Source organism: Saccharothrix sp. HUAS TT1, from assembly GCF_040744945.1.
Classification (GTDB): Bacteria; Actinomycetota; Actinomycetes; order Mycobacteriales; family Pseudonocardiaceae; genus Actinosynnema.
This window is the reverse complement of the sequence record NZ_CP160453.1, coordinates 4599060-4656730: the sequence shown is the minus strand read 5'-3', so window position 1 is coordinate 4656730 and position 57671 is coordinate 4599060. Positions and strand designations below refer to the sequence as shown.

At 72.1% G+C, this 57671-nt stretch carries 45 protein-coding genes and 6 pseudogenes (2 of these 51 cut by a window edge); 24 read left to right on the top strand and 27 right to left on the bottom strand.

The window, feature by feature from the left end; translation table 11 throughout:
• Window positions 1-459, top strand: partial view of a hypothetical protein gene (locus AB0F89_RS22205; RefSeq protein WP_367127461.1) — the 3' portion only. 141 nt of this gene lie to the left of the window's left edge; the window shows 459 of its 600 coding nt (coding positions 142-600); its start codon lies off the left edge, out of view; its stop codon occupies window positions 457-459.
• Between the two features lie 13 nt (window positions 460-472).
• Here AB0F89_RS22205 and AB0F89_RS22200 read toward each other — a convergent pair whose 3' ends face one another.
• Together AB0F89_RS22200 and AB0F89_RS22195 are read right to left on the bottom strand one after the other, a co-directional pair.
• On the bottom strand, window positions 473-2746 hold the full coding sequence (locus AB0F89_RS22200; protein ID WP_367127460.1) for an ImmA/IrrE family metallo-endopeptidase: 2274 nt from the start codon (window positions 2744-2746) through the stop codon (window positions 473-475).
• Complete coding sequence (locus tag AB0F89_RS22195) at window positions 2743-3507, bottom strand: hypothetical protein (protein ID WP_367127459.1); 765 nt, start codon at window positions 3505-3507, stop codon at window positions 2743-2745. Before AB0F89_RS22195 ends, AB0F89_RS22200 begins: the two co-directional genes overlap by 4 nt.
• Before the next feature lie 168 nt (window positions 3508-3675).
• Here AB0F89_RS22195 and AB0F89_RS22190 point away from each other — a divergent pair, with 168 nt between their 5' ends.
• Window positions 3676-4425, top strand: a complete 750-nt coding sequence (locus AB0F89_RS22190; protein ID WP_367127458.1) for an AAA family ATPase — start codon at window positions 3676-3678, stop codon at window positions 4423-4425.
• Window positions 4426-4492: 67 nt separating this feature from the next.
• Window positions 4493-5533, top strand: coding sequence for a methyltransferase (locus AB0F89_RS22185; protein WP_367127457.1), 1041 nt, complete (start codon window positions 4493-4495; stop codon window positions 5531-5533).
• 359 nt (window positions 5534-5892) lie between these two features.
• Here the strand turns inward: AB0F89_RS22185 and AB0F89_RS22180 are convergent, their stop codons facing one another.
• From AB0F89_RS22180 to AB0F89_RS22160, 5 genes and pseudogenes are all read right to left on the bottom strand, one after another.
• Window positions 5893-6294 carry a methyltransferase gene (locus AB0F89_RS22180; RefSeq protein WP_367127456.1) on the bottom strand — a complete coding sequence of 134 codons (402 nt, stop codon included), beginning with the start codon at window positions 6292-6294 and terminating at the stop codon, window positions 5893-5895.
• A 324-nt stretch (window positions 6295-6618) separates the two neighbouring features.
• A pseudogene (locus AB0F89_RS22175) lies at window positions 6619-6897 on the bottom strand (transposase family protein); the annotation flags it as partial.
• 342 nt (window positions 6898-7239) lie between these two features.
• On the bottom strand, window positions 7240-7926 hold the full coding sequence (locus AB0F89_RS22170) for a hypothetical protein (RefSeq protein WP_367127455.1): 687 nt from the start codon (window positions 7924-7926) through the stop codon (window positions 7240-7242).
• Between the two features lie 50 nt (window positions 7927-7976).
• Complete coding sequence (locus tag AB0F89_RS22165) at window positions 7977-8153, bottom strand: hypothetical protein (protein WP_367127454.1); 177 nt, start codon at window positions 8151-8153, stop codon at window positions 7977-7979.
• Window positions 8154-8269: 116 nt separating this feature from the next.
• The gene (locus AB0F89_RS22160; RefSeq protein WP_367127453.1) at window positions 8270-9400 is read right to left on the bottom strand and encodes a SagB/ThcOx family dehydrogenase; all 1131 of its coding nucleotides are present in this window, start codon (window positions 9398-9400) and stop codon (window positions 8270-8272) included.
• 343 nt (window positions 9401-9743) lie between these two features.
• Between AB0F89_RS22160 and AB0F89_RS22155 the strand changes: the two genes are divergently transcribed.
• The gene (locus AB0F89_RS22155; protein WP_367138966.1) at window positions 9744-10664 is read left to right on the top strand and encodes a hypothetical protein; all 921 of its coding nucleotides are present in this window, start codon (window positions 9744-9746) and stop codon (window positions 10662-10664) included.
• Between the two features lie 66 nt (window positions 10665-10730).
• On the opposite strand, the pseudogene AB0F89_RS22150 reads toward AB0F89_RS22155, so the two are convergent.
• Window positions 10731-11042, bottom strand: a pseudogene (locus tag AB0F89_RS22150) (helix-turn-helix transcriptional regulator); the annotation flags it as partial.
• Between the two features lie 344 nt (window positions 11043-11386).
• Window positions 11387-12745, bottom strand: a complete 1359-nt coding sequence (locus AB0F89_RS22145; protein ID WP_367127452.1) for an alpha/beta hydrolase family protein — start codon at window positions 12743-12745, stop codon at window positions 11387-11389.
• A 218-nt stretch (window positions 12746-12963) separates the two neighbouring features.
• On the opposite strand from AB0F89_RS22145, the pseudogene AB0F89_RS22140 reads away from it, so the two are divergent.
• Window positions 12964-14204, top strand: a pseudogene (locus tag AB0F89_RS22140) (ISL3 family transposase); the annotation flags it as partial.
• 155 nt (window positions 14205-14359) lie between these two features.
• Here the strand turns inward: AB0F89_RS22140 and AB0F89_RS22135 are convergent.
• Entirely contained in the window at window positions 14360-14593 is a 234-nt protein-coding gene (locus tag AB0F89_RS22135) for a hypothetical protein (RefSeq protein WP_367127451.1), read from the bottom strand.
• A 222-nt stretch (window positions 14594-14815) separates the two neighbouring features.
• Between AB0F89_RS22135 and AB0F89_RS22130 the strand changes: the two genes are divergently transcribed.
• Entirely contained in the window at window positions 14816-16249 is a 1434-nt protein-coding gene (locus AB0F89_RS22130) for a PKD domain-containing protein (protein ID WP_367127450.1), read from the top strand.
• A gap of 741 nt (window positions 16250-16990) precedes the next feature.
• On the opposite strand, the gene AB0F89_RS22125 is transcribed toward AB0F89_RS22130, so the two are convergent.
• From AB0F89_RS22125 to AB0F89_RS22105, 5 genes are read right to left on the bottom strand one after another with little or no spacing between them, the layout of a single operon-like run.
• Entirely contained in the window at window positions 16991-18040 is a 1050-nt protein-coding gene (locus AB0F89_RS22125) for an ABC transporter permease (protein WP_367127449.1), read from the bottom strand.
• Entirely contained in the window at window positions 18033-19538 is a 1506-nt protein-coding gene (locus AB0F89_RS22120) for a sugar ABC transporter ATP-binding protein (protein WP_367127448.1), read from the bottom strand. Before AB0F89_RS22120 ends, AB0F89_RS22125 begins: the two co-directional genes overlap by 8 nt.
• A 19-nt stretch (window positions 19539-19557) precedes the next feature.
• Window positions 19558-20622, bottom strand: coding sequence for a sugar ABC transporter substrate-binding protein (locus AB0F89_RS22115; protein WP_367127447.1), 1065 nt, complete (start codon window positions 20620-20622; stop codon window positions 19558-19560).
• Between the two features lie 40 nt (window positions 20623-20662).
• Complete coding sequence (locus AB0F89_RS22110; RefSeq protein WP_367127446.1) at window positions 20663-21418, bottom strand: SDR family NAD(P)-dependent oxidoreductase; 756 nt, start codon at window positions 21416-21418, stop codon at window positions 20663-20665.
• Complete coding sequence (locus tag AB0F89_RS22105) at window positions 21415-22722, bottom strand: enolase C-terminal domain-like protein (protein WP_367138964.1); 1308 nt, start codon at window positions 22720-22722, stop codon at window positions 21415-21417. The genes AB0F89_RS22110 and AB0F89_RS22105 overlap by 4 nt, the downstream gene beginning before the upstream one ends.
• A 303-nt stretch (window positions 22723-23025) precedes the next feature.
• On the opposite strand from AB0F89_RS22105, the gene AB0F89_RS22100 reads away from it, so the two are divergent.
• The 8 genes from AB0F89_RS22100 to AB0F89_RS22065 are packed head-to-tail and all read left to right on the top strand — an operon-like array spanning window position 23026 to window position 31528.
• Window positions 23026-23730: a FadR/GntR family transcriptional regulator gene (locus AB0F89_RS22100; RefSeq protein WP_367127444.1), complete on the top strand. Its 705-nt coding sequence runs from the start codon at window positions 23026-23028 to the stop codon at window positions 23728-23730.
• A gap of 43 nt (window positions 23731-23773) precedes the next feature.
• Window positions 23774-24625: a fumarylacetoacetate hydrolase family protein gene (locus AB0F89_RS22095; RefSeq protein ID WP_367127443.1), complete on the top strand. Its 852-nt coding sequence runs from the start codon at window positions 23774-23776 to the stop codon at window positions 24623-24625.
• Window positions 24625-25611, top strand: a complete 987-nt coding sequence (locus tag AB0F89_RS22090; protein WP_367127442.1) for an aldo/keto reductase — start codon at window positions 24625-24627, stop codon at window positions 25609-25611. The genes AB0F89_RS22095 and AB0F89_RS22090 overlap by 1 nt, the downstream gene beginning before the upstream one ends.
• The gene (locus AB0F89_RS22085) at window positions 25608-26459 is read left to right on the top strand and encodes an amidohydrolase (protein WP_367127441.1); all 852 of its coding nucleotides are present in this window, start codon (window positions 25608-25610) and stop codon (window positions 26457-26459) included. Before AB0F89_RS22090 ends, AB0F89_RS22085 begins: the two co-directional genes overlap by 4 nt.
• A complete protein-coding gene (gene larA / locus AB0F89_RS22080) occupies window positions 26459-27742 on the top strand; it encodes a nickel-dependent lactate racemase (RefSeq protein WP_367127440.1) in 1284 nt (427 codons plus the stop codon). The genes AB0F89_RS22085 and larA overlap by 1 nt, the downstream gene beginning before the upstream one ends.
• Window positions 27739-29565: a nickel pincer cofactor biosynthesis protein LarB gene (larB, locus tag AB0F89_RS22075; RefSeq protein ID WP_367127438.1), complete on the top strand. Its 1827-nt coding sequence runs from the start codon at window positions 27739-27741 to the stop codon at window positions 29563-29565. The genes larA and larB overlap by 4 nt, the downstream gene beginning before the upstream one ends.
• Window positions 29562-30710, top strand: a complete 1149-nt coding sequence (larC, locus tag AB0F89_RS22070; RefSeq protein ID WP_367127436.1) for a nickel pincer cofactor biosynthesis protein LarC — start codon at window positions 29562-29564, stop codon at window positions 30708-30710. The genes larB and larC overlap by 4 nt, the downstream gene beginning before the upstream one ends.
• Window positions 30710-31528 (top strand): ExsB family transcriptional regulator, encoded by an 819-nt coding sequence (locus AB0F89_RS22065; RefSeq protein ID WP_367127434.1) that lies wholly within the window; start codon window positions 30710-30712, stop codon window positions 31526-31528. Before larC ends, AB0F89_RS22065 begins: the two co-directional genes overlap by 1 nt.
• 99 nt (window positions 31529-31627) lie before the next feature.
• Here the strand turns inward: AB0F89_RS22065 and AB0F89_RS22060 are convergent, their stop codons facing one another.
• Complete coding sequence (locus AB0F89_RS22060) at window positions 31628-31900, bottom strand: integrase core domain-containing protein (protein WP_367127432.1); 273 nt, start codon at window positions 31898-31900, stop codon at window positions 31628-31630.
• Between the two features lie 37 nt (window positions 31901-31937).
• Between AB0F89_RS22060 and AB0F89_RS22055 the strand changes: the two are divergent.
• A pseudogene (locus tag AB0F89_RS22055) lies at window positions 31938-32322 on the top strand (transposase); the annotation flags it as partial.
• Between the two features lie 57 nt (window positions 32323-32379).
• A pseudogene (locus AB0F89_RS22050) lies at window positions 32380-32685 on the top strand (integrase core domain-containing protein); the annotation flags it as partial.
• 235 nt (window positions 32686-32920) lie between these two features.
• On the opposite strand, the gene AB0F89_RS22045 reads toward AB0F89_RS22050, so the two are convergent.
• Together AB0F89_RS22045 and AB0F89_RS22040 are read right to left on the bottom strand one after the other, a co-directional pair.
• Entirely contained in the window at window positions 32921-35200 is a 2280-nt protein-coding gene (locus AB0F89_RS22045) for an AAA family ATPase (RefSeq protein ID WP_367127431.1), read from the bottom strand.
• A 29-nt stretch (window positions 35201-35229) separates the two neighbouring features.
• Window positions 35230-35607: a hypothetical protein gene (locus tag AB0F89_RS22040; RefSeq protein WP_367127429.1), complete on the bottom strand. Its 378-nt coding sequence runs from the start codon at window positions 35605-35607 to the stop codon at window positions 35230-35232.
• A 293-nt stretch (window positions 35608-35900) separates the two neighbouring features.
• Here AB0F89_RS22040 and AB0F89_RS22035 point away from each other — a divergent pair, with 293 nt between their 5' ends.
• From AB0F89_RS22035 to AB0F89_RS22020, 4 genes and pseudogenes are all read left to right on the top strand, one after another.
• Window positions 35901-36311, top strand: coding sequence for a hypothetical protein (locus AB0F89_RS22035; protein WP_367127427.1), 411 nt, complete (start codon window positions 35901-35903; stop codon window positions 36309-36311).
• 155 nt (window positions 36312-36466) lie between these two features.
• The gene (locus AB0F89_RS22030) at window positions 36467-36667 is read left to right on the top strand and encodes a transposase (protein ID WP_367127425.1); all 201 of its coding nucleotides are present in this window, start codon (window positions 36467-36469) and stop codon (window positions 36665-36667) included.
• A pseudogene (locus AB0F89_RS22025) lies at window positions 36664-37392 on the top strand (IS3 family transposase); the annotation flags it as partial. The gene AB0F89_RS22030 and the pseudogene AB0F89_RS22025, both read left to right, overlap by 4 nt.
• Window positions 37393-37421: 29 nt before the next feature.
• Window positions 37422-37553 carry an IS3 family transposase gene (locus AB0F89_RS22020; RefSeq protein WP_367127424.1) on the top strand — a complete coding sequence of 44 codons (132 nt, stop codon included), beginning with the start codon at window positions 37422-37424 and terminating at the stop codon, window positions 37551-37553.
• Between the two features lie 112 nt (window positions 37554-37665).
• Here AB0F89_RS22020 and AB0F89_RS22015 read toward each other — a convergent pair whose 3' ends face one another.
• Complete coding sequence (locus AB0F89_RS22015; RefSeq protein ID WP_367127422.1) at window positions 37666-37947, bottom strand: hypothetical protein; 282 nt, start codon at window positions 37945-37947, stop codon at window positions 37666-37668.
• A 467-nt stretch (window positions 37948-38414) separates the two neighbouring features.
• Between AB0F89_RS22015 and AB0F89_RS22010 the strand changes: the two genes are divergently transcribed.
• Window positions 38415-39026 (top strand): hypothetical protein, encoded by a 612-nt coding sequence (locus AB0F89_RS22010; RefSeq protein WP_367127421.1) that lies wholly within the window; start codon window positions 38415-38417, stop codon window positions 39024-39026.
• Here AB0F89_RS22010 and AB0F89_RS22005 read toward each other — a convergent pair.
• The 3 genes from AB0F89_RS22005 to AB0F89_RS21995 form a co-directional block, all read right to left on the bottom strand.
• Complete coding sequence (locus AB0F89_RS22005) at window positions 39023-40099, bottom strand: hypothetical protein (protein WP_367127420.1); 1077 nt, start codon at window positions 40097-40099, stop codon at window positions 39023-39025. The two genes, AB0F89_RS22010 and AB0F89_RS22005, sit on opposite strands and share 4 nt — an antisense overlap.
• A gap of 7 nt (window positions 40100-40106) precedes the next feature.
• Entirely contained in the window at window positions 40107-41174 is a 1068-nt protein-coding gene (locus AB0F89_RS22000; RefSeq protein ID WP_367127419.1) for a helix-turn-helix domain-containing protein, read from the bottom strand.
• Window positions 41175-41315: 141 nt separating this feature from the next.
• Window positions 41316-41948: a hypothetical protein gene (locus AB0F89_RS21995; protein ID WP_367127417.1), complete on the bottom strand. Its 633-nt coding sequence runs from the start codon at window positions 41946-41948 to the stop codon at window positions 41316-41318.
• 385 nt (window positions 41949-42333) lie between these two features.
• On the opposite strand from AB0F89_RS21995, the gene AB0F89_RS21990 reads away from it, so the two are divergent.
• Together AB0F89_RS21990 and AB0F89_RS21985 are read left to right on the top strand one after the other, a co-directional pair.
• Window positions 42334-47904, top strand: coding sequence for a type I polyketide synthase (locus AB0F89_RS21990; protein ID WP_367127415.1), 5571 nt, complete (start codon window positions 42334-42336; stop codon window positions 47902-47904).
• 11 nt (window positions 47905-47915) lie between these two features.
• The gene (locus AB0F89_RS21985) at window positions 47916-49409 is read left to right on the top strand and encodes an FAD-dependent monooxygenase (protein WP_367127413.1); all 1494 of its coding nucleotides are present in this window, start codon (window positions 47916-47918) and stop codon (window positions 49407-49409) included.
• Between the two features lie 63 nt (window positions 49410-49472).
• Here the strand turns inward: AB0F89_RS21985 and AB0F89_RS21980 are convergent, their stop codons facing one another.
• The 5 genes from AB0F89_RS21980 to AB0F89_RS21960 are packed head-to-tail and all read right to left on the bottom strand — an operon-like array spanning window position 49473 to window position 56293.
• A complete protein-coding gene (locus tag AB0F89_RS21980) occupies window positions 49473-51098 on the bottom strand; it encodes a (2,3-dihydroxybenzoyl)adenylate synthase (RefSeq protein ID WP_367127411.1) in 1626 nt (541 codons plus the stop codon).
• Window positions 51091-52638 (bottom strand): FAD-dependent monooxygenase, encoded by a 1548-nt coding sequence (locus AB0F89_RS21975; protein ID WP_367127409.1) that lies wholly within the window; start codon window positions 52636-52638, stop codon window positions 51091-51093. Before AB0F89_RS21975 ends, AB0F89_RS21980 begins: the two co-directional genes overlap by 8 nt.
• Window positions 52635-53864 (bottom strand): acyl-CoA dehydrogenase family protein, encoded by a 1230-nt coding sequence (locus AB0F89_RS21970; protein ID WP_367127407.1) that lies wholly within the window; start codon window positions 53862-53864, stop codon window positions 52635-52637. Before AB0F89_RS21970 ends, AB0F89_RS21975 begins: the two co-directional genes overlap by 4 nt.
• Window positions 53865-53901: 37 nt before the next feature.
• Entirely contained in the window at window positions 53902-54933 is a 1032-nt protein-coding gene (gene aroF / locus AB0F89_RS21965) for a 3-deoxy-7-phosphoheptulonate synthase (RefSeq protein ID WP_367127405.1), read from the bottom strand.
• A 37-nt stretch (window positions 54934-54970) separates the two neighbouring features.
• Window positions 54971-56293: a salicylate synthase gene (locus tag AB0F89_RS21960; protein ID WP_367127403.1), complete on the bottom strand. Its 1323-nt coding sequence runs from the start codon at window positions 56291-56293 to the stop codon at window positions 54971-54973.
• A gap of 189 nt (window positions 56294-56482) precedes the next feature.
• Between AB0F89_RS21960 and AB0F89_RS21955 the strand changes: the two genes are divergently transcribed.
• On the top strand, window positions 56483-57671 hold the start of the coding sequence (locus AB0F89_RS21955; RefSeq protein ID WP_367127401.1) for an SDR family NAD(P)-dependent oxidoreductase. 10127 nt of this gene lie beyond the right edge of the window; 1189 of the gene's 11316 nt are visible here — the first part of the coding sequence; the start codon lies at window positions 56483-56485; its stop codon lies off the right edge, out of view.

Genomic DNA, 57671 nt, shown 5'->3' with positions numbered 1-57671 from the left:
CTCCAGGTCGTCAACGGCTTCTACCGCGCCGCACGCGGCACGTTCGCCCGGTTCGACGTGCCCGTGCCGCGCCCGGAACGGGTGATCGACACCGTCCTGGAGCACGTCCGCGACGCCCGGTTCTTCGCCCCGGACCGGCAGAACGCCTGCAACGTCCTCGACGTCGCCCACCCGCTGCGGCTGACCCGCCACACCGGCCACCGCGCCGCCGAGGTGGACGCCGTCGCGCGCCGACTGCTCACCGACGCCCTGAACCACTGGACGGACGGCGCGGGCTTCGGCTTCCGCGCGCCGTACCCGACCACCGCCGGCCTGCCGGTCACCGCGCCGGGCTTGCGGGGCACGGAGATGTGGCCGGCGATCACCTGGCTGCCAGCCGACCTGCTCGGTCTGGCCGAAGCCCTGCCCTACCGCCCGCGCGGAGTCCACCGCCCTGAACCCGCCACCAGCCTCCCGTGACCCGCTCCCGGGTTCACGAGTCCGGGCCGTGCGAGGGGAATCCGCGAGACCGCGACAGGACGTCGAGCGCCGCATCGCACGCGTACACCACCTCCCCCGAACCGCGTCGACGCACGATGTCGTGCTGCACCAGGGCTCGCAGGACCTGAGCCGCGGTCCGACGGGCCAACCCGAACTTCTCGCCCAGGTCCCGAGCCGTGAAGACCGGCGAGGTCATCAGCGCGCCGATGACGCGACGCACGACCGGCGACGGCGACAGCCGCGCCTGGAAGTCGCGGCGCAGTCCCTCCAGGTCGTCGATCAACCCGATCTGCGCGAGCGCGAGGTCTCGGAGGTCGCGGACGTAGGACTCGACCCACTCGTGGACCGGTCCGCCGTCCACGAGCGCGCGGAGGCGCCGGTGGTGGACGTCGTGACGCCACTCGGACAGCGGCAGCACGTGGCCGCGCACCAGGCCGTTCCGGATCAGTTCCAGCACCGAGAACGCGCGGGCGACCTGGCCGTTGGCGGTGGGGAACGGTTGCAGCAGCTCCAGTTGGGCGTGCGCCAGCGCGACCTTGGCGAGGCGCGGCAGCCCCGGCGCCGCGCGCACCCAGGTCGCCCACTGCTCCAGTGCCGCGAGCAGCGGGGCGCCGGACGCGGTGAGGAGGTAGGCGTCCTGCTTCCCCCCGGCGCTGAGCCACCCGACGCCGGTCCGCACCCGGTCGTCCCCCGTGAAGGCCGCGCCGAGCCGGCGGAGCGAATCGACATCGGGCTCCTTGCCGCGCATCAACTCCTCCTCGGCGCTCCGGAATGCGTCCATCGTCGTGTTCAGGGACGAGCAGGAGCCGGAACGGCGCTCCACCAGCAGTTCGGCCAAGCCGACCGCGGGCCACTGCGCGCGCACGTCGCGGAGGCGCTGGAGCTCGTGGAACGCCGCCGGGTCCGGCAGGTGCCGAACCGCCTCGTCCAGCCTGCCGAGCGCGTGTTCCGCCAGCGCCAGGAGGCGGTGCGCGGAGGTGGGCAGGGCGAGGTCCGACGGCAGCGGCGCGGGCACGTGGGCGCCCTGCCGGCGCAGGTGGGCCGGCACACCGTCGTCGCCGACCGGCAGCCACCGGCCGGGCGCGAGCCGACCGGCGGCCGGTTCGACCGCCACCGCGGGTGCGACGGGCTCGGCCGGGACCACCAGGCGGAGCTGCGGGCGGTCGTCGGCGACCCCGAGCAGACCCCGCAGCCGGGACAGCGGCCAGACCAGCTCGCGGGCGAGGTCCCGCCGCGTCAGGCCGTGCTGCTCCGCCAGTTCGAACGCGCCGCGCAGCAACGTCGACCTCTCGCCCGGGTAGTGGTCGACCGACCGGGTCCGCCGCTGCCCGGTCGCCCCGACCTCCTGGAGGCGTTGCCGAGCCCGCCTGGCCGACACCTCCGAGATCACCCCGAGTTCCCTGGCCCGCTTGACCAGGGCCGCCGGCGGGACGCCCCAGAACTCGCCGAGGGCGTCCAGGACCACGACCCGCGGGCGGGTCGGCAGCTCGTCCGCCAGCTCGGCGGCGGGCATCAGCAGTTCGGCGGCGAACCGGTCCGCACCGCGTTCCTGCGCCGCGTCCCCCGGCGCCGCCTCGTGGTGCAGCACCAGGTGGCCGAGTTCGTGCGCGGCGGCGAAGCGGAGGTCGTGGACGTCGGCGGTCCGGTCGGCCGTGATGACGATGATCGGCCGGGGCAGCCGCGACGTGCCGAACGTGCCGACGCCCGCCGTCCCCTCCTCGCCCGCGCCGCACTGCGAGACGACTATCCCGTGCGCCTCCATGGTCCGCACCAGGTGCCGGACCGGCCCCGGCCCCAGCCCCCAGCGCCGCTTCAGCTCGCCGGCCGCGACCTCCGGCGCGGCGGCGGAGGTCGGCAGGTCGACCTTCGGCAGTTCCACCCGGATCTCCAGGGCGTGCGTCAACTCCCACAACTGCTCGACGTGCGCGACCGCTCGCGCGCGCTGCGACGCCCTGGTGGCGCGGAGGCTGCGGAAGTGCACCCCGGAGGCGTCCAGCCGGACGTGCGGGCGGCCGGTAGCGAAGAACGCGACCGGGTAGCCGAGGTGGTCGGCCAGCTTCTCCAGGTGGTCGGGCCGCGGGTGGGTGACCGCGCCCTCGTACTGCCCCACCGCCGCCGCCGAGACCCGCATGACGTCGGCGACCTCCTGCTTGGTGAGGCCGGCGAGCAGGCGGAGCTGGGTCAGCCGGGCGGGGTCGAAGGCGTCCGCCACGGCCCTGGCCGACAGGTCCTCCGCGGGGAACGGCTGCCCGGTGCGCCGGCTCATCGGTCTCGACGGGCGGTCGGCCGCGCGACCGGCGCGCTTTCCCGCCGCGTCCGGTGGCGCAGCGGGAGGTCTTCCGGTTCGCCGGTGTCGAACGCCATCCCGCGATCGCGTGCCGGGGCCGCGAGCCGGGCGTGGTCGAGCCGGGCGTGGTCGAGCCGGAACTCCTCCCGGAAGTGCCACCGCAGGAAGCCGTCCGGCTTCAGCTCCGCGTAACCGAGGTGGCAGCGCAGCAGCGCCTCCGGGATCGAGGCGTACGCCACCACCGCCGCGATGCCGCCGTCGGCGTTCGGGACCGTGATCGCCGCCTCGTGGGAGGCCAGTTCGCGCCGCGCGGCCGACGGCAACCTCCCGACCACCTCGTCGCCGAAGCCGCGCTCGCCGAAGTCCAGTTCCAGCGGCACGTCCACGTGCTCGAACAGCGCGCCGGCGTACCGCGAGCGGGGACGCCCGAAGCGCACCCAGTCGATCCTGGTCCGCGAGTTCCGCGCGTAGCGCCACGGGATCACCGGCACCCCTTCGACGACCGGCAGGTCGTACTGCCCGCCGACGATCCGGTGCGGCCGGACGCCCGCGACCCCGCTGAACCCGGCCACCAGCGCGTTCGGCACGCCGAGCCACATCGCGCCGTAGTGCACCGACTGGGTCAGGCCCGAGGAGAGCTGGGTCGCGGCGTGCTCGTCGTGCGCCTTGGCGAGCACCGCCGGGATCACCGACCTGAAGTAGGGACCTTCGACGCCCAGGACGGCACGCGCCCAAGCCATGCCAACCACTTCCGACACGCCACACCCTCCAGCAACTTCAGATCGACGCGGGGAAGTTATCAGCGCACTTCAGTTCTCGACACGAATCAGACACCTTCGGGTGAACTCCTCCCGGCCGAGTCACATGGGGGCGATTCCCGGACCGAGTGGCGCACTAGGGTGACGGCCGTGGGTCCCGGTGGGTTCGTCCAGCACGTGCGCCTGCACCCGCACGCCGGCACCGGCCGCTACCCCTACACCTTGCCGGTCGTGCGTGAGCTGGACCGGTCGGGTGGGGTGGACCTCGACCCCGCGGTGACGTTCCTGGTCGGTGACAACGGCAGCGGCAAGTCCACGGTGGTGGAGGCGATCGCGGTGGCGGTCGGGTTCAACGCAGAGGGCGGGTCGCAGTCGTTCCGGTTCGCCACCAGGGCGACCGAGTCCGGTCTCGGTGACGACCTGGTCCTGCGCTGGGGCCCGCGCAAGCCGCGGACCGGGTTCTTCCTGCGAGCCGAGTCGTACTACAACGTCGCCACCGAGATCGAGCGGCTGGACGCGGACGGCGCGCCGCTGCTGGCGTCCTACGGCGGCGTGTCGCCGCACGAGCGCTCGCACGGCGAGTCCTTCCTGGACCTGGTCACCCACCGGTTCGGGCCGAACGGGCTGTACCTGCTGGACGAGCCGGAGGCCGCGCTGTCGGTGCGCGGCTGCCTGGCGCTGGTCGCGCGGATCGCCGAGCTGACCCGGCAGAACTGCCAGTTCGTCATCGCGACGCACTCGCCGGTCCTGCTCGCCGTGCCCGGCGCGCTGATCCTGCAGATCGACGGCGACGGCCGGATCGAGCGGGTCGGCTACGACGAGGCCGACCCGGTCGCCCTGACCCGCGGCTTCCTCGCCGCGCCGGACCGGTTCCTGCGCCACCTGCTGGACGATGAGTGATCCAGGGGCGCACATCCCCGACAAGCGCGCATCGACATCACCTTGGGTAATCAATACAGTGCTCTAGGTGACTACCGCTGAGAACGGCCCGGAACCCGACCCGCGACCGGGCGAAGCGGATGCCCGCTTCGCGTTGATGGACCTGGCGATGAGCTACCTGTACCCGGCCGCCCTGCGCGCCGCGGCGGTGCTGCGGGTCGCCGACCACCTGGTCGACGGGCCGCGCCCGGTCGCCGAGCTGGCCGCGGCGGTCGGCGCCGACCCGCTGAACCTGCACCGGGTGCTGCGGCTGCTGGCCACCCGCGGCATCTTCGCCGAGGACGACGGCGGGCGGTTCGCGCTCACCCCCGCGGCGGAACTGCTGCGCACCGACGTGCCCGCGTCGTTCCAGCCGGCGGTCCTGATGCTCACCGACAAGACATTCTGGCGACCCGCCGGCGAGCTGGACGAGACCGCCCGCACCGGGACCTCGCAGTTCGAGCGGCTGTTCGGGATGCCGTTCTTCGACCACTTCGCGAGCGACCCCGACACCGCCGCGGTCTTCCACGTCGGCATGGCCTCGATGTCGGACCCGGAGAGCCCGCTCGTCGCGCGGGCCTACGACTTCCCGGACGGCGCCACGGTCGTGGACGTCGGCGGCGGTCACGGCGGCCTGCTGCTGGCCGTGCTGCGGGAGCACCCCGGGCTGCGCGGCGTGCTGTTCGACCAGCAGCACGTGCTGGACGGGCACCGGCTCGGCGAACTCGGCGCGGACGACCGCTGGGACCTCGTCGCGGGCGACTTCTTCACCGGGGCGCCGGCCGGCGACGTCTACCTGGTCAAGCGGATCCTGCACGACTGGGACGACGAGCACAGCCTGCGCATCCTGCGCCAGTGCCGACGAGCGGTGTCCGAGCGCGGTCGCGTCCTGGTCGTGGACGCGGTGATCCCGCCCGGCAACGACCCCGACCCGGGCAAGGTCATCGACCTGCTCATGATGAGCTCCTTCACCGGGCGGGAGCGCACCCGCGCCGACTTCGAGGCCCTGTTCGCCCGCGCCGGCCTGCGCCTGGGCCGGGTGCTGCCCACCGGCACCCGGCTGTCGATCGTCGAGGGCGTCCCCGCGTGACCGGACGTCGCGCCGTCGTCCGGTCACGCGGTCACGCGGTCAGGCGGGGGCGCCAGTGACGACGTCGCCCGCCCCGGTGATGCGGTAGGTCGATCCGCCACTGCCGGTGAGGGTGCAGTCACACCCGGGACGGCGGGGTCGTCATCGCAGTCCCGGTCTGCGGCATACGGACGCCCACCGGCGGCGGCGGATCGGCGCGAACGGCGGCGTGCGCGTCGATCAATCGGTGCTCGACGGCGAACCCCGTCCGCCGCTCGTCGAGCCCGCTGGCGAGGCCGACGGCCTGGTGCCCGGTCGTCGTCCCTGCCGGGTAGGAGCAGGTTCGCTTCCCGCCCCTGTTCACAGTGATTTCCGCGATGTCAGGAGACCGGCCCGACTTCCAGTACCGAAACCGGCATCGCGCGCACGGGGGTGATGGATTCCAGGCTCAGGTCCGCCTCCCGGAACAACCGGCGGAACTGCTCCTCCGTGCGCTCGTGGCCGGGCAGCACGGTCATCATCAGCAGGTCCAGCACCTTGGCCTGGTGCGGCACGTCGCCCGCCGGGAGGACCGCGTCGACCACCAGGATCCGGCCGCCCGGTCGCAGCGCGGCGCGGCAGTTCCGCAGGATTCGCAGGCAGGTGTCGTCGTCCCAGTCGTGCGTGACCCGTTTCAGCAGCAGGACGTCGCCCGCCGGGACCTCCTCCAGAAAGTCGCCCGCCACCGGCCGCCAGCGGTCCGCGAGGTCGGCCGCCGCGCTCAGGCGGTTGCCGCCCAGCACGTGGGCCCGGGTCGAAGAGGACGCCGCGCGCGGACGGGTCGCGCCGCAGCACCTCCAGCAGCAACCCGCCCTGGCCGCCGCCCACGTCGACCACGGTCGCGCCCGGCGGGATCGGGCACGCCGCCGCCACCGGCGGCGTCAACCGGAACCGGCCCGGCTCGACCTCGCTGAACACGCCCCTGGTCGCGAGCAGCCGCAGCACCCGGTGGATGGCGGACGCCGCGAACCCGGTCAGCTCGGCGAGCTCGGCCACCGCGCGCGGGCCGTCCCGCAGGTGGTCGGCGAGGTTCATCGCCGCCGCCCGCAACGCCGCCGAGTGCAGGTAGCCGACAGGTCGTGGGCCGAGCCGGGCAGTGCGGGCGAGGTCCACAGCAGTCGCCCCGCGGGGTCGACGAGGACTTGGACGTTCATGCCGTGGCGCTTGTGCTTTTCCGAGTGGTATGGCCGGTCGGCGGCGACGCGGTCGATGCGCAGCAGGGTGCCGTCGAGGATGACGTAGGCCTTGCGCGCAGCGACCTTCACCGCGTCGGCCAGGTCCGGTGCCAGTGCGGCCAGGAGTTGGACGGCTTCGTGGATGTAGCGGCAGACGGTGGCCAGGCCGACGCGGATGGGTGGACAAGCACACAAAGCTCCTGGCGATGGCCTTGCTCTTGGTCGAGAAGTCATCTACCAGGAGCTTCGCCATGTCTCCGGCCTGCCACCACCAGGTTGGAAAGGGCTGATGGATCAAAGGCTTTGGACGTGAGTGTTCAGTCTCCTGTCGAGGGTGCTTCGAGCGTGTCGTGCATGTTCGCCCCGATCCAGGAGAAGGCCAGGGTGTGCTGACAGCTGAAGGTGGCGAAGTGGCTACGCGCCGCCAGCTCATGACCGCGTTCACCTTCGTCTCATAGATCACGCTTGTCGTCACGCACAGCACCAAGCCGGCGCTCACGACCACTTCGTCCGTCATGCAGCGAACCGGCGTGCTCGGCCACCTCGGTGAAGCTGACCAGTGGTTTGGTTCCTTGCTGAACGGTCCGTTGGACCACACGCACGCAGGGACAGCGGGCAACCAGTCTTTGGCGACGTTCCGGATCGGTCAGCTCCAGGGCTGCCACACCGCACAAGTGGGCCGTCGTCCCCCGGTGGCCAGGAGCAGCGCGAAGGCGTCACGCACGACGTCCAGGGAACCTCGGAGTCCGCGGGCCAGGCGTGGCCGGTGCCGAAGTAGGCGAACTCGACGCCGTCAGGGTTCACCCGGTCGCCCTTGCTGAACCACTCGCCGTGGTCGGGATCGGTCTCGACGGCTCCCGCGTAGCGGACCGCGCCCAAGCCGATGGTCGAGTCGGCGCCGACCGACTGCCGGTCGTCCTGACCGCGCGGCCGATGAGAGTGCCGTTGGTCTGTTCCCTGGATCGCGTCGAGCACGGCCTGGGCGTGGTCAATGCCCTTGCTCAGCGCCGTCCACAACACCTTGACGCCGTTGACCACCTCCTCGAGATTGGCCAGAATTTCGTCCTTGTCGCCGGTCCGGTCACCCTCCAACGCTATAGCGAACAGCGTTTGGGAGCCCTCAATCAGGTCCTGTGCCGAGGCCGGGGAGTCCTTGCACTTCGATGCCTTGTCACAGGCCCCGGACACCGCCTGCGCCACGGGCAGGTCGGCTTCTCCCTGGTCGGAGAGCGCCGGCCACGGTGAGAGCTTCAGCGGGGCTGGTCGGCCCGCAGGTCCCGCACCCCGTCGGGCAGGGCCGGTTCGTCGTCGGTCAGGCGGTCGACGAGCCGCCGGAGCTGGTCCACGCGCCCTGACGGCGCGAAGTCCTCCACCAGGGCGAACAACAGCTCCTCGTGTGCCTGGACCGCCGGCACCCCGTCGACCACTCACACGCCGGCTCATCGGTAGGCCGGCTCGGAGCCGACCGCGTCCGAAGGCCGTACCGGTGCGGGCGGTCCCTGGACCGGTAGTCGGCCTGGTCTCGCCGTCGTCGACATGGGGTTCAGCGCAGGGTGGTGGTCTTGAAGGTGTCCGCGGTCGCCTGCGGGGCTCTTTGGGTGGGGTGGGGGTGGGGTACTCCGGCGGCGAGGACGTAGAGCGGGATGCGGCCGATGTTGTCCAGTCCCAGGCGTTCGGCGACGGGGACGTCGCTGAAGGCGCCGGTCTGGGCGGGTCCCAGTCCCAGGGCCGTGGCGGTGAGGGCGAAGGTCTGGCCGAGGTGGCCCGCGTTGAGCAGGCAGACCCGGTAGCAGCGCGGGATGCGGTACTTGCTGCTCATCCGGTCGATGACGGCGGTGAGCACCACCAGGAACGCGGCTTCGCCGACCCACTTCTGGTTGGCGCCCAGCACGACCGCCTCGTCGCGGTCCAGGCCGGGCGAGAGCAGTTCCAGGGAGTGCTCGCGCAGGTTGTAGTGGTACATGCCGGGGTCGACACCGGTGACGTTGAGGACGCCGAGGTAGGCGTCGAGTTCCTGGCGGGCGCCGCCGGCGGGGCTGGTGCGGCGGAACAGCGCGCCCGAGCCGGAGTCGATGTAGTCGACCGGGCCGAACACCGTCGAGAGCAGGGTGGCCAGGGTCGACAGCGGCACCGGGTCGTCGGTGAAGTCACGGTGGGTGCGGCGCGCGTAGAGCACCTGGTCGTAGGGCAGGCGCAGGTCGGCGTGCGGGCGGGGCAGCATCACGCGGTCGGCGTCGGGGTATTCGGTGAACAGGGTGTGCCGCGGGCCGTCCTCGGCCGCCACGGAGGTGTCCGCCTGCTCCTCTGGGTCGGTCTGCCCGCGGTCGTCTTGGGCGTACCGGTTGTCCAGGGTGGCGTAGTGGAAGAACGACGCTTCGGGTGCCCACTCCCGCCACTGGCGGGCCACCTGCTCGTCGCGGTCTGCCTCGTCGTCGCCCTCGGCGAGCAGCGCTCCCGCCTCGTGCAGAGCCTGCACGGCCTCGGCGACGGTGTCCGGGGTGAGGTGGTCCAACTCCTCGGCGGCCTTGACGGGCTCGATCCAGTCGTCGAACGCGGCCAGGACCTCCGCCGCCGCCGGGTGCAACGCCGTGGGCGTGCCGCCGGGGTAAGGGTGCACGACGAACTCCCCCTCGAACCAGTAGCAGGTCAGACAGCTCGCACGACGCAGACGCATGACGGCTCCAAAGGGCGCGCGGAACAGAACTCCGGCGGGGACACGGTGCAAGCGCCACACGATGAGGGGCCGGGCCCGCGTGCACGGGCCCGACCCTCCGAACTAGCCGACACCAGCCGTTACTTCTTCTTGAAGTTGAACTCCTGCCACGGGTGTCCACCAGCGACCCGTTCCGGGCGGACAACCGGACGGGCCTTCATCGGAATCCTGCGCACGATCCTCACCTCCCCCCTTGTCACATCGAAGCAGAAGACGTGCACTTCAGGGTTCCCGCCGTCACCGACACCATCCCCACACCCGCCCAAGACAACCCGATCCAGTGACAATCGACGCCCGTCTCGACATGCCAACCCGGGACAGATCCCCCCGTGAGGTCCTGGAACCTCCCCTTGCCGCACAAACGTCCCACTGTGCCCCCGACCTGTTCACCGCGACCGCCAGCACTGCGGCGACGTCATCGGGCACAACCCCGACCGCCGACATGCCCGCCGAGGAGATGGCCCTGCTCGCCGTCGACCTGCTGGTGGCACGCATCGCGAGCCCCTACACTCCGCACGCGACAGCCGCGTCTTCAGTGGACACCCCTTCGGCGATCGCATTCCAGAACGCACGCTCTACATCACGACGAATCGGAGGCCGCCCTGGGGATCTCATCGCCGGACGCCCCGTCACAGTCGTACGACAACCAAGGCCGAGTGACGACCCCGTCGGCCCAGGTGTGCTCAGCACTGGCACGCGCCCTGCAGTTGACCGACGAGGAGCCCACCTGCTGCGCCTGGCCGGGCATACCGCCAATCCGGATCGCGTCCCCGGGCTTGTTCCGATCAGTGTGCGCCGAGTCGCCGACCAGCTCAGCGCCAGCCCACTGGCCGTGTACGACGCGCCCTGGCAATTGCTGTACTGGAACTCGTTGTTCGCGGCGACCTGGGGGCCCCTCCCGGGCCGGCGCCGAGGACCGGAACGCCATGATCACCCAGTTCGAACAGCGGAATGCCCGGTCCGGCAGACCGCGGCCGAAAGGGCATGGTTCGAGCAGTCCCTCGTCGCGGACCTGCGGACCACCACCGGCCGGTACCCGAACGATCCCGATGTCGCATCGTTGACCGAACGGCTGAACCGCACCCCGCGGTCGGTGCCGGTCAGCACGAGCGACGGTGGCCGGCTGTGGCCCTCGCGGGCCAGGTGGAGTCACCGCGTGGCAGAGGGGGCACCGGCTGGCCGGGCTGCACCCCGGCGGGAGCGTCGCCGCGCTCGGCGCCGATGAAGGCACCGGCCCGTGCCGAGTCCCGCACGGTCGCCGACAAGGTGATCCTCGTGCCACGAGCCGGACCTAAGTGGACGGCCGCGGGCCGGGCAGCTCCCGGAGCTGCCTCCGGGAGGTGATCCCCAGCTTTCGGAAGATGTTGCGCAGGTGGGTGTCGACCGTGCGGGGGCTGATGAACAGCTGGGCGGCGACCTCCTTCGAGGTCGCTCCCGACGCGACCAGCCGGGCGATGTGCAGCTCCTGCATGGTGAGCTGGTCGCGAGCCTGTCCGGAGCGGCTGCGCGCGGTCTCGCCGGTGGCGCGCAGCTCGTCGGCGGCGCGGCGGGCGAACGCCTCGAGCCCCGCACCGGACAGGAGCTCGTGCGCGGTCCGCAGGTTGAAGCCGTGTCCAGCTTGCCGGGCCGAGGTACTTGCGGGCGCGGGCGCAGGTCCATCGCGCCATCCGTCGACACGGCGTCCGGAGCGCCGGCTGGGCAACGCCTGTCCGCGGTTCTCCCCCAGCGACCGGACGTTCCTCGCGGCACGGCTGCACCGACTCCCGGCCGCCACGCTCCATCGGCTCCGGCTCCTGGCGCTGCGACCGGCACGGGGGAAGCCCACGTGGGCTACCGCCGTATCCGTGGAGAACTCGGCGCCGTCCTCGCCGACGCGGGCATCCAGGTCATCTTCAGCGGAGCTCTGATCGCACTTCCGACATCGCCGATCCGGTCGACGGGTGTTCGTCAGCCCGCGAACAGCCGGTTGAACACGGGTGGGACGTGGTCGACGTACCGGCCGTCGCCCGCGAGCCCGTTCATGGCACGGGGCGAGAGGTCGGGCCAGCCGCCCGTCCGCAACCGCTGCGACATCCGGTCGATCGCGGCGACCTGCTCGCCGACGGTGAACGTGCAGTGCCCGGCTGTCCGCACGTACGTCTGGCGCACGAGCCGGCCGTTGCCCTCGCGGTGGGCCAGCGCCTCGTAGGACTGCTGCTGCGCCACGGTGGAGATCTGGTCACCGAGCCCGTTGACCGTGAGGACCGGCACGCGCACGTCACCCGTGAACACGATCCCCCTGGACAGGTTCGACACGGCAGCGGGGTCGGCGGCGACGCGGGGAGCCGCGGCCAACCGCCCCAGGTCGGCGCGCAGGTCCAACCCGGCTCGGGCGTACAGCCGCACGACGGCCAGCTGCTGTGCGGGTTCGGCCGACGCGAGTTGCCGGGTGTAGTCGACCCCCGTGTTCCAGGAGGGGTTCCCGCCCGCCAGCTGCTCGATGGCGCGCCTGCTGCCCATCGCCTGTCCGACGTAGGGCAGCGGACCGCCTGCCAACGCCTGGTACATGCCGTTCTCGATGCCCGCCGCGTCCCACCACGCCGGCACCGGCGGCGCGGTGCCGTCCGCCGCGAGCCCCCAGCCCGGGAGTTGGCCGATGGCGGACGCGAGCGCGATGCGCGCCCGCCCCTCCGCGGTGGCCTGCGCTCCGGCGAGGGCCGAGATCCACTGCTGCCTCGCACCGGCGACGTCAGCGGGAATCCCGACCACGGGCAGGGCGCTGTCGCGGAACAACAACGTCTTCAGCGCGAACACGGTGTCGAGCTTCTGGTTCCACTGCCCGACCGAACCGCCGAGCCCGCCGCAGAACGGCACGGCGGCGTCGAACAGGTCGGGGTGGACCTGCGCGGCGCCCGCGGCCACGAACCCTCCCATCGAACGGCCCTCGGCGATCGCCCACCGGGCGGAACCGAACGCCGTCTCGAAACGAGCGAGCGCGGCGGCCTGGTTGTCGATCGCCCGGTCGATGCGCCACCCGGTGACAGTCCTGGTCGTGCCGCCCACGGCGTAGCCGCGCTGGACGAGACTCGCGGTCAGCGGCGTGCCCAGCCCGCCGTCGGCGAAGTCCAGGTCGACCAGCACCACGCCGTTCCACCGGTCCGGCCTGGCGAACTGGTACGGGGTGCCGTCGGGGAGCTGCCCGGACGTGCAAGCCGCTGTTCCGAGGCACGGCACCACATCCGGTGGCCCGGCAACCGCGGCAGGGGCGCCGGCCACCAGCACCGACGCGGCCACCAGCACCGCACCGAGGTTGCGCACTGCGGACATCGAAGTCTCCCCAGTCCCGCTCGAAGGTCGGCACCACCCGCGAACCGCCGCTCGGCCGGTTCGCACCTCACCCGACACGCACCACTGCGAGCAGACTCATGATCTGCTCCTGCGGCAACGACCGTCAACAACGACCGGCTCCAGGAGGAGTTGCGCAATTCGCGGCATCAGGTGAGCGCAGGCCGGTTGCATGACCCTGGGGTTCCCCCGGAACCTCAGTGGCTTCGATCCTCATCTGGAACCAACAAGCCGTCGTGCAGCTGCGCGTACGCCGGCTGGTCTGCCCAGCCCTGGGCTGTCGACGGCAGACCTTCCGGGAACAGGTTCCCGGACTGCCGGAGCGCCACCAGCGCCGCGCGGTGCGGCTTGTCCGGCAGATATACCAAGTGGCGCAGGAATTATGCGGCCGGGCGGCCGCACGCCTGACCGACCTCCTCGCCGTGCCCGTGTCCCGCAGCACGGCGTTGCGCCGTCTACGGCGCCTGCCACTGCCCGAACCGAAGGTCCCCCGGGTGATCGGCGTGGACGACTTCGCCCTGCGCCGACGCCACCGCTACGCCACGATCGTCATCGATGCCCAGACCGGTCGACGTGTCGAGGTCCTGCCCGGCCGTGACGCGGCCACCCCGGAGTCGTGGCTGCGCGAGCATTCCGGTGTCGAGGTCGTGTGTCGGGACGGGTCGGCCACCTACGCCGAGGCCGTCCGCCGCGTCCTGCCCGACGCGGTGCAGGTCAGTGATCAATGGCATCTGTGGCGCAATCTCTGCGACAAGGTCCTGGTCGAGGTCCGCGCGCACGCCGGGTGCTGGGCCACCGTCAACCCACCCCGCCCAGGCGGAGTTCACGAGCAGACCGTCCGCGACCGCTGGAACAAGGTCCACGACCTGCTCAGCCGGGGCGTCGGCCTGCTCGACTGCTCACGGCGCCTCGGCGTCACCCTCAATACGGCCAAACGGTATGCACGCATGCCCGAACCCCACGCGTCGCGCATCGCTCCCGCCTACCGCCCGACCCCTACCGTGACCATCCGCGTGCCCGCCGCGCGGCCGACCCCGCGGTCCCCGTCACCCACCTGCTCGCGGAAATCCGGGAATCGGGCTACACCGGCAGCGCCAACCTGCTTGTCCGTTACCTCAACCAGGGTCGCGCCGAAGGCGACCGCCCGGTCACGACCTCCCGTCACGCCAGCCGCCTCCTGCTCACCAAAGCCGACAACCTGCGCCCGAAGGACACGGCCCTGCTGGAGAAGATCACCATGGCGTGCCCGGAGATGACCGCACTCGCCGATCTGGTGCGCGGCTTCGCCGCCCTGTTGACACCGGCCGCGGGCAACGACGTGAAACTCACCGAGTGGATCGCGACGGCCCGCGCCGTCAACACCCGCACCAAGAGGATCATGAGGCAGATGCACGGGCGTACCGGATTCGACCTGCTCCGCCACCGCGTTCTCCTGCCCTGACAGATGCTCTGTGTCACCACCGGCCACGGGCCAGAGCCACTCGTTTTACAGTCCCGGGTCTGGTCTGGTCTGGTCTCGTCGACCGGCGGTCGGCCGGTGTGGTTGGGGTGGGTCCACTTCTTCGCGACGAGGTGCCGGTGCCATCGCAGGAGGGTTCACGGTGTCACCAACCGGTGTTGTCGCAACCGGTCGGGTAGGTGTCGAACCAACGCGGCGAGCACCGCGCGATCGGCCCAGTCCCACCGTGGGCGGGGGTTGGTTCGGCGCAGCACGGCGACTCCGTGCCGCAGCACCAGCAACTTCACATCCTTGGCCGCCGGTGACCGGCCGAGCAGAACCAACCAGCCGACGACCCGGACGAAGATCAGGTACAGCAGTCGTAGCACCACGCCTCACGATCGTGCTCCTACAGCACGTCGGACGCGATCATCGCAGCTCAGCGCCTCAGAGCAGAGTTCCAGCACCCCACAGGCGGCGTTCCGCGCCCGCTTGTCACACCGGGGGCCTGCCGATCGACATCACCAACGGGGGTTCCGCCATCGTGGAGGGGCCCGACTCAAGGGAGGAAACGGATGAACCTGTCCTCAGGGGGACGGACACGATTACGGGCCGTGATCGCGGTCGCGATCACGGCAGTGCTGGCGGCCTTGGCGCCGAGGGTGGCGCAGGCGGCACCGCCGGCGAACGACGATTTCGACCAGGCGGTCGCGATCACGGCGCTGCCGTTCGGGGCCGACGCCGACCTCGCCGAGGCGACGCCGGCCGAGGACGACCCGCTCTGCACGACCAGCGACGAAGCCTCGGTCTGGTACGACTACACGGCCGGCTCGGACGGCGTCCTGGCCTTCGACCTGGTCGGCAGCGGTTACGGATTCGTGGCGGTCTACACCGGTTCGCGCGGCGCGCTGGAGAGGGCGCCGGATACCGGTTGCTCGAGCGGTTGGGACGACCCGGCGCTGCTGCGGGTCACCGCGGGCACCACCTACCACTTCATGGTGGTCGTCGGCGGTTGGTGGAGCGGTTCCATCCGGCTCACCGTCGACGAGCTGCTCCCGCCCGCCAACGACCACTTCGCCGACGCCACGCCGATCTCGACGGTGCCCGCCACCGTCGACACCCGGCTCGGCGCGGCCACCGGGGAGCCGGGAGAGCCCGACCCCACGTGCGACGGCATCACCGGCCGCCTGATCCCGTCTGCGTGGTTCGCCTTCACGGCGCCGCGCTCCGAGTCGATCACCCTCGACCAGCCCTACGACCACCAGTCCGCGGTCGCCGTCTACACCGGTGACTCCTTCGGCGCGTTGACCGAGGTGTACTGCGCGAACCACTACCGAGGCGTCCTGGCCGTCACCGCCGGGCAGACCTACCGGGTCCAGGTGGCGTACTGGTCGCCGGGAGCCGGCGACACCCTGCTTGAACTGGACGTCGCGCCGCCACTGACCGCCCACATCGGACTGTCCATCCCGGACCCGTCGACCTTGGACACGGTCAGCTTCTCCGACTACACCCACGACGAGGCGGGACAGCCGATCACCCGGACCGAGTGGGACTTCGGCGACGGCACCGCGGCCACCGGCCGCGACGTCGACCACCGGTTCGCGGCCGACGGCGACTACGTGGTGCGGATGACCGCCACCTCCGCCGACGGGCGCACGGCCGCCACGTCCCGGACCGTGGTCGTGCGGACCCACGACGTGCGGATCGCGTCGTTCACCGTGCCGGTTCGGGGCAGACCGGGGAAGACCAAGGCCGTCGAGGTGGCCGTCACCAACCAGCGGATCCCGGAGCACGCCACCGTCACGCTCTACCGGAGCACACCCGGCGGTTTCACCGAGATCGCCCGCGCCACGCAGTACGTGCCCGCCCGCACGGTGGCGTTCCCGTTCAACTACACGTTCACGCCCGAGGACGCCGCGGTCGGCCGGGTCACCTTCCGCGCGGTGGTCACCCTGGCGGCGGGCGTCCGCGACGCCCGGCCGATCGACAACGAGGCCGTCGCGCCCGCGACGACGGTCCTCCCGGCGGTCAGCGAGTCGGTCCGATGAGGCCGGGACGTGGCCGGCTGGGCGCCGTGCTCGCCGCCGTCGTGCTCGCGTCGGTGGTGGCGCCCGGGGTGGCGTAGGCGGCACGGGCTCGTGGTCGTGCTGTCGCGCGGTCCGCCGTGCCCGGACCGTCCCGCTCGCGCGGGGAAGACGGCGCACTGGTGAACATCGGCACGTTCAACACCGGACCACCTCCCGCTCGCGCGGAGGAAACGCTACGGCCCTGTGCTTGCCGAAAATGTCGTCCGTGCAGGTCAAGCGGCGTGATGGTACTCGTTGAGGATGCCTCCCAGTTGCGGCCATCGGCGGATGTCGAGCCGGGTGAGGGCTGCTTGGTCGGTGGGTGTTGTAGAAGTGCTCACTCGCGCAGCGTCGTGGAGCAGGTGCTACTGGTTCCGGATCAGCGTTCGGTCGAGAAGCTCGCGGCGGCAGCTGTGAATCCAGCGCTTCATGATCGCGTTCATCTGCGGGATCCGGACTCCACTGAGAACGACCCGGATGCCCCGCGTCGGCGAGGACGGCGCCGAACAGTGCCGGGAACTCGTCGTGCCGGTCGCGGATCAGGAACCGCGCGTGTCGGCCCGCGGGGTCCGGGCCTGCTGGATGCCCACTGCGCCGGGCGCATGCTTGTGGTGGCCTCGTCAGGTGGGTTCTGGTGTGGAACCGAATCCAACCCGACGAGGCTCTCCACGTTCGCGGGACGTCGACTCCGGTGGGTTGTCGACACAACTTCCGACAACCCGATCAGTCCTGGGCTTTGCCTCCGGTGATGCGGGACACCGCCAGGGCGATGAGGATGATGGTGCCGTTGAGGGCGCCGATCCACTGGGCAGGGACGCCGCCGAGGGTGAGCACGTTCTGGATCATGAAGAGGAGCAGGATGCCGGTGAAGGCTCCGAACACAGTGCCCTTGCCGCCGTTGAGGCTGATGCCGCCGATGACGGCCGCGGCGAAGACGGTGAAGATGTAGCCGTTGCCCTGCACGGAGGCGACGGAGGCCAGTCGGCCGGAGAGCAGCAGGCCGCCGAGGGCGGCTAGCAGGCCGGCGGTGACGATGACGATCCAGAGGACCCGGTCGGTGCGGATGCCTGCCGCCTTGGCGGCGTCGACGTTGCCGCCGATGGCGTAGAGGGAGCGGCCGAAGCTGGTGAAGCCGAGGACCACGATGCCGATGGCGAACAGGACCAGGCACAGCCAGACCGAGGCGGGCATGCCGAGCCACTGGGTGGTGCCGAGGTAGAGCATGGAATCCGGGAGGCGGAAGAAGGTCTGGCCGCCGGAAATGCCGGTGAGGATGCCGCGGAGCACGATCAGCATGCCGAGCGTCACGATGAAGCCGTTGAGCCCGAACCGGATGATGAACAGCGCGTTGACGACCCCGACCAGCACGCCGACGGCCAGCGTGATGGGCACCGACCAGCCGCCCGGCAGCAGGCCCAGCCCGTGCCCGGCGCCGACCGGGACGGTGAGCCACGCGGCGACCCCGGGTGCGAGGCCGACGGTGGACTCCAGGGAGAGGTCCATCTTCTTGACGATCAGCACCATCGTCTGGGCCAGGACCAGGACGGCGATCTCCGACATGGTCTGCAGGATGTTGATCAGGTTGTCGGGTTGCAGGAACACCGGGCTGACCAGTTGGCCGACGATCGCGATCACGATGACCGCGGGGATGAGCGCCAGGTCGCGCAGCCGGGCGAAGGCGATCCGCCGCCTGCCGGCGGACCGGGATGACGGGCCCTTCCCGGCGGTCCCGCCGTTCCCGGTGACCGCGACGGCGGTCTTGCTCTCAGACATCGAGGTTCATTCCTTCCATCGCGGCCACGAGCTGGTGGTCGTGCCAGCCGCCGGGTACCTCGGCGACCAGGCGGCCCTGGAACACCACCAGGACGCGGTCGCACAGGCGCAGGTCGTCGAGCTCGTCGGAGGCGATGAGCACACCGGTGCCGGATTCGGCGATCTCCTCGACCTTGCCGAGGAGGAATTCCTTGGACCGCACGTCGACGCCGGCGGTCGGGTTGATCAGCACCAGCAGCTTCGGGTCGTTGGCCAACGCGCGTGCCGTGACGACCTTCTGCTGGTTGCCGCCGGACAGGCCGGAGACCGGCAGTCGCGGTCCCGGGGTTTTGATCGCGAGCTTGTCGATCATCGACCGGGCGAAGCGGTCGCGCCGGTGGCCGTCGATGAACCCGGCGCGGCCGAGCCGGTCCGGGATGGTGAGGGTGCCGTTGTCGGCGATGGACATGTCCGGCACGTAACCCTGGTGGTGGCGGTCCTGGGGGACGAAGCCCACACCGGCCCTCAGCGCGGCGGGGACGCTGCCCGGGCGGGGCCGGGCGCCCGCGATCTCGACGGTGCCGTCGGTGGCTGTCCGCAGCCCGACGACGGTTTCGGCGATCTCGATGCGGCCGCTGCTCGCCGCGCCGGCGAGGCCGACGATCTCGCCGGCCCGGACGGCGAACGACACGTCGTCGTAAGCGCCGGGCAGGGACAAGCCGGCCACGTCGAGCACCTCGGCGGCGTGCGCCGATGGGCCTCGGCGCCGGCTCACGGCCTCCGCTGCGGCCTCACCCGTCATGGCGGCGACCAGTTCGGTGCGGGGCAGGTCGTCGACCGCGGCGGTGAGGATGTGCCTGGCGTCGCGGAACACCGTGACCGTGTCGCAGATCTCGTAGATCTCCTGCAAATGGTGGCTGATGAACAGGAAGGTGACTCCCTGTCGTTGGAGGTCGGTGATGCGGGCGAACAGCCGGTTGATGGCGGCCGCGTCGAGCTGGGCTGTGGGCTCGTCGAGGATGATGAAGCGGGCTCCGAACGACAGCGCCCTGGCGATCTCCACGAACTGCCGCTGCTCGACGTCGAGTTCCCGTGCGGGGGTGCGCACGTCGACGTCGACCGACCAGGTGTCCAGCAGGTCGCGTGCCCTGTCGCGCACCGTCTTCCAGCTGATCAAGCCGCCGGGACCGTGGTGGTGGCGGTTGAGGAAGAGGTTCTCGGCGACGGTCAGCTCGGGGATGATGGTCGACTTCTGGTAGACGCACGCCACCCGCTGCCGCCAGGCGTCGCGGTCGGCGAGCCGGGGCGCGGGCTCGCCGCCGAAGCTCACCCGGCCGTCGTCCGGGGCTTGCAGGCCGGTGAGGATCGACACCAGGGTGGACTTGCCCGCCCCGTTGCGTCCGACCAAGGCGTGGGTCTGCCCGGCTTCGATCTTGATGGCGGCGTCGTGCAGGGCCACCGTGGACCCGAACCGCTTGGTGATGCCCGTCGCCTCGACGACGGGCGCGGCGGTAACCATCTCGGTGCTCGCCTTCCGGTCAGAGGTGTTTGGCGCCCCAGAGGGACCTGTCATCGGCCTTGAGGCTGGGCACGCCGTCGTAGGCGCCGCCGTCGGCGGTGACCAGGGGCGCGGAGAGCTGGTCCTCCAGCACACCTTCGCGGACCTGGATGATCGTGCTGTCGTGGTCGGTCTTGCCGGGCGCGAACGTCTTGCCGTCGATCGCGGCCTTGAGGTAGTGCAGGGCGTACTTGGCGTAGAGGTCGGCCGGCTGCGAGACGGTGGCGTCGATCTTGCCTTCGGCGATGTTGCGGAGCTCCTCGGGGATGCCGTCGTTGGAGACGACGAAGACGTGCTTCGGGTCGTCCGGTCCGACCAGCAGGTTCTTCTGCTTGAGCACCTGGAGGGTGCCGGCGAGGGCGAAGCTGGACTGCATGTAGATGCCCTTGATGTCGGGGTGGGCGGTGAGGTCGGTCTGGAGCTTCTGCGCGGCGACCGCGCCGTCCCAGTTGGTCGCCTCGCCGAAGACGGTGATGTCGGGGTAGTCGGCCTTCATGCAGTCGTTGAACGCCTCGGTGCGGTCGCGGCCGTTGATGGAGGCGAGGTCGCCCTGCAGCATGACGACCTTGCCCTTGCCGCCCAGCTTGGCGCCGAGGAACCGGCAGGCCTTCTCGCCGTAGGCGCGGTTGTCTGCCCTGACCACCATGTAGACGTTGCCGGTGTCGGGTCGGGTGTCCACGGTGACGACCGGGATCTTCTTCGCTGCCAGCTGTTCCAGCGTGGGTGCGATGGCCGCGGTGTCCTGCGGGGCCATCGCGACGCCCTTGACGCCCTGGCTGATCAACGTCTGGACGTTGGAGGTGAGCTTGGCGACGTCGTTCTGCGAGTTGGTGGTCTTGAGGTCGAGCCCTAAGTCGGTGGCGAAGTCGGGGCTGTACTTGATGTAGGAGTTCCAGAAGTCGGTGTCGGAGCGTGGGAAGTCGAGGCCGACCACGGGCTTGCCGTTCCCGGCGGACCCGGCGTCGGAACCACCGCAGGCGGTGAGGGCGGCGGTGAGCGCGGCGACTGCGCTGAGGGAGGCGATCGTGCGGTTGGTGGTCTTCACGCGGTTCTCCTAGCGGCGTTGCTGCGGGAACTTGGGAGGATCAGGAACGGGGACGGACACGGAGTCCGCTCATGCCGCCGTCGACGGCGAGATCGGTGCCGGTGGTCGAACCCGACAGCGGGCTCGCCAGGTAGGCGATGGCGGCGGCGACTTCGTCGGCGGTCACCAGTCGCCCCATTGGCTGACGGGCGGTGAGGGCGGCCCGCTCGGCCTCCGGGTCGTCGGCGCGGTCGAGCAGGCGGGCGACCCACGGTGTGTCGGCGGTGCCGGGGTTGACGCAGTTGACCCGGATACCGTCGCGGACGAGGTCCGCGGCGGTCGCGCGGGTCAGGGAGAGCACCGCGCCCTTGGTGGCGGAGTACAGGGCGCGGTCGGGCAGCCCGGCTGTGTCGGCGATGGAGCAGGTGTTGACGATGGCCGCGTGGCGGGACCGGCGCAGGTGGGGCAACGCGGCACGGGTGGTGCGGACGATGCCGAAGACGTTGACGTCGAAGACCCGCCGCCATTCTTCGTCGGGGTTGTCCTCGATGGTGCCCTGGGCGCCGATACCGGCGTTGTTGACCAGGATGTCGATGCCGTCGAGCCGTTGGGCGGCCTGCTCCACGCCCGCCCGCACGCCGGCGTCGGCCACGTCGGCCCGGATCCCGATCAGCGGGTCGGGCAGGCCGTCCGGTGCGAGGTCCAGGCACGCGACCCGGGCGCCGCGGGAGGCGAGCAGGCGGGCGGTGGCCAGGCCGATGCCGGAGGCGCCGCCGGTCACGACGGCGGCCAGCCCGGCCAGTTCGGGTGCGGTCATGCGGTGGCCTGCCGGTTCCAGACGGGCCCGTCCGGGAAGCGGTGGGCAGCGATGGAGGTGGGGTGCAACTCGGCGCTGATCCCGGGTGCGGTCGGGGCGAGGTAGTGGCCGTCACGGATGCGCACCGGGTCGGTGAAGTGCTCGTGCAGGTGGTCGACGTACTCGATGACGCGGTCCTGCGTGGTGCCGCTGACGGCGACGTAGTCGAACATCGCCAGGTGCTGGACCATCTCGCACAGTCCGACCCCGCCCGCGTGCGGGCAGACCGGGACGCCGAACTTCGCGGCCAGCAACAGGATCGCGACGTTCTCCGTGACGCCCGCGGTGCGGCTCGCGTCGAGCTGCAGGATGTCGAGCCCGCCCGCTTGGAGCAGCTGCTTGAACATCACCTGGTTATGGGTGTGCTCGCCGGTGGCGACCTTGACCGGGGCCAGCGCCTTCCGGATGGCGGCGTGGCCGAGGATGTCGTCGGGCGAGGTGGGTTCCTCGATCCAGTACGGGTCGTAGGGCAGCAGGGCGGTCATCCAGTCGATCGCCTGCCGCACGCCCCAGGCCTGGTTGGCGTCGACGGCGATGCGGATGTCCGGCCCGACCGCCTCGCGGGCCAGCCGCAGTCGGCGCAGGTCGTCGGCGGGATCGGCGCCGACCTTCAGCTTGATCTGGGTGAAGCCGTCCGCGACGGCCTCCTCGGACAGGCGGACGAGCTTTTCGTCGTCGTAGCCGAGCCAGCCCGGTGTCGTGGTATAGGCCGGGTAGCCGTGCCGCAAGAGCTGCGCGGTGCGGTCGACGCGACCGGGTTCGGCGCGACGGAGGATGGTCAGTGCCTCGTCACGGGTGAGGGCGTCCTCGAGGTAGCGGAAGTCGACGAGGTCGACCAGTTGCCCGGGGGACAGCTCGGACAGCAGTTGCCACACCGGCTTGCCCTCGCGCCGCCCGTACAGGTCCCACACGGCGTTCACGATGGCGGCGGCGGCCATGTGGATGGCGCCCTTCTCCGGACCGAGCCAGCGCAGCTGGCTGTCCCCGGTCAACCGCCGCGAGAACGCGCCCAGGTCGCCCAGGACCTCGTCCACCGGCAGACCGACGACCAGCGGCGCCAACGCCCGCACGGCGGCGACCTCGACGTCGTTGCCCCGGCCCACGGTGAACGCGAGCCCGTGGCCCTCCGCGCCTGCGCTGGTGCGGATGGTCACGTAGGCAGCCGAGTAGTCGGGTTCGGGGTTCATCGCGTCGGAGCCGTCGAGCTCGCGCGAGGTCGGGAACCGCACGTCGACCGCGTCGACGGCGGTGATCAGCTCAGTCATCATGCCCGGCACTTCCGGCTGTAACGCCTCGGCCTCGGGTCGGAGTCATCGCGACTACTCCCTTGTCGTGTGTCCTGACATGTCGGCGGTGCAACCACTGAGTGCCAGACATGGGATGGATCTATAGGTTGCCCAAGCGATGATGTCCAGCTTGAGCGGTAAGCCGCAACATTGGATCGATAAAGAACTGGGAAGACGTGCTACGGCCGGTCTCGGACGGGATCACGAGACATCCAACCTCTTTCACAGAGATGGGATGTATTGCTAGCCTGTCGCCGCGTAAGACACCTATGGGGGACACCGATGTCACTGACCGACAAGGCCATCGACCGCATCAGGGACCTGATCCAGTCGGGTGAGCTGCCGCCGGGGGCCAAGCTTCCCCCCGAGCAGCAGTTGGCCGCCGAGTTGGGACTGTCCCGCAACCTGATGCGGGAGGCGGTCAAAGCGCTCGTGGTCACGCGGGTGCTGGAGATCCGACGGGGCGACGGCACCTATGTGACCAGCCTGGAGCCCGAGGTGCTGCTCGGCAGCATCGCGTCCGCAGTGGAGCTGCTCCACGGCGACACGCTGTTGGAGCTCACCGAGGTGCGCCGGCTGTTCGAGCCGGTCGCCACCGGGCTCGCGGCCACCCGCATCAGCGACTCGGAACTCGCCGTGGTCGAGAAGCACCTCCACGCGATGCGCGCTGCCCGTGACGACGTGGAGCTGCTCAACGAGCACGACGCCGCCTTCCACCGGGCGGTCGTGGCCGCCACCGGCAACGCGACGTTGACGACCCTGCTCGAAGGGATCTCCGGTCGCACGGTGCGCGCCAGGGTCTGGCGCGGCCTGGTCGACGACGACGCGGCGAGCCGGACCCTCGCCGAGCACGAAGCCATCTACGACGCACTGGTCGACCGTGACGCCACCGTCGCCCAGGCCGCTGCGCTCATGCACATCACCACCACCGAGCGGTGGCTGCGCGAGCACGTGGACCGGGATGGCGGCATCCCCGTCCAGAAGTGACGTCCTGCTCGATCCCGACTTTCCACGGCCGAGGAGATTGCCGATGAAGCTGTTGCGCGTGGGCTCGGCGGGCCACGAACGGCCCGCTGTCCTGGACGCCCGCGGCGTCGCTCACGACCTGACCACGCTGACGGCCGACATCGACGGCGCGTTCCTGGCGGGCGGCGGGGTCGAGCAGGTCCGGGCGGCCCTGGCGGACGGCGTGCTGCCCGTGATCGACGTCAGCGGCATGCGTGCGGGTGCTCCCGTCGCCCGCCCCGGGAAGGTCGTGTGCACCGGGCTCGACTACGCCGACCACGCCGCCGAGACCGCGACGCCGGCGCCGGCCGAGCCGGTGGTGTTCATGAAAGCCTCGAACACGGTCGTCGGTCCCGACGACACGGTCCTCATCCCGCGCGGCAGCGCCAAGACCGACTACGAGATCGAACTCGCCGTCGTCATCGGCCGCACCGCGCGCTACCTGGACTCGCCGGAGGACGCCGACGCGGTCATCGCGGGGTACGCCATCGCCGACGACGTCACCGAGCGGGCCTACCAGCACGAGCGCGGCGGGACGTGGAACAAGGGCAAGTCGTGCGAGGCGTTCAACCCGCTCGGCCCCTGGCTGGTCACGCGCGACGAGGTCGGCGATCCCCAAGGTCTGGTGATGCGGCTGCGGGTCGACGGCGAACTGCGCCAGGACGGCCACACCAAGAACATGATCTTCGGCGTCCGCCACGTCGTCTGGTACCTGAGCCAGTTCACGGTGCTGGAGCCCGGGGACGTCGTGAACACCGGCACCCCTGCCGGTGTCGCCTTCGGCGCGAACGACTTCCCCTACCCGCGCGCGGGTGACGTGGTGGAGGTCGGGATCGACGGCTTGGGCCGTCAGCGCCACGTCCTGGGGCAGGCGTGATGACTTCCGCGATCCGGCAGTGGTCCACCGAGCGGGTGCCGCTGGGCCGTTCCGACGTCACGGTGAGCCGTCTCGGTTTGGGCACCGCGCCGCTGGCCGGGCTGTTCTCGGGGGTGACCGAGGACGAGGCCGCTGCCGTCCTGGAGACGGCGTGGGCCACCGGGATCCGCTACTTCGACACCGCGCCCCACTACGGCGCCGGTCTGGCCGAACGGCGCCTCGGGGCGTTCCTGGCCTCGCGTCCACGGGCCGAGTTCACGGTGTCGACGAAAGTCGGTCGGCTGCTGGTGCCCGGCGACGCCGCGCCCGGCGACGACGGCTTCCACGGCGAACCAGACCTGGTCTGGGTGCGCGACTACAGCGCCGACGGGGTCTACCGGTCACTCTCGCAGAGCCTGGAGCGCTCCGGCCTCGACTCCTTCGACATCGTGCTCATCCACGACCCCGACGACCACTGGGAGGACGCGGTCACCGGCGCGTACCCGGCGCTGGCCCGGTTGCGCGCGGAAGGCGCGGTGCGCGCGATCGGGGCGGGCATGAACCAGACCGCCATGCTCACCCGGTTCGTCACCGAAACCGACCTCGACTGCGTCCTGGTCGCAGGCCGGTACTCCCTGCTGGACCGCGGCGCGGCCGACGACCTCCTGCCGCTGTGCGACGAGCGGCAGGTGGGCGTGCTGGTCGGCGGTGTCTTCAACAGCGGCATCCTCGCCGACCCGGCCTCCGGCGCCACCTACGACTACGCCCCCGCCCCGGACGAAGTGCGTCGGCGAGCACTGGCCCTGGCCGGGCGCTGCGCTGCGCACGGCGTCCCCCTGGCAGCCGCCGCACTGCGCTTCCCGCTGCGGCGCCCGGCGGTGACCGGCGTCGTCGTCGGCGCCCGCAACGCACGTGAAGTCGCCGAGAACACGGCGCACGCCACCACCTCGATTCCCGAGGCGCTGTGGGCGGACCTCGACGCGCTGGAGCAGGAGCGAGCGCAGTGATCAGGATCGACGCCCACCACCACTTGTGGGACCTCACCGCCCGGCCGCAGGAGTGGCTCGACGATCCGGCCCTGGAACCGATCCGAGGTGACTTCGGGCCCGCTGATCTGCGTGCGGTGACCGAACGGGCCGGAGTGGACGCCACGGTCCTGGTCCAGGTGCTGCCCGATGTCGACGAAACGGCGGAGTTCCTGGCCCTGGCCGATTCCTCCGACCTCGTCGCGGGCGTCGTCGGGTGGGTCGACCTCACCGCGCCCGACGTCGCCGAGCAGCTGGACCGGCTACGCCGCGGACCCGGCGGCGACCGGCTCACAGGTGTCCGGCACCTCGTGCAGTCCGAACCCGACGCGGACTGGTTGGTGCGTCCCGACGTGCTGGCCGGGTTGCGCGCGGTGCGTGATGCCGGGCTCGTCTACGACCTGTTGACCCGGCCGCACCAGCTGACGGCGGCGCTGGAGGCCGTGCGGGCGGTGCCGGACCTGGTGTTCGCAGTGGACCACCTGTCCAAACCGGACATCGCCGGTCGGGTGCTCCAGCCCTGGGCCACGCGCCTGTCGGCGTTGGCCGCCGAACCGAACGTGGTGGCCAAGGTGTCCGGGCTGGTCACCGAGGCGGACTGGGCGCGGTGGACGGCGGCCGACCTGCGGCCCTACGTCGACGTCGCGGTGGAGGCGTTCGGTCCCGACCGGCTCATGGTCGGCTCCGACTGGCCGGTCTGCCTGCTCGCCGCCGACTACGAACGGGTGTTCACCACCGTCGCGGAACTCCTCGACGGGTGTTCCGCCGCGGAACGGGACCAGCTCTTCGGCGGCACGGCCGTCCGCGTCTACGGATTGAGGACCGGCTGATGCGCACCGTGCGACTGGCTTATGGCGAGACAGGGCTGGACCTGCGGGTCGACCCGGCGGTGACGACCGTGGTGACGCCCGAGCACCACAGGGCCACCGAACCGCCGCAGGAGGTCCTGCGCCGGGCGTTGCGCGCGCCGGTCGCGGGTCCGCCGTTGCGGGAGCGCGTGCGCCGTGGTCAAACCGTGGCGATCTCGGCCTGTGACGGGACGCGGCCGCAGCCGCGCGAGCTGATGATCCCGGCGATCCTGGAGGAGCTGGACGGCCTGGTCGACCTCGACGACGTCGTGGTGCTGGTCGCCACGGGCACGCACCGGGGCAACTCCGAAGCCGAGTTGCGCCGGATGTTCGGTGACGAGGTGGTCGACTCGGTGCGGATCGTCAACCACGACGCCCGGGACCGGAGCAGCCTCACGTGGCTGGGGAAGTTCGGTGCGGACGTGCCCGTGTGGCTCAACAGCGAGTGGCTCGACGCGGACGTGCGCATCACCACCGGTTTCGTCGAACCGCACTTCTTCGCGGGCTTCTCGGGTGGCCCGAAGCTCGTCGCGCCGGGCCTGGCGGCACTGGAGACGGTGCTCGTGCTGCACGACGCGCGCCGCATCGGCCACCCGCGGGCGACGTGGGGGATCGTCGAGGGCAACCCGGTGCACGACGACGTGCGCGCCATCGCGGCCGCGACCGGCGTCACGTTCGGTTTCGACGTGGTCCTCAACCAGGACAAGCAGGTCGTCGCCGCGTTCGGCGGTGACCTGCCCGCCATGCACGCCGAGGCCGTGCGCACCGCCCGTGAGGTCGCCATGCGGCCCGTGCCCCAGCTCTACGACGTGGTGGTGACCACCAACTCCGGCTACCCGCTGGACCAGAACCTGTACCAGTCGGTGAAGGGCATGTCGGCGGCCTACCAGGTGGTCAGGCCGGGAGGCACGATCGTGTGCGCGGCCGAGTGCCGCGACGGCTTCCCCGACCACGGGTCCTACCGCGAGGTGCTGGCCTCCGCCGACTCGCCGGCGGCGCTGTTCGCGGAGATCTCCGCCCGCGCGGTGACCGTGCCCGACCAGTGGCAGGTCCAGATCCAGGCGCGCATCCAGGCCGACTGCCGGGTCGTCATGCACACCTCCCACCTCAGCGACGCCGAGCTGGCCACCGCGCACCTGCAACAGACCTCGGACATCCCGGCGACCGTCGCCGACGCCCTCGCCGCGGCCGGACCCGACGCCCGGCTGTGCGTCCTGCCCGAAGGCCCCCGGACGATCCCCTACGTCGACGGGTCGCACCGGTGAACGGGACGATCCTGGTCTGCCTGGACAAGTTCCGCGGTTCCCTGACCGCCGAGCAGGCGTGCGGGCACGTCGTCGACGGCGTGGCGGACGCGGGCGGTCGGGCGGTGGCGATGCCCGTCGCCGACGGCGGCGAGGGCACCGTGGCAGCGTTGGTGCGTGCCGGCTACGACGAGGTGCGCGTCGAGGTCACCGGCCCCACGGGTGAGTCGGTGCGCGCCTCGCTGGCCGTGCGAGGCGGACAGGCGGTGATCGAGATGGCCCAGGCCAGCGGGCTGGACGTGCTCCCCGACGGCTGGCTCGCGCCGCTCACCGCCGACACCTACGGCACCGGTGAACTGATCCGCGCCGCGCTAGACCGCGGCTGCCTGGACATCGTGCTCGCCGTGGGCGGCAGCGCAACGACCGACGGAGGTGCGGGTCTGCTGCGCGCCCTGGGCGCGAGCATCACCAGTTCCTCAGGAGAACCGGTCGGACCAGGCGGCGCCGCGTTGACCGGAACCACGCACGTCGACTTGTCCCGACTGGATCCGAGGTTGGCGCACGCACGGGTCACCTTGGCTTCGGACGTGGACAACCCGCTGACCGGACCGAACGGCGCCGCCGCGGTGTTCGCGCCGCAGAAGGGCGCGACACCCAGGGACGTGGACTTGTTGGAGCGAGGGCTCCGCAGGTTCGCCGCGGCCATGGCGGACGCGATCGGACGGGACCTGAGCGGGGAACCCGGCGCGGGTGCGGCCGGGGGCGCCGGCTTCGCGGCGTTGGCCGCCCTCGACGCCCGGCGGACGTCCGGGGCCGAATTCGTGCTGCGGGCGATCGGTGTCGAGGATGCGCTGCGGGACGCTTCGCTCGTCGTGGTCGGCGAAGGCCGGTTCGACGAGCAGAGCCTGCGGGGCAAGGCCCCGATCGGGGTGGCCGAGGCGGCACGGCGGCACGGCGTGCCAGTCGCGGTGGTCGCGGGTGACGTCCGGCTCACCGCCGAACGGCTGCGAGAGGTCGGTGTGGTCGCCGCCTGGTCGCTGCTCGAGCGCGCCGGTCACGTCGACACCGCGATGAAACGGGCGCCCGCACTGCTTCGGGAGATCGGCGGCGAACTCCTCGCACACCCGTTCTCCACCCTCACGAACGAACGGAGAGCGAGCATGACCGGGCCGGGCGCGGTCGACCTGGGGTTCGCCAGGGTCGACGTGGATCGCGAAGCGCGCCAAGGGCTGCCCGAGGTGGTCTACGGCAGCGGGAAGACGCCTGACCAGATAAGCGAGATCGTTCGGACGTTGTTGCGGCACAACGACGGCCCTGTGCTGGCCACGCGCGTGGAACCCGACGCGGCGGCGTCCGTGTCGGCCACCGTGCCGGACGGCGTCTACGACAGCGCAGCGCGTCTGCTGGCCTGGCGCCCGGCCGAGTCGACCGGGTTCGGCGTGGTCGTGGCCGCGGCGGGCACGGCCGACCTGCCGGTGGCGCGGGAGGCCGCCGCCGTCGCGACCGCCGTGGGACTTGACGTCACCACCGTCACCGACGTCGGTGTGGCCGGTCTGCACCGGCTGCTGGCCGAGCAGCACCGGTTGCGGGCCGCGGACACCGTCGTCGTGGTCGCGGGGATGGAAGGCGCGTTGGCGAGCGCGATCGGCGGTCTGGTCGCGTGCCCCGTGGTCGCCGTGCCCACCTCGACCGGGTACGGCGCCGGTCTGGAGGGCATCACCGCGCTGCTGGCGATGCACGCGTCCTGCGCGGCCGGCATCACCGTGGTCAACATCGACTCCGGGTTCGGCGCCGCGATGGCCGCGTTCCGGCTGGCCCGCGTGGTGGAGCGGAGGACGACGTGAGCCGCGTGTGCTTGATCTCGCCGTTCACCGGGCTGGCCGGTGACATGCTGCTGGCCGCCCTGGTCGACGCGGGCGCACCCCTGGACGCCATCCGTGACGCCGTCTCCGACACCGGCCTCACCGGCTGGGACCTCACCGTCGCCCCGGTGCTCACGCACGGGCTCACCGGCCGTCGGGCCGTCGTGTCGGTGTCCGACGACGCGACGAGCCGCCCGGCGGGCGAGTTGATCGCCATGGCGGGAAGGGTGCGCGACCGGGCGGTGGCCGGCACCGCGGTCGCCGCGCTGCGCGCCATCGCCGAGGTCGAAGGACACCTGCACGGCGAGAACCCCGAACACGTGCACCTGCACGAACTCGGCGGTCACGACACCCTCGTGGACATCGTCGGCGTGGCCGCCGCTCTGCACGCCCTGGACGTGCGGGCCGTGCACTGCGAGGCGTTGCCGATCGGCGCCGGATCGGTGCGCACCGCGCACGGGGTGCTGCCCTGCCCGGCCCCGGCGACCTCGGCGCTGCTGCGAGGCGCACGCGTCGTCGGCACCACCCTGTCCGGTGAAACCGTGACCCCGACCGCCGCGGCGCTGCTGCTCGCACTGCGCGCCGACTACGGCCCGCCGCCCCACATGCGCATGTCGGCCACCGGCTACGGCGTCGGCGCCAGGACCCTGCCCGACCGACCCAACGTGGCGGTCGTCCGGCTCGGCGACCGGGAGGCCGCGGACGTGCGCGACCTGGTGGTGCTGGAGACCAACCTGGACGACATCACCGGTGAGGTCCTCGGGTACGTCGTCGCCCTGCTGCTCGACTCGGGCGCGTCGGACAGCTGGTTCACCCCCGCCGTGATGAAGAAGGGCCGGCCCGCGCACGTGCTGCACGCCTTGGCGACACCGGAGGCCGCCGATGCGATCGAGCGGCTGATGCTGGTCGAGACGGGCACCCTCGGTGTACGGCGGACCACCGTGCGGCGCACCGCCCTGTCCCGCACCACCGACACCGTGCAGGTTCACGGGATGCCGGTACGCCGCAAGCACGGACCCCACCACAGCAAGCCGGAGTACGACGACGCCGTCGCCGCCGCCCGGCGGACGGGCCTGCCACTGCGCACCGTGCTCGCCCTGGCCGCCGAAAGCCCCGAGGAGCACTGATGGACACCGGCACCACCGCCGCCCGACTCGTGGCGCACCTGACCGGGATCGGCCCGGTCGCCGTCGCCTTCTCCGGCGGCGTGGACTCCGCGCTCGTGCTCGCCGCCGCCACGCGCGCCCTGGAACCCGACGCGGTGCTCGCCGTCACCGCCGACTCCGCGAGCCTGGCCGCCGTCGAGCTGGCGGCCGCAGTCGAGTTCACCGGTCGCCTCGGCGTTCGACACCTCACGCCGGGGACCGCGGAACTGGACAACCCCGCCTACGCGGCCAACGGCCGGGACCGCTGCTACTTCTGCAAGTCCACCGTCCTGGCCGCCATCACCGCCGTCGCCCGCGACCACGGCCTGGCCTCGGTGGCGACCGGGGTGAACGCCGACGACGCGCACGACCCGTTCCGGCCGGGCATCCGCGCCGGCGACGAGATCGGCGTGCGGACCCCGTTGCGCGACCTCGGGATGACCAAGGCCGATGTGCGCGCGGTGAGCCGCCACTGGGCGCTGTCCACCTGGGACAAGCCGGCGATGCCCTGCCTGGCCAGCCGGGTGCGCTATGGCGTGGCGATCACCCCCTCACGCCTGGCGCGGGTGGAACGCGCCGAGGCGGCGGTTCGGGCGTGGCTGGTGAGCGCGGGGACACCGAGCTGGAACTTGCGCGTGCGCGACCTGGGTGACGTGGGGCGGGTCGAACTCGACCCGGACCTGGTCGACCGGCCGGACATCGGCCCCGCGCTCACCGAGGTCGTGCGAGCGGCGGGGTTCGACGGCGTCGAACTGGCGGTGTTCCGGTCGGGCGCGCTCAACCACGAACCACACCGGTGATCCCGCACGTCGCGATCGGAGGCTGACCCCTCCGCACCTGGGTGCGCACGCAGGTCCGCGGCCGACCCTTGTGCCTGCCGAAAACATCGTCCGTGCAGCTCAGGCGGCGTGGTAGTACTCGTTGAGGGTGCCACCCAGCCGCTGTCGTCGGCGGATGCCGAGGTGGGTGAGCGCTGCTTGGTCGGTGGTGGGCGGTGGTGGGGCGCGTAGTGGTCGTGCGTTGTGGATGCCTTGGTGGGGTCGGTGGGTGTTGTAGAACTTCTCGTACTCGCGTAGTGCGTGGAGCAGGTGCTGTTGGTTCCAGATGAGGAGGGTGCGGTCGAGGAGTTCGTGGCGGCAGCTGCGGATCCAGCGTTCCGTGATCGCGTTCATCCGCGGGATGCGGACACCGCTGAGGCCGCGCACGATCGTGCAGACCTGCATCGTGCACCTGCTGCGCAACAGCTTCCGCTACGCCGGCCGCCGGCACTGGGACGCCGTCGCCAAGGCCCTCAGACCCGTCTACACCGCCCCGACCGAAGCCGCAGCCAAGGAGCGGTTCGCCGAGGTCGCCGACACGTGGGGCAACCGCTATCCGGCCATCACCAGGCTCCGGGACAACGCCTGAGCCGAGTTCGTGCCCTTCCCGGCCTTCGACGTTCGAAATCCGGCGGGTGACCTGCTCGACCAACGCCATCGAGAGCGTCAACGCCCGCATCCGCCGCGCGGTCAAGGCCAGAGGCCACTTCCCCGACGAGCAGACCGCGCTCAAATGCGTCTACCTCGCGGTGACGAGCCTGGACCCGACCGGCAGAACGCCGCTGACCCTTTTCGACCTCGAGCCACACCGCTCGTTTGACCCCTGATCGGTCGGCTGGGCCACGGCCGATCACATGCGTGTCGACCTGATTGTTGACGCCCTGCACGCCGGTCCACGGGTGCGATGGGCAGCTCCGCGGACAACGCCGCCGCCGAAAGCCTCAAGGCCTCCTTCAAACGCAAGACACTACAAGGCGCCCAGAATTGGGAAACCGAGAGGGAAGCACGGCTGGCGGCGTTCGGCTGGGCGCACCGCTACAAACACCCGACGCCGCCACTCCCACCTCGGCCAGACCTTCCCGATCGACTACGAGGACAGCCTGCTGCCAACACCGGCTACGCTGACCTACACCGCATAACCCCATGTCCAAAATCCAGAGTGAAGCCCCCGACCTTCACACGAATCTGTGCACCACACCGGCCTTCATCAACGTTACGGATGGCAGGTGTGACAGGTGCCGCGGAACTGCCGGGGCGATATTTGTGTTAATTCTGAAAAGTCTCGGGCGGCACAGAAGGACTTGTCGGAGACCATGGGTGCACTTCCGCCCCCTATCGCCGGGTATTGTGTGCAGGATGCGGCAGTTGCGTTTGTCACCGCAGCTCGTTGTCGAGGGTTGCGCGGATTCGCCATCCGTGCAACGACTGGGTCGGCACGGATCCATCGGCCTCGATCGCCGGGCCCGCCTGCTCTGCGGCGAAGCGGACATCGTCGGGCCGTTCAGCGGCCGCGTAGATGCGTTCCAGCTCGCGCCACACCCGAACTTCGGCTCTCCGGTCGCCGGTCTTCGCGAAAGTCCCGGCAGCGGCGACGAATGCTGTCACGGCGTCGGCGAACCAGCCCGCCTGGTCGAACACCACGCCCAGGTTGCACCACGTCTGCCCTTCGCTGCGCCGGTCACCGCATTCCTCGAAGGTGGCACGGACGGCCAGGAAGATGTCGATCGCTTCACGCCGCCCGCCAGTTCCGTGTAGGGCGATTGCCAAGTTGCCTCGCGCCATCGCTTCGTGGAGCCGGTCGCCGATGTCCCGGAAGATCTCGACCGCAGTGGTGTGCGCATAGACGGCTCGCACCTGATCACCCAGGTGCTGGAGCGCGTTGCCCGCATTACTCCACGCCGCCGCCTCGCTGCGGCGGTCGCCGAGTTCCTGGAACAGTTCGATCGCGTAGTGGTGCTGAGTCACGGCTCCGGCGAAGTCTCCCATTCCCTGCAGCGCCAGCCCCAGGTCGTCCCACACCCGCCCTTCGACGTCCAGGCTGTCGAGGAGGATGCGCCCGGCCAACCGGGCGGTGTTCAGGTTGCTGAGGGCCTCCTGGAACCGGCCGGCCTCGATCAGAGCGGCTCCCAGGTTCACGATCGCCCGCACAGTCCCCTGCGGGTCACCCAACCGTCGAACCGCCCGGTCAGCGATCTCCGCGACGGCGACCCAGTCGGCCACGTGACCCTGCCAGGACAGGAAGCCGCTCAGAACGGTGGCCAGGTCCACCGCCAGCACGTCCCGCGAGGTCTCGGCGGCCACGGCCACCGCGGCGACCAAGCACGCTCGTTCCGCGTTCAGCCAGGCCAGTGCACTGTCCCAATCGTCGAAGGGGTTTTCCGTCGGCGCCGGCGCGTGCGAGCGAATCGTCACCATCCACTCCAGTGCTGCCCGCGTGATGCCGAGGTAGTGGTCGAGCACCCGGTCGGTCGCCGTGGCCAGGTCGGTCTCTGCAAGCCCCAGGTCGGCGACGGCGTACCGGGTGACGGCGAGCCTCAGCAGGTCATGGAACTCCCAGCGCCGCGGGCCGCCCAGTAGCAGGTGGGCGCGGGTCAGCACGCGCAACCGTGTTCGCGCCACCGTCTCATCCGCGTCCAGCACCGCCGCGGCGGCGGGCAGGCCGGTGTCCGGGCCGGGCGCGATGGTCAGCAGGCAGAGCAACCGGGCGGCCTCCGGGTCGTGGGTGCGCAGCCGCTGCCAAGACGCCAGGAATGCGGTGGGCACGCCGCCGCCACCGTCGTCCAGCACAGTCAGCCGGGTTCGCGAGTCAGCCAGGTCGGCGACGAGCTCTTCGATGGTCAGGTCCGGTTCCTCGGCCAGGACACCAGCGGCGATCACCAACGCCTGGGGCAGCCGACCGCACCACCGCAGCACCTCCGTCACCGCACCGGCCTCGGCCGCGAGCCGCGGATCGGCCGGCTCGCCCCGGTCCCGGGCACCCTGGTCCAGCACCGCCCGCACCAGTTTCGTCGCTTCGGCCGGCGACAGCACCCCCAGGTCCACCCGCCCGACGCCGGGCAGCGGCACGGTGTCGCGGGACGTGATCAGCACCCGGTGGGCACGCGCGGCCATAGGCGTGGGAAGCAAATCCCGGACCTGGTCGGGGTCCGCCGCATTGTCCAGCACCACCAGCACCCGGTGGGCACGCGCGGCCAACACGTCGAGATGCGCGTGGTAGGCGGCAGGCTGCTGAGCGGCGTCCGCCGGGATTCCCTCGGCCGGTACCCCCAGTGCCCGCAACACCGCCGCGAACACCTGCCCTGGCCGCACCCGGTTCGCCACGAGGAGGTCGTACCCGCGCAGGTCCACGAACACCGCGCCACCGCGAAACCAGCCCTTACCCACCGCGTCCGCCGCAGCGCGCCGGACGAGCGCGGTCTTGCCGATCCCACCCATCCCCTGTACGACGACGCCAGCGCGCGGACCGGGAGAATCGGGAGCCAGGACCGCAGCCAGCCGCGCAAGGTCCGGCCCCCGGCCCACGAACACGCCAACGCCGGGCTCAGCGTGGATCGCGGTGACCACCGCACTGCTCCCGGCGGCGGCCGACAGGTGGATGTGCTGCGTGTTGTGGTCGCCGACTTGCACGCCCTGCCCGAACCGGACGTCGACCACCGACCGGTTCGGACCATCGGCGGACCTGGTCACCGCGCCGGGCGCGGACCGAGATCCGATGTCGAGGTGCCGGCGCCGACCCGCACCCCCTGCGACTCGCCGACATCAACCATGAACGTGCCACCAGCGCGGTCGAGCGGCGAGCGAGCGACGGCGAACAACCCGTCGTCCGACCCGAGTGCCATCCCGTCATCGGGCCGGCCCAGTTCGTCCCGGGTCCGCTGTTCCTCGTCCGGCGGGGCATCATCCTGCCCGGCCTGCTCCGGTTGCTCGGCAAATCTCGCGCCGAATCGTCGGCGCGCCCCGTCGGCCAGATCGGCGCAGGGGTCTTCCACCGCCAGTGAGGCGGTGTCCTTCGCCTCGGCTGCCACGGCCGCGGCCGGCCTGACCGGCGGATCTCTGAGCATCGCGCCTCCCAGTGCTCCGACAAGGCTCCAGTGTGCCCGGGAAAACCGATGTTCGACCAGGCTGTTCTGTCGAGGTCACTACTCGTCAAACCCCTGCTTCCACAGGGTCGACGCAGGGGTCCGTCTCGCTGGCCGTCCTGCAGAACAGGCGATTACAGCAAGAAACATCTCTGCGGCCTGGATCGATCACGTGAGAGATCGTTCTCGTGAGCGAGGTCGGTGGTTGTAGCAGTGTAGGCGGCTCGGCGGATACTGGCGGCGATCGGTGAGGCGGCTCAGGGGAGGGGTTGGGTGTGATCGAGTCGGTGGAGCTTGTAGTCGCAGCGTTGGCTGCCGGTGCGGCTGCCGGTGCCGGTGAGACGGCGTCGGCCGCGGTGAGGGACGCGTACTCGGCGGTGAAGACGTTGGCTCTGCGTGTGCTGCGCCGTGCGGGGTCGGTGCCGCCTGCGGTGGTGGCGGTGGTGGAGAGCGACGCGGTCACGGCGGTTGACGACGAGAACGGAACCGAGCAGAGACGCGAACTGGCAGCCGCGTTGACCGCGGCGGATGCCGGGGAGGATGAGCAACTGCTGGCTGCAGCGCTCAAGGTGCTGGAACTGAGTGATCCCGCCGGGAGCCAGGCAGGTAAGTACCGGGTTCTACTGAATGGCAACAAGGGCGTGCAGATAGGCGACAGCAACGTTCAGACCAACCACTTCAGCTGATCGGGCCGTGACGCTCACGAGCCCTGGACAACCCGGAATCGGCGCCTGACCTGTCGCCACCAGCGGGTCAGGTGTCCCCTGGGCTTGTCCCGCTTTGACGGACATCTGAGATCAGGGGGCGTAGGTCCCCGGAGGGATGTCCCATCATGGAGTCCATGGGCAGGAAGAAGCGGCGGCCCCGTCGGTCGTTCGCCCCGGAGTTCAAGGCCGAGCGCGACGCGGGTACCCGCACCGACGGGGTGACCACCGATGAACGCGAGGAGTTGGCCCGGTTGCGGCGGGAGAACCGCCGGCTGACCGAGGACGTGGAGATCCTCCGGCGTGCCACGGCTTTCTTCGCCAAGGAGATCCGGTGAACGTGTATCCGTTCATCGAGGCGGAGCGAGCGGGCGGCGGCAACGCCCATCGGGCATGCGAGCTGCTGGAGGTCTCCCGGTCCGCCTACTACGCCCACCGCACCGGTGTGCCTTCCGCCCGCGCACGGCAGGAAGCCGACCTGACCGGCGAGATTGTCGCGATCCACGACGAGTCCAAGGGCACCTACGGGGCGCCGCGGGTGCACGCCGAGCTGCGGGCTCGGGGACGGCGGCATTCCCGCAAACGTGTCGCCCGGCTCCTGAGGGAGTCCGGAAGGGCGGGTCGTGCACCGAAACGGTGGCGCACCACGACCGTCCCCGATCCCGCCGCGACCGTCCCGGCCGACCTGATCCGACGCGACTTCTCGTGCGCCGCAGCGGAGATCGACAGCCGCCGGTGCGGCGACATCACCTACGTCCACACCTGGGAGGGGTGGCTCCACCTGGCCACGGTGATCGACATCGCCTCACGGCGCGTGGTCGGGTGGGCCACCGCCAACCACCTGCGCACCGACCTGGTCGCCCAGGCCCTGGACAACGCCGTGCGGCTACGGCGCCCCGAACCGGGATTGATCTTTCACTCCGACAGGGGCTGTCAATGCACGTCCGCCCGGTTCGGCGCCCTCGCCGACGGCTTGGGCGTGCGTTTGTCGGTGGGACGCAAGGGCCAGTGCCGGGACAACGCCGTCGCGGAATCCTTCTTCGCCACCATCAAGACCGAACTGCTCGACCGCGACCACGGCCCACCAGGACCATGGCGCACAAGGCGATCTTCGAGTACATCGAGGGTTGGTTCAACACCCGCCGCCTGCACTCCAGCCTCGGCTACCTCAGCCCAGCCACCTACGAAGCAACCCGACACCACCCGGCGGACCGGGTAGCCTGACCACACTCATCGACCCTGTCCGTCAAAACGGATCAACCCCAGACCCGTTAGTCGGTGTGGTGGGCTGACGGTCCAGGCTGGTCCTCCCATGTCGAGCATGAGATAGCCGCAGTCAGTCGTAGTAGGCCCTCAGCTTCCAGCCGTAGGTCCCCCCTTCGTGGGTGCAGGAGTAGTGATAGGCGCCCTGCTGGAGATACTGCTTACCCAAGTAGTGGCAGCGGTCGTAGGTGTAGGAGCCCACCACGACGACGTGGGCCATCGCCGTGTTGGCCGCTGTGTTGCTTGGCGAGGAGGTGCCGATCGGCGTGAGGGCCTGGGCTGTGCCAGCGGCCCCTCCGAGCAGGCCGAGCGCTAGTGCCCCGGCGGTGATGGTCTGGCGGAGTGCACGTGACATGTGATTCCCCTTCGTGCCTCCAGAGGAGCCTCTCCTCCAGCGAGCTCAACGTAACAGCTTCGTAACACTGCGTACAGACCTCATGCTCAGACGGATCTCCAGTGCTGCATCTCGGAACGTTGACCCGCTAACCGGTGTGGTGGGCTGACGTTGAAGCCGCACCTTCACGCTTATCCAACAGAGGGCTTCGTGTCATCCCGCCGACCTGGCTCTCCGAAGCGCACGTGTCAAGGGGGCGCCTGCCCCCTTGACGCGTGTGGTTGCCCTCGTAGAGGTCAGCGGGACCAGGTCGCGATCCCGGGGCCGCTGATGCGCCTGCTGGGGCTGGTCCCTGGTGAGCAGGTGTACTTCGAGGCGGTCGGCGGACTGCGACCGGAAGTGCGTATCCTTTCCGCCCGAGCGGTGAAGCAGCGTTACTCCCGAGGACGCACCGCGACTGATGACACCACGGACGAAACAGGGGATGCGTGATCGAGGCGGACCAGTCCTGCGGACACATCGCCGGATCGCGACACGGCCGCCCGGAAGATGGCTCGTCGGATGTCGCGCTGCTCGAAGCCGCAGCCGTGGAGTTGGGGTGGAGCGGCGCGGTGCTGCCGCGGTTGCGCCTGTTCGAAGACGTGGTGTCGGTGTTCGTCGAACTGGACCACGAGGTGCACGCCGCGCGGTGCGCCGCCAGCGCGGGGCCGGTGGTGGACCGCACCGCGGTGGCGATGTGGTCATGGCCTGAGTACAAGGACTCCGCGCCGAAGCCTGCGGTGCGGTTAGGCGGTGTGTTGGCTCAGGGCTCGCGGTGGCAGCGGTCGTTGCGGGCCGCCGCGAGGTTCGGCGGGTTCGGCTCGACCGCGGTGATCGTCGACACGGTGCGCGCTCCCGGTGAGGAGTGCCTGCTCAACGCTCAGGTGCGCGGTGTCGGGGTGGTCTGGCGGTCACCCGACGGCGAAGTCCGCCTGGTGGGTCCGGGTCGGATCGGGCCGGTGGCGACGGCACGGCCCACGGTGGTGTCGCGCTGGCTGAACGAGGTGCTGTACGAAAGGCTGCTCGCCGAGGACCGCGCTCCGGTGGGCACCGGTCGTTAGGCGCTGGCCTCCCTGTTGCGCAGTGAGATCCAGTTGCCGAGGACCTTCTGCGGGGTCGGCGCAAAGCTCTCGGTGTCGATCTCCAAGTGACGGAAGACGGCCGCGTCGCACTGCGCGATCCACGTCCGGCGTCGTTCTTCGGCGGTGGTGGCCGCCTCGAAGAGGTCGCGGCGGATGTCGTAGAGCACTTCGACGGAGTGCAGGTAGGCGAGCTGCTCGGGCCGGGACGTCGAGTTGATCCAACTCAGGTCCTGACCGCCGCACACCTCGCAGCCGCACTGCCAGAGGCTGTTGTCGGAGTCGGCGGCGACACCCTGGTCGATCCGGCTCAGCCGTAGGTAGGACAGTAGCTCGCGCACCAGGGCAGCCGGGCTCGCGGTGGCCCCACCACCGCCACCGCCGGCCGTCATCGGGTAGAGATGGCGCAGGCTGGTCTTGGTGCCGACGGCCGCGGCAAGGGCGCCGAAGCACAGCGCGCCGATCGCGGAGACGTCGCAGCGCAGCACGATGACGGGCACGCCGACGCCGAGCAGGTCGACGAGCCCTTCCAGGACGTAGCGGACGCTCAAGGGGTCGTAGGCGTGCTCCAGCGCGACCGCGATGGGAACCCCGGCGTCGGCGACGTGACCGAGCAGGGCGGGCAGGCCGTGGTCCGGTTTGAGCCAGCTGCGGTGCAGTGCCAGGGGCGCGACGGTGTTCCCGCCGGCGTCCTGGACGCGGGCCAGGACGCTGACGAGGCCGAGCTCGTCGTCCTCGGCGACGTAGCCGGCGTCGGGGAGCACGGCCGGCAGGCCGAGGCGGCGCTGGCGGCCGGTCCAGTTGTCGTCGAAGGGCTCGGAGGCGAACTTGCGCTTCTCCCCCGCGTAGGCGCCCGCGTCGAGCAGGATCGGACGGCGGTAGGCGGTGCGAGCCAGGACGTGCTCGGCCGAGGTCAGGCCGGGGTGGCCGTGGAAGACGATGCCGCCGCCGTCGCGGTCGGATCGTTCGATGGCCAGGTCCCACCGGGCAGCTTCGGTGTGGATGAGCAGGGTGTCGCGAAGGCGGTGCTCCAGGTCGGTGTGGGTCGCGGTCATGGGCACCTCACAGGTTCCGGGTAGCCGCGTGCCGCGGCGGTTCGTCGACGGGCAGGTAGTGGCGCCTGAACTGCTCTGGCCGCATGAGCGCGAGCTCCGCCAGCTCCTCGACGCCGAGGCCGTCGGCCAGGTGCTTCTCGATCGCGGCGGTCAGCGCCGTGGGCACCTCGGGGACCAGCTCCCCCGGCTCGCGCTTGGCCCAGCCGTACTGGTTGAGCTTGATCCGGAAGGACTTGAACTGCGACGGGCTGATGCAGTCCAGCTGGTGGGCGCGCTGGATCAGCGCGGCCATGGAGACCTTCCAGCGGCTCTTCAGGCGGGCGAGCCTGCCGAAGTCGCGCAGGGTCAGCCCTTCCAGCTCCGGGCGGATCGCGTCGGCGGGGGTGAGGAGTTCGGCGGCGAAGGCGTTGGCCTCGTCCTCCTGTCCCTCCCCCGGCACCCCGTGCAGCACCAGGTGCCCCAGTTCGTGCGCCAGGGTGAAACGCGCGCGATCGGGAGGCAGTCCGGTGTTGAGCAGGACCACCGGGGCCGCCCCCGCGGGCCACAGACTGACGGCGTCCTGAGCGTCCGTGCCCAGTCCTCGGACCACGACGATCACGCCCATCCGCTCCAGCAGGCCCACCAGGTCGTCCACCGGACCGGAGGGAACCCGCCAGGCGAGCCGCAGGGCGCGGGCGACCTGCGGCGGGGCCAGGCAGGACTCCGGCGGTTGCCTCACCAGCACCGGCACTGGCTCGTGCTGCAGCAGCAGCTTGGTGGACAGGGCGACGAGTTGCGCCAGCCCTTCGACCCGCTTGAGTGTGGCCACCGGCATCCGGCTCGCCCTGCGCCGGTTGTGCAGGCAGGTCGACTCCATGCCGTGCAGCTCGTGATCGCCCCGCAGCAGGGAGCCTGGCACTTCGAGCACGTCGGCGACCTTGGTCAGGCCCTCCTCGTCCAGTGCCAGCAGACCGCGCTCGACCTTCGACACCGATCCCTGCGCCATCCCGGCGGCGCGGGCCAGGTCGCTCTGCCTCCACCCCTTGGCCTCACGGGCGAGCGCGATCATCTGCCCGGATGCCCCGATGTCGCCCAAGCCCACTCCCTGCACGTCGATCTTGGTGCGCTACACCACAACATACTCTACCAGAAGTACATGATCATATTCCCAGAGTATTCCTCAGGCTTAGCGCTACCGCTGTGACATGCCGGAATGCCATGAAGCTGCTCCTAGGCGTCACGCGATGTCGCGACGGCGGAGGGCGAGCAGGCCGGCCGCGGTCGGCACCGCCGCCGCCGTGGTGTGCAGGGCGAGCACCGGGGTGGTGGTAAACGCCGCACCGGGCAGCTTGGAGGTATGGGCGAAGGGCAAGAGGTCCACCGGCCACGGGTCGAGCTCCAGCAGCGGGCCGAGTTCGGTCAGCAGCAGGGAACCGGCCAGGGCCGCCCATGCCGCGGCGGTCAGTCGGGGCCAAGCCGCAGCAGGCGGTGGTGATGTCGATGAGCACGCAGACGGCAGGGACGTGCACCGTGGCGGCACCCAGGAGCCTGCCCACTTGGACGGGTCGCCAGCGCGGGTGGCGTGGACGACGCCCGCAGCGAGGCCGGCGGTGAGCACCAGCAGCGCCGTGCCGGTGAAGGCGACGACGAGGTGGGATGCGGCCCACCGGGTGTGGGTGGTCGGGGTGGCCAGGACTGGGTCGAGCCTGGACGTGGTCTCCTCGGTCGACAGGTGGGCGGCGGTGTGCAAGCCGTAGGCGGAGGCGAGGACGCCGAAGAGGGCGAATATCGCCGCCAAGACGGCATCCGCAGGCCCTTCTCCCCACCGAGGGTGGTGAAGAACTTCGCGGGCCTCGGAGCTGTCGAGCACGTCGCCGACGGTGGTGGCGAGGCTGCCGATTAGCAGGCCGTAAAGGGCGAGCCCACGGTCAGGTGAGCAGCACGCCGCGGTGCAGGCACCAGGCCGGCACGAACACGCCGTGCAGGGCGGGGCCGGCGGTGGCCGGGCCGGCACGGTCGGGCAGCAGGCCGGCCGCACCGCCAATGTGCCGTCGTCCACCAGTCGGGCCGGCCGTTCGGTCGTCGTGGAATTCCTTCCGGGTGCCGGTGAGCCGGGTAGGCGCCCATCGTCCGAACCCCTTGTGAAGGCGACCTAAATCCGAGTCGACCGCTTTAGCCGGCGATAAGGGGCGGATTAGGGAAAGGCCGAACGATGGGCGCAACCTCCCGCCGGTGTGAAGGGACGACCTCGCGTGGTGAGCAACGAAGACAAGTTCCGCGACTACCTCAAGCGCGCCACCCAGGACCTGCGGCAGGCCCGGCGGCGGATCGGCGAGCTCGAAGCGGCGCAGCGCGAACCCGTCGCGGTCGTCGGGATGGCGTGCCGCTACCCCGGTGGCCTGGCCACCCCGGAGGACCTGTGGCGGCTGGTCGCGGACGAGGTCGACGCGGTCGGCCCGTTCCCGCGCGATCGGGGCTGGGACCTCGACGGGCTGTTCGACGACGACCCGGACGCGGTCGGGAGGTCGTACGTGCGGCAGGCGGGTTTCCTGGCCGACGCGGCCGGGTTCGACCACGGCCTGTTCGGGCTCAGCCCGCGTGAGGCGCTGGCGATGGACCCGCAGCAACGCCTGCTGCTGGAGACGACGTGGGAGGCGTTCGAACGGGCCGGCATCGCGCCGGACTCGGTGCGCGGCAGCGACACCGGCACGTTCGTCGGCGTGATGTACAACGACTACGCCTCACGCCTGTCCCCCGCTCCGGAGGGCTTCGAGGGCTACATCGCCAACGGCAGCCTCGGCAGCGTCGCGTCGGGCCGGATCGCTTACACGTTCGGGCTCGAAGGCCCGGCGGTCTCGGTGGACACGGCGTGCTCGTCGTCGCTGGTCGCGCTGCACCTGGCCGCGCAGTCGCTGCGACGGGGCGAGTGCTCGCTCGCGCTGGCCGGTGGCGTCGCCGTGATGTCCACGCCCAACACGTTCATCGAGTTCAGCCGTCAGCGCGGGCTTTCACCGGACGGTCGCTGCAAGGCGTTCTCGGACGCGGCGGACGGCACCGGTTGGGCTGAGGGCGTCGGTGTCCTGCTGCTGGAACGCCTGTCCGACGCCCAGCGCAACGGGCATCGAATCCTCGCCGTCATCCGGGGTTCGGCCATCAACCAGGACGGCGCGTCCAACGGACTCACCGCGCCCAATGGGCCGTCACAGGAGCGCGTCATCCGCCAGGCCCTGAACAACGCGGGACTCTCGGCCGGCGACGTCGACGCCGTCGAGGCGCACGGCACCGGGACGAGGTTGGGCGACCCGATCGAAGCGCAGGCGTTGTTGGCCACCTACGGCCAGGGTCGCGAAACACCGCTGTGGCTGGGGTCGCTGAAGTCCAACATCGGGCACGCGCAGGCGGCGGCCGGTGTCGGCGGCGTCATCAAGATGGTCATGGCCATGCGGCACGGGGTGCTGCCGCGCACGCTGCACGTCGACCGGCCGTCGACCCGGGTCGACTGGTCCGCGGGCGCGGTCTCGCTGCTCACCGAGGCCCGGTCCTGGCCCGCCGGTGAACGACCGCGGCGAGCCGCCGTGTCGTCGTTCGGCATCAGCGGCACCAACGCCCACGTCATCCTCGAAGAACCGCCCGCGGCCGAGGTGACCGAGCCGTTCGACGGCGTCGTGCCGCTGGTGCTCTCCGCCCCCGGCGCGGGTGGCCTGCGCGCCCAGGCCGAGCGCCTGCGGCGGTGGCTGGTCGAGCGGCCAGACGTCGACCACGCCGCCGTCGCGCGCGAATTGGTGTCCGGGCGTGCGACGTTCGAGCACCGCGCCGTGGTCGTCGGTGGGCGGGACGACCTGCTCGACGGCCTCGCGGCGCTCGCGGAGGGGCGTGAGGCCGCCGGTCTGGTGCGGGGGCGGGCGCCGGCCGGCCGGGCGAAGGCGGTGTTCGTCTTCCCGGGGCAGGGTTCCCAGTGGGTGGGCATGGCGCGGGGGCTGTGGGACGCGTCCGAGGTGTTCCGCGACCGGTTGACCGAGTGCGCGCGGGCGCTGGACCCGCACCTCGGCCGGGACCTGCTGGACGTGCTGCTGCACGACGGCGACCTGGACCGGGTGGACGTGGTGCAACCGGCCCTGTGGGCGGTGATGGTGTCGCTCGCCGAGGTCTGGCGGTCGTGCGGCGTCGTGCCGGACGCGGTGGTCGGCCACTCCCAGGGCGAGATCGCCGCCGCGTGCGCGGCCGGGGCGTTGTCCCTGGAGGACGGCGCGCGGGTCGTGGCACTGCGCAGCAGGGCCATCGCCGGGCTGGCCGGGTCGGGCGGCATGGCGTCCGTCGCGTTGCCGGTGAGCGAGGTGCGCGCCAGGATCGGCGACCTCGACGTCAGCGTGGCGGCCGTCAACGGGCCGACGTCCACCGTCGTGTCCGGGCCCACCGCGCCGCTGGAGGCGTTCCTGGGCGGCCTCGACGGCGTCCGGGTCCGGCGGGTGCCCGTCGACTACGCCTCGCACTCGTCCCAGGTCGACTCGCTGCGCCGGGAACTGCTCGACGCCCTGGCGCCGGTCGCGCCACGACCGTCCGCCACCGCGTTCTACTCCACCGTCACCGGCACGCCGGTCGACACCCGCGAGCTGGACGCCCGCTACTGGTTCCGCAACCTGCGCGAGCCCGTCGAGCTGGAGCGGACCACCCGCGCGCTGCTCGCCGACGGCTTCCGGGCGTTCGTCGAGGTGAGCCCGCACCCCGTGCTCGTGGTGGGGCTGGGCGAGACGTTCGAGGACGCGGACGTGCCCGCGGTCGCGGTGCCGACGCTGCGGCGCGACGAAGGCGGCCGGGACCGGCTGCTGCTCTCGTCGGCCCGGGCGCACGTGGCCGGTGCGGCGGTGGCGTGGCCGGCGCTGCTGCCCGGGACGAGCCGGGTGGAGCTGCCGACGCACGCCTTCGAGCGCCGCCGGTTCTGGCTGGACGGGGTGGCGCGGACCGGCGACGTGCTGTCGGCGGGGATCGGCCCGGCCGGCCACGCGCTGCTCGGCGCGGCCGTCGACCTCGCCGAGTCCGGGCACCACGTGCGCACCGGCCGGATCTCGGCCGCCGCGCAGCCGTGGCTGGCCGGGCACTCGGTGTTCGACACCACCGTGCTGCCCGCGTCCGCGTTCGTGGACCTGGCGCTGCACGTCGGCGAGCGCACCGGCTGCCCGCGGGTCGAGGAGCTGGACCTGCACGCGCCGCTGGTGCTCTCCGGGCACGACGCCGTGCAGGTCCAGGTCACCGTCGAGCCCGAGGACGACACCGGGCGGCGGCGGCTCGGCATCCACACCCGCCCCGAACCCGGGGCCGACGGGGAACCGCTCCCCTGGCTGCGCCACGCCACCGGCCTGCTGGCCCGCTCCCGGCCCGAGCCGGTCGCCGCCGAGCCGTGGCCACCGGCCGACGCCGTCCCGGTCGACGGGGTCTACGACCTGTTGGCCGAGCGCGGTTACGACTACGGGCCGGAGTTCCGGGGGGTGACCGGGATGTGGCGCGGCGGCGCGGACCTCTACGCCGAGGTGGTCCTGCCCGACGGACTGGCCGCGACCGGGCACGCGATCCACCCGGCGCTGCTGGACGCCGCGCTGCACCCGCTGCTGGTCGGTGGCGCCGGTGAGGGGCGGGTGACGATGCCGTTCAGCTGGGCGGGGGTCGAGCTGCGGGCTTCGGGGGCGACGCGCCTGCGGGTGCGCCTCACGCCCACCGGGCCGGACAGCCTCGCGGTGCGGGCGACGGACTTGGCGGGGCGGGAGGTGTTCTCGGTGGAGGAGCTGACCCTGCGGCCGGTCGACGTGGCCGCGCTGCGCGCCCGGCGCCCGGACCCCGGCGTGCTGTACCAGCTGACGTGGACCCCGCTGCCCACCGGCGAGCGCGACCGGCTGCCCGACCACCACTCGCTGCCCGCCGGCCGGCGCAACCCACTGCCCGACCACCGCGACCCACTGCCCGACCACCACTCGCTGCCCGCCGACCACCAAGTGGCGCTGCTGGGCGATGCCGAACCGTCGTTCGCGACCGCCCTCGGCACACCTGCCCGCCACCTCGACGTCGCCGCGCTGCTCACCGCCGGCGCGGTGCCGGACACGGTCTTCCTGCCCTGCCCCGCTGCCGACGACGGCGTGGACCCGGCGACCGCGACCCACACCGCCGTCGAACGCGTCCTGCGCGAACTCCAGGACTGGCTGGCCGACGACCGGTTCGCCGGAAGTCACCTGGTCGTGGTCACCACCAACGCGCAGGCGCCGCGCGCGGGCGGCCGACCGGCCAGGACGGACCTGGCGGGCGCGGCCGTCTGGGGGCTCGTCCGCACCGCGCAGGCCGAGCACCCCGGCCGGTTGACCCTGCTCGACCTGGACGGCACGCCGGAGTCCGACCTGGCCGTGCCCGCCGTGCTGCGCACCGCCGAACCGCAGCTGGTCATCCGGGCGGGCGAGGTGCTGGTGAACCGGCTGGTGCGGGCGGGCGCGCCGGACCCGGCCACCGCCGAACCGGTCTTCGCGCCCGGCGGCACCGTGCTGATCACCGGCGGCAGCGGGGCGTTGGCCGAGGTCACCGCGCGTCACCTGGTCGAGGCGCACGGGGTCCGGCGCCTGCTGCTCGTCAGCAGGCGCGGCGCGGAGGCGCCCGGGGTGACCGAGCTGGTGGCCGAGCTGGCCGCGCACGGCGCCGACGTCGGCGTCGCGGTCGGCGACGTGGCGGACCGGGACGAGGTGGCCGCGCTGCTCGCGGCGGTCCCGGCCGAGCACCCGCTGACGGCCGTCATCCACACCGCCGGAGTCGTGGACGGCGGGGTCGTCGGGGCGCTGACCCCGCGCAGCGTGCACGCCGTGCTGCGGCCGAAGGTGGACGCCGCCTGGCACCTGCACGAGCTGACCGCGCACCTGGACCTGGGCGCGTTCGTGCTCTACTCGTCGGTCTCCGGCATCCTGGGCAACCCCGGCCAGGCCAACTACGGCGCGGCCAACTCGTTCCTGGACGCGCTGGCGGACGTGCGCCGCGCGGCCGGGCTGCCGGTCACGTCGCTGGCCTGGGGGCTGTGGGAGCTGCCGGACGGCATGGCGGGCGCGCTCGGCCACCACGACCGCGCCCGGTTCGCGGGCTCCGGCATCGCGCCGCTGAGCCCGGAGCAGGGGCTGGCGGCGTTCGACGACGCGCTCGCCGCCGACCTGGCGGTGGTGGCCCCGGTCGTGCTGGACATGCGGGCGCTGCGCAGCCGGGCCCGGTCCGGCGAGCTGGACTACGTGCTCCGCGACGTGGTCGACGCGAGCCCGCTGCGGCACGCGGCGGACCGCGCCACCACCGCGCCCGCCGACGTGGCCTTGGCCGAACGGCTCGCACCGCTCGGTGAGGCCGACCGGCGGCGGGTCGTGCGGGACGTGGTGGCCGGCTGCGTCGCGGCGGTGCTCGGGTACGGGCCGGGCGAGCGGGTCGACCCCGGCCGGCCGTTCAAGGACCTGGGCTTCGACTCGCTGACCGCCGTCGAGCTGCGCAACCGGTTGGCCTCGGCCACCGGCCTGCGGCTGCCGGCGACGCTGGTGTTCGACCGACCGACGCCGCTCGCGCTGGCCGACCACCTGCTGGCGGCCGTGGCGCCGGGCGAGCCGGACCACCTCGCGCCGCTGGTCGCCGAGCTGGACCGGCTCCGGGCCCGGATCGACGCCGCCGCCGTGCCGGCCGACGTCCGCGGCGAGCTGGCCGCCCGGCTGCGCGACCTGCTGCGGCGGCTGGACGGCGGTCCGGGCGACGACGCGCCGATCACCGACGCCGGCGACGACGAGATCTTCGACCTGATCGACAACAAACTGGGCGTTACCAGGTGAGGAGTTCCCCGATGACCCATCCTGTGATCATCTCGGGCGGTGGACCGGCCGGGCTGATGCTCGGTCACGAGCTGGCGCTGGCCGGTGTCGACGTCGTCGTGCTGGAGCGGCTGGCGGCGATCGGCGACTACTGCCCGGGGCAGGGGCTCAACACGACCTCGGTGGAACTGCTGGAGCAGCGCGGCCTGCTGGACGCCCTGGCCGAGCACCGCGACCGGAGCGAGACCGGCGGCACCCACTTCGCGATGCTGTGGCTGGACGACTCCGCGCTGGCGGGCAGGCACCGGCGCGGCACGCTGGTCGGGCAGCAGCACCTGGAGCGGCTGCTGGAGGAGCGGGCGGTCAAGCTCGGCGCGGACGTGCGCCGGGGCCACGAGCTGACCGGGTTCGACCAGGACGACGACGGCGTGACCGTCACCGTGGCCGGTCCGGACGGCCGGTACGAGCTGCGGGGCAGCTACCTCGTCGGCGCGGACGGCGAGGGCAGCCGGGTCCGCGAGCTGGCCGGGATCGCGTTCCCCGGCGCGGGCGAGCCCTGCCACGGGCTGGTGGCCGACGTCGAGGTCGACGTCGAGGCGCTGCCCGAGATCCACCGCCGACCGCGCTTCTCGCCGGTCGGTGGGATGTACTCCGCGGTGCTGACCGAGCCGGGGCTGGTCCGGGTGATCACCGCCGAGTTCGGCGTCGACCCGCCGGACGGCCCGCCGACGGCCGAGGAGCTGCGGCAGCGGGTGCTGGCGCTCAACGGCGAGGAGTTCCCGGAGGTCCCGACCCGCTGGGTGCGCCGCTACGGCGGTCCGACCCGGAACGCGGAGCGCTACCGCGCCGGGCGGGTGTTCCTGGTCGGCGACGCCGCGCACACGTTCTTCCCGCTCGCCGGCCTGCGGATCAACGCCTGCCTCCAGGACGCGGTGAACCTCGGGTGGAAGCTCGCCGCCGCCCTGCGCGGGTGGGCGCCGGACGAGCTGCTGGACACCTACGACGCCGAGCGCCGACCGGCGGGCGGCCGGGCGGGTGCCACGGCGGACGCGCAGCTGGCGCTCGTCCACCCGGTGCGCCGGGTCGCGCCGCTGCGCGCCCTGTTCGAGCGGCTGCTGCGGCTGCCCGACGCCAACCACCACCTGCTGGAGCTGTCCACCGGGCTGGACGTCGACTACGCGCCGGACTGCCCGTCGCCGCTGGTCGGCCGCAGGCTGCCGCACGTCGGGCTGACGTGCGGGACCACGTCGACCAGCGTGGCCGAGGTGCAGCACGGCGGCCGGGGCGTGCTGATCGACTTCTCGGACGGCGACTTCGCCTCGCACGCGGCGGGGTGGCGCGACCGGGTGGACCTGGTGGAGGCCGCGCCCGCGCCCGGCATCGACGCGACCGCCGTGCTGCTGCGCCCGGACGGGCACGTGGCGTGGGCGAGCACGGCGGACGAGGCGGAGGTGTCGGAGTCCGGTGGGCGGCGCCGGCTGGTGGCCGCGCTGGAGCGGTGGTTCGGGCGGCCGAGCGCCGCGTGAACCGGCGGACCGCGTGACCCGGGGGCCCGGTCGAGCACGGGCCCCCGGGTCGCGCGGTCCGCCTCAGCGCCCGCCGATCAGCTCGCGCAGCGCGTGCTTGTCGATCTTGCCGATCCTGGTCTCGGGCAGGTCGGCCACGATCTCCAGCCGTTCCGGCAGCTTGTAGCGGGCGACCTGCATGGCGGTCAGCGCGTCCCGGACGGCCGCCAGGGTCAGCTCGTGGCCGGGTGCGGGCACCACGACCGCGCAGACCCGTTCGCCGAGCACGTCGTCCGGCACCGCGACGACGGCGACGCGGGCCACCCCGGGCACCCGGTACACCAGGTCCTCGACCTCCTCGGCCGAGACCTTCTCGCCACCCCGGTTGATCATGTCCTTGTCCCGGCCGTCCACCACGAGGTTGCCGGACGGGTGCCGGCGCACGACGTCGCCGGTCCGGTACCAGCCGTCCGGGGTGAACGCGCGGGCGTTGTGCTCGGGCGCGCGGAAGTAGCCGCGCGGCGTGTACGGGCCGCGGGTGAGCAGCGCGCCCGGCTCGCCCGGCGGCACCGGCAGGCCGTCGGCGGCCACCACCAGCACCTCGTCGTCCGGGCACATCGGCCGGCCCTGGGTCTGCGTCCTGACCTCGGCGTCGTCGTCCAGCCGGGTGTAGTTGAGCAGCCCCTCGGCCATGCCGAACACCTGCTGGAGGGTGGCGCCGAAGACCGGCTCGACCCGGCGGGCCACCTCGGGCGCCAGCCGCGCGCCGCCGACCTGGAGCAGCCGCAGGGACGGCGGCGCGGCGTGCCGGCCCGAGGTGATCGCGTCCAGCCACCGCTGGGCGACGGCCGGGACGACCGCGGTCGCCGTGACGCCCTCCCGCGCCATCAGCGGCAGCGCGCGGTCCGGGTCCGGGCCGCGGCTCAGCACCACCTTCCCGCCGACCGCGAGCGTGCCGAGGACGCCGGGGCAGGCCAGCGGGAAGTTGTGCGACACGGGCAGCGCCACCAGGTAGGTGGTGTCCTGGTCGAACCCGCAGACCTCGGCGCTGCGCCGGGCGTTGTACTCGTAGTCGTCGTGGGTGCGCGGGATGAGCTTCGGCAGGCCCGTGGTGCCGCCGGACAGCAGCAGCACGGCGACGGCGTCGCCGGGCACGTCGATCGCGTCGAGCCGTTCCCGGTCGCCGGGCGACCCGGCGAGCCGCCTCAGGTCCACCGCGCCCTCGCCGGGCTCGTCGCCCGCCACCAGCAGCAGCCGCGCGGAGGGCGTGGCCGCGATGACGTCCCGGGCCAGCGCCCGGTGGTCGAAGTCGCCGACGCGGTCGGGCACGGCCACGGCCGCGACCTCGGCGTGCGCGGCCAGGTACCGCAGCTCGTGGCCGCGGTGGGCGGGCAGGGCCAGCACCGGCACGATGCCCGCGCGCAGGCACGCCAGGGTGAGGACGACGAACTCCCAGGTGTTGGGCAGCTGGACGAGCACGGTGTCGCCCGGTTCCAGCCCGGCGTCGAGCAGCCGGGCCGCGCACCCGTCGGCCCGGTCGGCGAGCTGCCCGCGGGTCAGCCGGACCGGCCCGTCCACCAGGGCTTCGCGGTCGCGGTGCTCGTCCAGGCGGTCGCGCAGGTGGTCGCCGAGGGACCGGCCACGCCAGTAGCCGGCCTCGCGGTACCTCGCGGCCACGTCCGGCGGCCACGGCACGAATCCGTCACGCACGATCGGGACCTCCCGTCCTCGGTGGCACGCCGACCAGGTCGGCGCGGCCGGAGAGCAGCAGAGTCGTGGCGGCGTCCTCGTCGTACTCGCCGGCGACCACCACCGGCAGCGAGTGCGCCAGCCGGGCCTCCTCGGCGACCAGCACGCGGGTCAACGGCGTGCCGCCGCGCACGCCGACCAGCGGCACGCCCTCCCCCGCCGCCGCGCGGACCTGCCCGGCCGCGACCGGCAGGTCCGCCTCGACGGCCGGCGCGTCGATCCACACGCCCCGGCCCGGCGCCCGCCCGTCGAACGGCGCGAGCGCGACCGCCGTGCCGTCCGGCAGCACCAGCGCGTCACCGGAGACCTCCACGTGCCGACCGGGGAACACCAGCCCGCCGCACCGCAGCGGCGTCCGCGCGGGCGGCGCGCCGTGCCGGTCCCGCCACCACCGGTCGACCCGGTCGACGTAGCCGCCGTCCCGGGACCGCAGGCGCTCGCGGGTGATGCTGCGGGACAGGAAGTGGAAGCCGAACTGCGTCGGCTCGAACGCGTCGGCGTACGTGCCGAAGCGCTCCCACCACGACAGGCTCGGCCGGGCGGACCGCTGGACCTTCTCCACCTCCGGGCGCCGCCGCCGTTCGTAGGCCAACAGGGCGGCCGGGAGGTCGTGCGGCGACCCGACCAGTTCGGCCGCGAGCGCGACCGCGTCCTCCATCGCCATCCTGGTGCCGGACCCGACGGAGAAGTGCGCGGTGTGCGCGGCGTCGCCGAGCAGCACCCAGTTGCCGCGCCGCCACGTCCGGGTCCGGAGGGTGGTGAAGTTGCCCCAGCGCGAGTTGTTCCCGACCAGCGGGCACCCGAACAGGTCCTCCAGGAACGCCTTCGCCGTCTCGTCGCTCGGTCCCGGCGGGGTGGCCGGGTCGAACCCGTCGAGCCCCGCGGCCGCCCAGGTGGCCGGGTCGGTCTCGACGATGAACGTGCTCATCTCGTCCGAGATGGGGTAGGCGTGGGCCGCGAACGCGCCCTCGTGCACGAACGTCAGGCAGTCGAACGGCCGCGCGGCGCCGAACCAGATGAACTTCGTGCCGGCCACGTGCGCCGACGGGCCGAAGTCGGCGGCGAACGCCCGGCGGAACCGGCTGTTGGCCCCGTCGCACACGACGACGAGGTCGAAGTCCGCCAGCTGCCGCGCGTCGCGCACCTCGGTCTCGAAGCACAGCCGCGCGCCCGCCTCCTCGGCGCGGTCGCGCAGCAGGTCCAGCAACGTCGTGCGGACGATCGCCGACATGCCCATGCCGCCGATCCGCTCGCGCGCGCCGGACACCCGGACCTCGATGTCGTCCCAGTGCCGCGACGCCGCCGCCAACCGCGCGCTCAGCTCCGGGTCGGCGGCCGTGATCGCGCCCGCGGCGGCGTCCGAGAACACGACGCCGAAGCCGAACGTGCTGTCCGCCCGGTTGCGCTCGAAGACCACCACGTCGGCGGCGGGCAGGTCCCGGCGGAGCAGGGCGGCGAGGAACAGTCCGCCCGGTCCCCCGCCGACGCACGCGACCCTCATGCGGTCGCGTGCGCGGTCGCTCGGCTCACCGGGTCGTTCCCGTCGGCCCCGGTCGACGGCGCGGTCCGGACGCCGAGCGCGGTCGCGCCGACCAGCTTGCGCGCGGCCAGGTTCGCCACCGGCATGAACGTGCCCGCCTGCACGTCACGCCACATCCGCTCGAACGGCAGCGCGCGCGTGTACGAGGCGCCGCCGAGCACGTCCACCAGCCGCCGCACGACCTGCGCGGCGTTGTTGGTGGCCACGTACTTGACCGTGGCGCACCGGGCGACGCCCTGCTGGACGTCGTGCTCGAACAGCCTGCCGGTGCGCACCTCGTCCACGTGCCGGTGGACCAGCGCGCGGGAGCTCTCCAGCAGCATCTGGCACTCGCCGACGATGTCCTGGAGCACCGGGTCGTCCTGCTTCCCGCGCGACACGAGCTGCCGCGTCGTCCACTCCAGCGCGCCGGCCGCGATCCCGGTGTAGACGGCGGCGAACGAGGGCAGCGCGGCCGACCACACCGTCCGCAGCAGGCGCGCGTCCAGGTGCCCGACGGGCACCGAGTGCACCACCGCCTCGTCGGGCACGACCACGTCGGCCAGCTCGACGTCGTCGCTGCGGGTGCCGCGCATGCCCATCGTGTCCCAGGTGTCGTGCACCCGCACGCCCGCCTGGTCCATCCGCAAGTGGCAGAACAGCAGCCGCGGGCCGTCCTCGGCGTGCTCGTAGCGCGCCGTGGTGGAGAAGTGGGTGGCGACGGACGTGTTGGTGCCGAAGCTCTTGCGGCCGGTGAGCAGGTAGCCGCCCGGCACCCGCACCGCCCGGGTGCGCGCGTCGGTCAGGTCGTTGGCCATGCCCAGCTCGCTGGTCACCGACGCCCAGACCACCTTGCCCTCGACGACCTCGCGCAGCACCCGCTCCAGCCGCTCGGAACCGGTGCGCCGCCACACCGCCGCCCACTGCGCGACCGGCGTCAGGTGCATCGACACCGCCAGCGCGGTCGGCCCGTCGCCCATGGCCAGCCGCTCCACCACCGGGAGCAGGTCGCCCAGCTCCGCGCCGGAGCCGCCGAGCTCGACCGGGACGGACAGCCGGAGGAAGCCCGCCGCCCTCAGGTCCTCGTAGTTGTCGTGCGGGAACGCGTTGTCCCGGTCGTACCGGTCGGCGCGCGACGCGAACACGTCGGCCAGCTCACCGGCCAGGCCGACCAGTTCCCGCTGCCGTTCGGTGGTTGCGTTGGTCATCTGCAGTCCTCAATGGATTGTCGTGCGGGTGATGCGCTCAGAGCAGCAGGGGCTCGGGTCGCGCGTCGGCGCGGGCCAGGCTGCGGCCGACCGCCGCGACCACCGGTTCCAGGCTCCCCACCAGGTCCTTGAACTCCTCCGGCCGCAGCGCCTGGCCGCCGTCGCACAGCGCCGCGGCCGGGTCGGCGTGCACGTCCACGATCACGCCGTCCGCACCGGCGGCCGCGGCCGCCAGCGCCATCGGGGCGACCAGCGCGGGATCACCGGTCGAGTGGCTGGGGTCCACGATCACCGGCAGGTGGCTGAGCCGCTTCACCACCGGGACGATGCTCAGGTCGAGGCTGAACCGCGTCTCCCGGCCGAACGCGCGGATGCCGCGCTCGCACAGCACGACGTCCGGGTTGCCCTCGTTCAGCACGTACTCGGCCGCGCACAGCCACTCCTCGACGGTCGCCGCCATGCCGCGCTTGAGCAGCACCGGGAGCCCGCTGCGGCCGGCCTCCTTCAGCAGCGCGAAGTTCTGCATGTTGCGGGTGCCGACCTGGATCATGTCGGCCCACCGCGCGACCTCCGCCACCTCGGCGGGCTGGGTCGCCTCGGTGACCACGCCGACGCCGCTGACGGCCCGCTGCCGCGCGAGCATCCGCAACCCGGCCACGCCCAGGCCCTGGAACGCGTACGGCGACGTCCTCGGCTTGTAGGCGCCACCGCGCAACAGCGCCGCGCCCGCCGCCACCACGGCCCGCGCGGACTCGTCCAGCTGCTCGTCGGTCTCCACCGCGCACGGCCCGGCCACGACGGTGAAGTCGAGCCCGCCGATCAGCGCGTTGCCGACCCGCACCACGCTGCCCGCCGGGTGCAGCGCCCGCGCCGCCAGGTGGAACGGCCCCCCGGTGCGGATCACCCGGTGCACGCCGGAGCGACCCTCCACACCGGACCGGGCATCGGCCGCCCCGGGGCAGACGAACACCCACTTCCCGTCCAGCCGCACGGGGTGCACCGCGCCGTGCCGGCTGGTCAACGCGTTGCGCACGAGGTCGGTCTCCTCGGCGCACGCGGTCCTGGACATCTCGACTATCACGTCAGTCCCCTCACGACGGCGGCGATCACTTCGCCTGCGGGACCAGGTAGCGGGCCACGCTGGACAACTTCTCGGACGTCTCGGTCAGCTCGCGCTCCGGTCGGGACTGCTCCACGATCCCCGCGCCCGCCCGCAACCAGGTGCGGCCGTCCTGCTGGAACACCGTGCGCAGCACGAGGGCGGCGTCCATCGCGCCGTCGGCGTCGTAGCACAGCACCGCGCCGCTGTAGAGGCCGCGCGCGACGCCCTCCAGCTCGTCGATCACCGTGTACGCCGAGTTCTTGGGCACCCCGGACGCGGTGACGGCCGGGAACAGCGCGGTGAACGCGTCCCACGAGCCCTGCCCGTCCGGGAGCCTGCCCTGGACCGACGACGCCAGGTGCTGCACCGTGCCGCGCTCGCGGACCACCATGAACTCCGACACCCGCACGGACGCCGACCCGCACAGCTCGACCAGCTCGTCGTAGGCGACCTTCACCGAGATCGCGTGCTCGAAGACCTCCTTCGGGTCGCTCAGCAGCTCGGCCCGCAGCAGGGCGTCGGTGACCGGGTCGCCGGTGCGGGCGCGGGTGCCGGCCAGCGGCTGGGTCGTGACGACACCCCGGCCGTCCACCTCGACCACGGTCTCCGGGCTGAACCCGGCGGCCTTGTGCCCGTCGAGGGAGAACAGGAACGAGCGCGCGGGCGAGTTCGCCCGGCGGCCGACCGCGTACGTGCCGACGAGGTCGACGTCGTAGTCGACCGGCACCACGCGGGACAGGATGACCTTCTGCAGCCGGCCGTCCCTGATCTCGTCCACGGCCTTGCCGACCGCCTCGACGTACTGGACGGCGTTCGTCGTCTCCACGGTGACCGGCACGGCCCGGTAGTCGGGGCTGGCGGTGGAGTCGAGCAGGTCGCGCACCACGTCCAGGCCCGCCGGGTCGAGGCTGCGCACGAGCGTGCCGGTCGGGTGGAACCGCACCTCGCGCCGCGGCACGACCAGGTGCAGGAACACGCCGTCGCCGACCAGGTCCATCAGGTCGGCCTTGGCGGGCGCGATGTCGTAGCCGGACCAGCCGTACACCCGCCAGCACTCCACCGGGATGGTGTCGAGCATCGCCGGGATGTCGCTGAGCGAACCGCTGCGCCACGGGTGGGACACCTCGCCGGCGGCGCTGCGCACCAGCACCCGGTCGCGGTCCGCGATCAGCTCGGCGGCCACCCCCGAGGCGAACGACCACCCCTCCGGCCCCTCGTAGCAGACGTAGTCGTCGCCCTGCTGGTTGGCGGCCAGGTGGACGACCGCGGTCAGCGGGTCGGCCGTCGGAGCGAGGATCCGCTCGTGGTACTTCTCGCGGACAACCATGTGGATTTCCTCCCGTGGACGTGCACCGGCGCTGCCGCTTTCCGGCAATGGTCGACAGGCTTCCTAAAAACGTCCTTATCGGCCGCTAAAGGCCGATCACCGGCAGTTCCGCTTTAGACCGCGCCTAGGTCGCGCTAAGTCGGGCTGGGCATGGTGGTCGGGTCCCCGGTAGCCGAAGGAAAGATTCGCATGCCGAACGAAGACAAGCTCCGCGAATACCTCAAGCGGGTGACCGCCGACCTGCAGCAGACCCGGCGGCGGCTGGCCGACGCGGAGGACGCGGCGCGGGAGCCGGTGGCGGTCGTCGGGATGGGGTGCCGCTTCCCCGGTGGCATCACCTCGCCCGAGGAGCTGTGGCGGGTGCTCGCGGACGGCGTCGACGTGGTGGGCGACTTCCCGCGCGACCGCGGCTGGGACCTGGACGGCCTGTTCGACCCGGACCCCGAGGCCACCGGCAGGTCCACCGTGGACAAGGGCGGGTTCCTGCCCGACGCCGGCGTGTTCGACGCGGGGTTCTTCGGGATCAGCCCGCGCGAGGCGCTGGCCATGGACCCGCAGCAGCGGTTGCTGCTGGAGGTCACCTGGGAGGTGCTGGAGCGGGCCGGGGTGGACCCGGCGGCGCTGGCCGGCAGCGACACCGGCGTGTTCGTCGGCGTCGGGCCGCAGGACTACGCGCCGGACGTGCGCGAGGTGCCCGCCGAGGTGGAGGGCTACCTCGGCGCGGGCGTCATCCCCAGCGTCGCGTCCGGCCGGATCGCCTACGCGTTCGGGCTGGAGGGCCCCGCGCTGACCGTCGACACCGCCTGCTCGTCGTCGCTGGTCGCGCTGCACCTGGCCGTGCAGTCGCTGCGCCGGGGCGAGACGTCGCTCGCCATCGCCGGCGGGGTCACCGTGATGACCGCGCCCCGGCTGCACGTCGAGTTCAGCAGGCAGCGCGGCCTGTCCCCGGACGGGCGGTGCCGGGCGTTCGCCGACGGCGCCGACGGGACCGGGTTCTCCGAGGGCGTCGGGCTGGTGCTGCTGGAACGGCTGTCCGACGCACGACGGCACGGCCACCGGGTGCTGGCCGTGGTCCGCGGCTCGGCGGTCAACCAGGACGGCGCGTCCAACGGGCTGACCGCGCCGAGCGGACCGGCCCAGGAGCGGGTGATCCGCCGGGCGCTGCTGGACGCCGGGCTGGTGGCCGCCGACGTCGACGCCGTCGAAGCGCACGGCACCGCCACCCGGTTGGGTGACCCGATCGAGGCGCGGGCGTTGCTGGCCGCCTACGGGCAGGACCGGGACGAGCCGCTGCGGGTGGGGTCGCTGAAGTCGAACATCGGGCACGCGCAGGCGGCGGCCGGGATCGCCGGCCTGCTCAAGGTGGTGCTGGCGCTGC

What these genes read in the sequence shown, in the direction of transcription:
- AB0F89_RS22040 (WP_367127429.1), bottom strand. Translation starts at nt 35,607, where the DNA reads ATGCTCAGAGATCCGCCGGTCAGGCCGGCCGCGGCCGTGGCAGCCGAG.
- AB0F89_RS22065 (WP_367127434.1), top strand. Translation starts at nt 30,710, where the DNA reads ATGGACACCGGCACCACCGCCGCCCGACTCGTGGCGCACCTGACCGGG.
- AB0F89_RS22060 (WP_367127432.1), bottom strand. Translation starts at nt 31,900, where the DNA reads ATGAACGCGATCACGGAACGCTGGATCCGCAGCTGCCGCCACGAACTC.
- AB0F89_RS21985 (WP_367127413.1), top strand. Translation starts at nt 47,916, where the DNA reads ATGACCCATCCTGTGATCATCTCGGGCGGTGGACCGGCCGGGCTGATG.
- AB0F89_RS22110 (WP_367127446.1), bottom strand. Translation starts at nt 21,418, where the DNA reads ATGACCGCACCCGAACTGGCCGGGCTGGCCGCCGTCGTGACCGGCGGC.
- AB0F89_RS22015 (WP_367127422.1), bottom strand. Translation starts at nt 37,947, where the DNA reads ATGTCACGTGCACTCCGCCAGACCATCACCGCCGGGGCACTAGCGCTC.
- AB0F89_RS22005 (WP_367127420.1), bottom strand. Translation starts at nt 40,099, where the DNA reads ATGACCGCGACCCACACCGACCTGGAGCACCGCCTTCGCGACACCCTG.
- aroF (WP_367127405.1), bottom strand. Translation starts at nt 54,933, where the DNA reads ATGTCCAGGACCGCGTGCGCCGAGGAGACCGACCTCGTGCGCAACGCG.
- AB0F89_RS22100 (WP_367127444.1), top strand. Translation starts at nt 23,026, where the DNA reads ATGTCACTGACCGACAAGGCCATCGACCGCATCAGGGACCTGATCCAG.
- AB0F89_RS22145 (WP_367127452.1), bottom strand. Translation starts at nt 12,745, where the DNA reads ATGTCCGCAGTGCGCAACCTCGGTGCGGTGCTGGTGGCCGCGTCGGTG.
- AB0F89_RS22020 (WP_367127424.1), top strand. Translation starts at nt 37,422, where the DNA reads ATGGCGCACAAGGCGATCTTCGAGTACATCGAGGGTTGGTTCAACACC.
- AB0F89_RS21975 (WP_367127409.1), bottom strand. Translation starts at nt 52,638, where the DNA reads ATGAGGGTCGCGTGCGTCGGCGGGGGACCGGGCGGACTGTTCCTCGCC.
- AB0F89_RS22120 (WP_367127448.1), bottom strand. Translation starts at nt 19,538, where the DNA reads ATGGTTACCGCCGCGCCCGTCGTCGAGGCGACGGGCATCACCAAGCGG.
- AB0F89_RS21960 (WP_367127403.1), bottom strand. Translation starts at nt 56,293, where the DNA reads ATGGTTGTCCGCGAGAAGTACCACGAGCGGATCCTCGCTCCGACGGCC.
- AB0F89_RS22195 (WP_367127459.1), bottom strand. Translation starts at nt 3,507, where the DNA reads ATGGCTTGGGCGCGTGCCGTCCTGGGCGTCGAAGGTCCCTACTTCAGG.
- AB0F89_RS22030 (WP_367127425.1), top strand. Translation starts at nt 36,467, where the DNA reads ATGGGCAGGAAGAAGCGGCGGCCCCGTCGGTCGTTCGCCCCGGAGTTC.
- larA (WP_367127440.1), top strand. Translation starts at nt 26,459, where the DNA reads ATGCGCACCGTGCGACTGGCTTATGGCGAGACAGGGCTGGACCTGCGG.
- AB0F89_RS22125 (WP_367127449.1), bottom strand. Translation starts at nt 18,040, where the DNA reads ATGTCTGAGAGCAAGACCGCCGTCGCGGTCACCGGGAACGGCGGGACC.
- AB0F89_RS22200 (WP_367127460.1), bottom strand. Translation starts at nt 2,746, where the DNA reads ATGAGCCGGCGCACCGGGCAGCCGTTCCCCGCGGAGGACCTGTCGGCC.
- AB0F89_RS22090 (WP_367127442.1), top strand. Translation starts at nt 24,625, where the DNA reads ATGACTTCCGCGATCCGGCAGTGGTCCACCGAGCGGGTGCCGCTGGGC.
- AB0F89_RS22160 (WP_367127453.1), bottom strand. Translation starts at nt 9,400, where the DNA reads ATGCGTCTGCGTCGTGCGAGCTGTCTGACCTGCTACTGGTTCGAGGGG.
- AB0F89_RS22105 (WP_367138964.1), bottom strand. Translation starts at nt 22,722, where the DNA reads ATGACTGAGCTGATCACCGCCGTCGACGCGGTCGACGTGCGGTTCCCG.
- AB0F89_RS21970 (WP_367127407.1), bottom strand. Translation starts at nt 53,864, where the DNA reads ATGACCAACGCAACCACCGAACGGCAGCGGGAACTGGTCGGCCTGGCC.
- AB0F89_RS22155 (WP_367138966.1), top strand. Translation starts at nt 9,744, where the DNA reads ATGCCAACCCGGGACAGATCCCCCCGTGAGGTCCTGGAACCTCCCCTT.
- AB0F89_RS22095 (WP_367127443.1), top strand. Translation starts at nt 23,774, where the DNA reads ATGAAGCTGTTGCGCGTGGGCTCGGCGGGCCACGAACGGCCCGCTGTC.